The 45,890-nt window shown below is 74.5% G+C and carries 29 protein-coding genes; 11 read left to right on the forward strand and 18 right to left on the reverse strand.

Going from position 1 to position 45,890, the window contains the following annotated elements; translation table 11 throughout:
* Window positions 1-412, reverse strand: a 412-nt coding sequence (locus EAO71_RS22280; protein WP_187282784.1) for a GreA/GreB family elongation factor, incomplete at its 3' end; no start/stop codon positions are given.
* 353 nt (window positions 413-765) lie between these two features.
* On the opposite strand from EAO71_RS22280, the gene manA reads away from it, so the two are divergent.
* Window positions 766-2,019 carry a mannose-6-phosphate isomerase, class I gene (gene manA, locus EAO71_RS22285; RefSeq protein ID WP_147979594.1) on the forward strand — a complete coding sequence of 418 codons (1,254 nt, stop codon included), beginning with the start codon at window positions 766-768 and terminating at the stop codon, window positions 2,017-2,019.
* A gap of 199 nt (window positions 2,020-2,218) precedes the next feature.
* On the opposite strand, the gene katG is transcribed toward manA, so the two are convergent.
* Entirely contained in the window at window positions 2,219-4,450 is a 2,232-nt protein-coding gene (gene katG, locus EAO71_RS22290; RefSeq protein WP_147979595.1) for a catalase/peroxidase HPI, read from the reverse strand.
* Between the two features lie 415 nt (window positions 4,451-4,865).
* Between katG and EAO71_RS22295 the strand changes: the two genes are divergently transcribed.
* Together EAO71_RS22295 and EAO71_RS39070 are read left to right on the forward strand one after the other, a co-directional pair.
* The gene (locus tag EAO71_RS22295; protein ID WP_147979633.1) at window positions 4,866-5,276 is read left to right on the forward strand and encodes a Fur family transcriptional regulator; all 411 of its coding nucleotides are present in this window, start codon (window positions 4,866-4,868) and stop codon (window positions 5,274-5,276) included.
* Window positions 5,277-6,324: 1,048 nt separating this feature from the next.
* Window positions 6,325-6,774: a hypothetical protein gene (locus EAO71_RS39070; protein ID WP_261992284.1), complete on the forward strand. Its 450-nt coding sequence runs from the start codon at window positions 6,325-6,327 to the stop codon at window positions 6,772-6,774.
* Between the two features lie 590 nt (window positions 6,775-7,364).
* Here EAO71_RS39070 and EAO71_RS22305 read toward each other — a convergent pair.
* On the reverse strand, window positions 7,365-7,901 hold the full coding sequence (locus EAO71_RS22305; protein ID WP_147979596.1) for a DoxX family membrane protein: 537 nt from the start codon (window positions 7,899-7,901) through the stop codon (window positions 7,365-7,367).
* A 255-nt stretch (window positions 7,902-8,156) separates the two neighbouring features.
* On the opposite strand from EAO71_RS22305, the gene EAO71_RS22310 reads away from it, so the two are divergent.
* The 3 genes from EAO71_RS22310 (at window position 8,157) to EAO71_RS22320 (ending at window position 10,753) form a co-directional block, all read left to right on the forward strand.
* Entirely contained in the window at window positions 8,157-9,551 is a 1,395-nt protein-coding gene (locus EAO71_RS22310) for a dipeptidase (RefSeq protein WP_147979597.1), read from the forward strand.
* 46 nt (window positions 9,552-9,597) lie between these two features.
* On the forward strand, window positions 9,598-10,215 hold the full coding sequence (locus EAO71_RS22315) for an HdeD family acid-resistance protein (RefSeq protein ID WP_147979598.1): 618 nt from the start codon (window positions 9,598-9,600) through the stop codon (window positions 10,213-10,215).
* Between the two features lie 115 nt (window positions 10,216-10,330).
* The gene (locus tag EAO71_RS22320; RefSeq protein WP_147979599.1) at window positions 10,331-10,753 is read left to right on the forward strand and encodes a DUF350 domain-containing protein; all 423 of its coding nucleotides are present in this window, start codon (window positions 10,331-10,333) and stop codon (window positions 10,751-10,753) included.
* Window positions 10,754-10,772: 19 nt separating this feature from the next.
* On the opposite strand, the gene EAO71_RS22325 is transcribed toward EAO71_RS22320, so the two are convergent.
* From EAO71_RS22325 to EAO71_RS37825, 3 genes are all read right to left on the reverse strand, one after another.
* The gene (locus EAO71_RS22325; RefSeq protein WP_147979600.1) at window positions 10,773-11,237 is read right to left on the reverse strand and encodes a hypothetical protein; all 465 of its coding nucleotides are present in this window, start codon (window positions 11,235-11,237) and stop codon (window positions 10,773-10,775) included.
* A complete protein-coding gene (locus EAO71_RS22330; protein ID WP_147979601.1) occupies window positions 11,234-12,670 on the reverse strand; it encodes a WGR domain-containing protein in 1,437 nt (478 codons plus the stop codon). The genes EAO71_RS22325 and EAO71_RS22330 overlap by 4 nt, the downstream gene beginning before the upstream one ends.
* A gap of 77 nt (window positions 12,671-12,747) precedes the next feature.
* Window positions 12,748-12,915 (reverse strand): hypothetical protein, encoded by a 168-nt coding sequence (locus EAO71_RS37825; protein ID WP_187282785.1) that lies wholly within the window; start codon window positions 12,913-12,915, stop codon window positions 12,748-12,750.
* Between the two features lie 259 nt (window positions 12,916-13,174).
* Between EAO71_RS37825 and EAO71_RS22335 the strand changes: the two genes are divergently transcribed.
* The gene (locus EAO71_RS22335) at window positions 13,175-13,630 is read left to right on the forward strand and encodes a hypothetical protein (protein WP_147979602.1); all 456 of its coding nucleotides are present in this window, start codon (window positions 13,175-13,177) and stop codon (window positions 13,628-13,630) included.
* A 94-nt stretch (window positions 13,631-13,724) separates the two neighbouring features.
* Here the strand turns inward: EAO71_RS22335 and EAO71_RS22340 are convergent, their stop codons facing one another.
* The 4 genes from EAO71_RS22340 to EAO71_RS22355 all read right to left on the reverse strand — a co-directional run bounded on the left by EAO71_RS22340 (window position 13,725) and on the right by EAO71_RS22355 (window position 17,552).
* The gene (locus EAO71_RS22340; protein ID WP_147979603.1) at window positions 13,725-14,693 is read right to left on the reverse strand and encodes a GDP-L-fucose synthase family protein; all 969 of its coding nucleotides are present in this window, start codon (window positions 14,691-14,693) and stop codon (window positions 13,725-13,727) included.
* 116 nt (window positions 14,694-14,809) lie between these two features.
* Complete coding sequence (locus EAO71_RS22345; protein ID WP_147979604.1) at window positions 14,810-15,508, reverse strand: ABC transporter ATP-binding protein; 699 nt, start codon at window positions 15,506-15,508, stop codon at window positions 14,810-14,812.
* A 35-nt stretch (window positions 15,509-15,543) separates the two neighbouring features.
* The gene (locus EAO71_RS22350) at window positions 15,544-17,028 is read right to left on the reverse strand and encodes an ABC transporter permease (RefSeq protein WP_147979605.1); all 1,485 of its coding nucleotides are present in this window, start codon (window positions 17,026-17,028) and stop codon (window positions 15,544-15,546) included.
* Between the two features lie 89 nt (window positions 17,029-17,117).
* The gene (locus EAO71_RS22355) at window positions 17,118-17,552 is read right to left on the reverse strand and encodes an ROK family protein (protein WP_410093998.1); all 435 of its coding nucleotides are present in this window, start codon (window positions 17,550-17,552) and stop codon (window positions 17,118-17,120) included.
* On the opposite strand from EAO71_RS22355, the gene EAO71_RS22360 reads away from it, so the two are divergent.
* Together EAO71_RS22360 and EAO71_RS22365 are read left to right on the forward strand one after the other, a co-directional pair.
* On the forward strand, window positions 17,541-18,977 hold the full coding sequence (locus EAO71_RS22360) for an acyl-CoA dehydrogenase family protein (protein WP_261992285.1): 1,437 nt from the start codon (window positions 17,541-17,543) through the stop codon (window positions 18,975-18,977). The two genes, EAO71_RS22355 and EAO71_RS22360, sit on opposite strands and share 12 nt — an antisense overlap.
* A gap of 286 nt (window positions 18,978-19,263) precedes the next feature.
* A complete protein-coding gene (locus EAO71_RS22365) occupies window positions 19,264-20,742 on the forward strand; it encodes a glutamate--cysteine ligase family protein (RefSeq protein WP_147979607.1) in 1,479 nt (492 codons plus the stop codon).
* A gap of 88 nt (window positions 20,743-20,830) precedes the next feature.
* Here EAO71_RS22365 and EAO71_RS22370 read toward each other — a convergent pair whose 3' ends face one another.
* The 5 genes from EAO71_RS22370 to EAO71_RS22390 all read right to left on the reverse strand — a co-directional run bounded on the left by EAO71_RS22370 (window position 20,831) and on the right by EAO71_RS22390 (window position 25,931).
* Complete coding sequence (locus EAO71_RS22370) at window positions 20,831-21,055, reverse strand: hypothetical protein (RefSeq protein WP_147979608.1); 225 nt, start codon at window positions 21,053-21,055, stop codon at window positions 20,831-20,833.
* The gene (locus EAO71_RS22375) at window positions 21,052-22,623 is read right to left on the reverse strand and encodes an amidohydrolase (RefSeq protein WP_147979634.1); all 1,572 of its coding nucleotides are present in this window, start codon (window positions 22,621-22,623) and stop codon (window positions 21,052-21,054) included. The genes EAO71_RS22370 and EAO71_RS22375 overlap by 4 nt, the downstream gene beginning before the upstream one ends.
* Window positions 22,624-22,714: 91 nt before the next feature.
* A complete protein-coding gene (locus EAO71_RS22380) occupies window positions 22,715-23,755 on the reverse strand; it encodes an ABC transporter ATP-binding protein (protein ID WP_261992286.1) in 1,041 nt (346 codons plus the stop codon).
* The gene (locus EAO71_RS22385; protein ID WP_147979609.1) at window positions 23,752-24,867 is read right to left on the reverse strand and encodes a FecCD family ABC transporter permease; all 1,116 of its coding nucleotides are present in this window, start codon (window positions 24,865-24,867) and stop codon (window positions 23,752-23,754) included. The genes EAO71_RS22380 and EAO71_RS22385 overlap by 4 nt, the downstream gene beginning before the upstream one ends.
* On the reverse strand, window positions 24,864-25,931 hold the full coding sequence (locus EAO71_RS22390; RefSeq protein ID WP_147979610.1) for a FecCD family ABC transporter permease: 1,068 nt from the start codon (window positions 25,929-25,931) through the stop codon (window positions 24,864-24,866). Before EAO71_RS22390 ends, EAO71_RS22385 begins: the two co-directional genes overlap by 4 nt.
* A 260-nt stretch (window positions 25,932-26,191) precedes the next feature.
* Here EAO71_RS22390 and EAO71_RS22395 point away from each other — a divergent pair, with 260 nt between their 5' ends.
* Together EAO71_RS22395 and EAO71_RS22400 are read left to right on the forward strand one after the other, a co-directional pair.
* Window positions 26,192-27,889 (forward strand): ABC transporter transmembrane domain-containing protein, encoded by a 1,698-nt coding sequence (locus EAO71_RS22395; RefSeq protein ID WP_147979611.1) that lies wholly within the window; start codon window positions 26,192-26,194, stop codon window positions 27,887-27,889.
* On the forward strand, window positions 27,886-29,793 hold the full coding sequence (locus tag EAO71_RS22400; protein ID WP_147979612.1) for an ABC transporter ATP-binding protein: 1,908 nt from the start codon (window positions 27,886-27,888) through the stop codon (window positions 29,791-29,793). Before EAO71_RS22395 ends, EAO71_RS22400 begins: the two co-directional genes overlap by 4 nt.
* 163 nt (window positions 29,794-29,956) lie before the next feature.
* On the opposite strand, the gene EAO71_RS22405 is transcribed toward EAO71_RS22400, so the two are convergent.
* The 3 genes from EAO71_RS22405 to EAO71_RS22415 all read right to left on the reverse strand — a co-directional run bounded on the left by EAO71_RS22405 (window position 29,957) and on the right by EAO71_RS22415 (window position 45,763).
* On the reverse strand, window positions 29,957-30,172 hold the full coding sequence (locus EAO71_RS22405; RefSeq protein ID WP_147979613.1) for an MbtH family protein: 216 nt from the start codon (window positions 30,170-30,172) through the stop codon (window positions 29,957-29,959).
* Entirely contained in the window at window positions 30,169-44,508 is a 14,340-nt protein-coding gene (locus tag EAO71_RS22410) for a non-ribosomal peptide synthetase (RefSeq protein WP_147979614.1), read from the reverse strand. Before EAO71_RS22410 ends, EAO71_RS22405 begins: the two co-directional genes overlap by 4 nt.
* A gap of 211 nt (window positions 44,509-44,719) precedes the next feature.
* Window positions 44,720-45,763 (reverse strand): iron-siderophore ABC transporter substrate-binding protein, encoded by a 1,044-nt coding sequence (locus EAO71_RS22415; protein ID WP_222723574.1) that lies wholly within the window; start codon window positions 45,761-45,763, stop codon window positions 44,720-44,722.
* Between the last annotated feature and the right edge of the window lie 127 nt (window positions 45,764-45,890).

Below are 45,890 nucleotides of genomic sequence, written 5' to 3' on the forward strand. Positions count from 1 at the left end.
GGTAGGACACGGTGTCACCGGCGCGGTGGCCGAGCAGCGCTCGGCCCAGCGGGCTGTGGGCGGTGACAAGCGTCCGGTCCAGCGCCTCGGCCACCTCGCCGATCTGGACCGTGGACTCCGTGCCGTCCTCGAACCGTACCGTCGCCGTGCTGCCCACCCCGATCGCGTCGGTACGGGGCGGACCCGCGACGGCTCCCTCGCTCAGCCGGCCCTGGATCTCGGAGATCCGCCGGTCCAGCCGGTCGAGTTCCGTGGCGCGCTGCAACTCGTCGGCCTGGTCCGCGCGGTCGCCCGCGAAGTCCTCGTCGTCGAGGGTGCCGGCGACCGTGCCGCGTTCACCGCGGAGGTCGGCCAGTTCCCGCTCCAGGGCTTCGCGGGCGACCGCGCTGAGCGGCTCGGGTCCGTCGGTCATGCCTGGCTCCCGTCGTGCGGGCGGAGAGAGTGTGCATACCTGATCAATTACCCCATTCTTCGGCAGAGCAGGCAAATCGCTCGCGGGTGGACCGAGGGGTGACCGGGCGGTACGTGCCCTACTAGACAACGTTGTCAAAGTCGAGGCAGAGTGTGCGGAGCGCACGAGCGGGACGCGGCGGGACGCCATCGACGGGAACCGGTGCGGCGCCGCCGGCCGCGCCTGCCCAGAACGACCGAAAACGACCCCGAAGCCCCGGAATCGCCTGCGCTCCGACCGCTGTTCTCCCGCCGGTCGCCTCCCGCCGGAACCGTGTTCGCCCGCACGCCTCCTCCGCCCAGGAAACAGACGCCATGGACCTCCTCTCCACCACCGTCCAGCCCTACGCGTGGGGCTCCACCACCGCTCTGCCCCGGCTCATGGGCCTCCCACCGACCGGCGAACCCCAGGCCGAACTGTGGATGGGCGCCCACCCGGCGGCGCCTTCTCGGGTCGAACGGGGCGGTGCGACGGTCCCCCTCGACCGCGTCATCACGGCCGACCCCGGCGGGGAGCTGGGCGCGTCCGTGCTGCGCCGCTTCGGCCCCCGGCTGCCGTTCCTGTTGAAACTGCTCGCCGCGGACGCTCCGCTCTCGCTCCAGGTCCACCCGGACGCGGAGCAGGCGGCCGCGGGCTTCGCGGCGGAGAACGCGCGGGGCGTCCCGCTGGACGCCCCGCACCGCAACTACCGGGACGGGCAGCACAAGCCGGAGACGATCGTGGCCCTGACCGCCTTCGACGGGCTGTGCGGCTTCAGGCCGCCCGCGCAGTGCGCTGCCCTGCTCGACGATCTGGGGGTTCCCGCCCTGCGCCCGTACGCCGGGACGTTGCGGACGGCTCCGGAGGAGTCCGCGCTGAGGGCCGTGTTCACCGCGTTCCTCGGCCCCGGGCCCGGCCTGCTGGACGCCGTCACCCAGGCCGTCGCGCGCGCGGCCGAGCGGGAAGGGGCTTGGCGCGCGGACTTCGCCGCCTACCGGGCGATCGCGCGGGCTCATCCGGGCGACGCCGGGCTCCTGCCCGCGCTGATGCTGCGTCATGTGCGGCTCGCGCCGGGCGAGGCGCTCCACCTCGGGGCGGGTGTCCCGCACGCGTACCTGTCCGGGCTCGGCGTGGAGGTGATGGCCGGGTCCGACAACGTCCTGCGGTGCGGACTGACGACCAAGCACGTGGACACGGACGAACTGCTCAGGGTCGTCCGGTTCGCCGCTCCGCCGTCCCGCGTCCTCGGGCCGGGGCCGGAGGGGATCGGGGGCGAGTACGTCTACCCCGCCCCGGTCGACGACTTCCGGCTCTCCCGGATCACGCTGAGGGCCGGCGGCTCCCCGCGGCCCCTGGGCGGGGACGCACCCCAGATCGTCCTGTGCACCGAGGGGGAGGCCCTGCTGACGTCCTCGGCGGCCACGTTGCGGATCGGGCCCGGCCGTGCCGTGTACGTGCCCGCGGGGGAGCGGGTCGAGGTGGCGGGGGAGGGCACCGTCTTCCGGGCCACCGTGCCGCCCGAGCACGCGGCGGCGCCGTCGGACCGCCTCCCCGTCTCCGCCCCGGCGGACCTGGCCGCTGCCGGCTGACGGCGGACCGCCGCCGGCCCGGGCCGGTCCCGGAGCGGTACGTGCCGCTCCGGGGAGGGCGCGTACCACGTGCGGAACGGGAAGGTCCGGGCCCGCCGTCGCCGGCCGGCCCGGACCCGGTGGGCGTCGGCCGCCCGGACCCGGCGGGTGTCCCGTCGAACCGGCCGGGGCCGGGCCGACGGGACACCCCCTCACGGGATCAGGCGACGTCGAACCGGTCCAGGTCCATCACCTTGCTCCAGGCGGCGACGAAGTCCCGCACGAACTTCTCCTTCGCGTCGTCGCTCGCGTAGACCTCGGCCAGCGCGCGCAGTTCGGAGTTCGAGCCGAAGACGAGGTCGGCCCGGCTGCCGGTCCACCGGACCTCGCCCGTGGCGGCGTCGCGGCCCTCGAACGTGTTCGCGTCCGCGGAGGTCGCCGTCCACTCGGTGCCGAGGTCGAGCAGGTTGACGAAGAAGTCGTTCGTCAGCGACCCGGGGGTCGTCGTGAAGACACCCAGCGAGGACTGCTGGTGGTTGGCGCCGAGCACGCGCAGGCCGCCCACCAGGACCGTCAGTTCCGGGGCGCTGAGCGTCAGCAGGTTCGCCCTGTCGAGCAGCAGGTACTCGGCGGGAAGGCGGTTGCCCTTGCCGAGGTAGTTGCGGAAGCCGTCGGCCGACGGCTCGAGCGCGGCGAACGACTCCACGTCCGTCTGGTCCTGGGCGGCGTCCACGCGGCCCGGCGTGAACGGCACCTCGACCGCGAAGCCCGCGGCCTCGGCGGCCTTCTCCACGCCCGCCGAGCCGGCGAGCACGATCAGGTCGGCCAGCGAGACGCCCTGACCGGCGGGCCGGGCGGAGTTGAAGGACTCCCGGACCCCTTCCAGGACACGGAGGACGGACGCCAGCTCGTCGGGCTCGTTGACCTGCCAGCCCCGCTGCGGTTCGAGGCGGATCCGGGCGCCGTTGGCGCCGCCGCGCTTGTCGCTGCCGCGGAAGGAGGAGGCAGAGGCCCACGCGGTCGACACCAGCTGGGAGACCGTCAGGCCGGAGCCGAGGACCAGCTCCTTGAGCGCGGTGACGTCGGCGGCGGCGAGCGGCTCGTAGGTGGCCTCGGGCAGCGGGTCCTGCCAGAGCAGCACCTCGGACGGGACCTCGGGCCCGAGGTAGCGCGCGACCGGACCCATGTCACGGTGCGTCAGTTTGTACCAGGCGCGCGCGAAGGCGTCCGCGAACGCGGCGGGGTCCTCGTGGAAGCGGCGCGAGATCGGCTCGTAGACCGGGTCGAAGCGCAGCGACAGGTCCGTCGTCAGCATCGTCGGGGCGTGCCGCTTCGACGGGTCGTGCGCGTCCGGCACGGTGTCCGTCCCGGCGCCCTCCTTCGGCCGCCACTGCTGGGCGCCCGCCGGGCTCTTGAACAGCTCCCACTCGTAGCCGAAGAGGATGTCGAAGAAGCTGTTGTCCCACTGCGTCGGCGTGTCGGTCCAGATGCCCTCGAGGCCGCTGGTGATGGCGTCGCCGCCCTTGCCCGTGCCGTGGGAGTTCTTCCAGCCCAGGCCCTGCTGCTCGATCGGGGCGGCCTCGGGGTCGGCGCCGACCGCGTCCGCGGGGCCCGCGCCGTGGGTCTTGCCGAAGGTGTGGCCGCCGGCGATCAGGGCGACCGTCTCCTCGTCGTTCATCGCCATCCGGCGGAAGGTCTCACGGATGTCGCGGGCCGCGGCGATCGGGTCCGGGTTGCCGTTCGGCCCCTCCGGGTTGACGTAGATGAGCCCCATCTGGACGGCGCCGAGCGGGTTCTCCAGCTCCCGGTCGCCGGAGTAGCGCTCGTCGCCGAGCCAGGTCGTCTCCGGGCCCCAGTAGACGTCCTCGTCCGGCTCCCAGACGTCCGCGCGGCCGCCGGCGAAGCCGAAGGTCTCGAAGCCCATCGACTCCAGGGCGACGTTGCCGGTGAGGATCATGAGGTCGGCCCAGGACAGGCTCTGGCCGTACTTCTTCTTGACCGGCCAGAGCAGGCGGCGGGCCTTGTCGAGGTTGCCGTTGTCCGGCCAGCTGTTCAGCGGGGCGAAGCGCTGCTGGCCGGCGCCGGCGCCGCCGCGGCCGTCGCTGATCCGGTAGGTGCCCGCGCTGTGCCAGGCCATCCGGATCATGAGGGGGCCGTAGTTGCCGAAGTCGGCCGGCCACCAGTCCTGCGAGGTGGTCAGCACCTCGGCGATGTCGCGCTTCACCGCGGCGAGGTCGAGCGACTCGAACGCCTTGCCGTAGTCGAACTCCTCGCCCAGAGGGTTGGCGACGGCCGGGTTCTTGGCCAGGATCTTCAGGTTGAGGCGCTCCGGCCACCACTGGCTGTTCCCGCCGCTCTGGGTGGGGTGCGGGGCGCGCCCGTGCGCGACGGGGCAGCCACCGCCGCCCTCGTTCTTCGCGTCGGCGACGATCGCGTCGTGGTTCTCAGACATGTAAATCCCTCCGGACCAGGCGGTTCACGGTGCTCGGGCACTGCTGGTGGTGGAACGTTCGGGGCGTGTGCCCCGGCGCGCGGCCTCGGCCTCGCGGGCCGAGAAGTCCCGGGCCTCGGACGGCGTCGGGCAGGTCCCGCGGATGGAGCGGCGGGCGTCGACGGCGGTGGGTGCCGGGCGCCGGGACGCGGGCGGTCCGCCGCGGCACACCCGCGCCGCGCGGTGTTCCGGCGGTGGCCCTCACGTCGCTGTCTCCTGCCGTACTGGATCGTGCCGTCCCCTTGGCTCTCAACAGAACCGATCCTACGATGGACTCAATCCAAGTCAAGATGCACGCCAAAGCCCTACCCGATAGGAGTCCGGACGCACGTCCAGTCCGCCGGGAACTCCGCCGAACCTGAATGGGTGAGCCGATATGAGCGACTTGCTGGAGCGGTTGCGCGGGCGCGGCTGGCGCATGACCTCGCAGCGCCGCGTCGTCGCCGAGGTACTCGACGGCGACCACGTGCACCTCACCGCCGACGAGGTGCACGCCCGCGCGGCGGCGCGGCTGCCCGAGATCTCCCGGGCGACCGTGTACAACACGCTGGGCGAACTGGTCCTGCTCGGCGAGGTCCTGGAGGTGTCCACCCACGGCCGGGCGAAGCGGTACGACCCCAACGCCCGCAACCCGCACCAGCACCTGGTCTGCTCCGGCTGCGGTCTGATCCGTGACGTCCACCCCACCGGCGACCTGCTGGACGGTCTCGCGGCGGGAGAGCGGTTCGGCTTCAGCGTCTCGGAGGTCGAGGTCACGTACCGCGGACTCTGCCCCTCCTGCGCGTAGCGCGGGCCGGGGCCGCGACGGCCCCGGCCCGGGCTCCGGCTCGCCGGCCGGCCGCGCGGTGGACAGAGTGGGGGCGTGGACGTCGAGCGGATCACCACCGAGCTGTACGGCCTCCCGCCGGAACGGTTCGTCGCCGCGCGGGACGCGTACGTCGCCGAGGCGCGCGAGGCGAAGGACGCGAAGGCGGCGAAGGCGATCGCCGGCCTGCGCCGCCCGACCCTGGCGGCCTGGGTCGCGAACCACCTGGCACGGGAGCGGCCGGAGGAGGCCGAAGGGCTGCTGGCCCTCGGCCGCGCCCTGCGGGAGGCCCACCGCACCCTCGACGCCCCCGCACTGCGGGAGGCGGGTCGCCGGCAGCACCAGGTCACCGCCGCCCTGGCACGTGAGGCCGCCGGTCTCGCGCGGGACGCCGGGCAGCCCGTGAGCGAGGCCGTCCTGCGCGAGGTGACGGAAGTCCTGCACGCCGTGCTCGCGGATCCCGAGGCCGGTGATCGGTGGGCGGCGGGCCGGCTCGTCCGGGCGCCGGAACCGGTCGTCGGCTTCGGCGCCGTGGCCCCCGAGGCGGAGGCCGTCGCGCGGCACCCGAAGCGCGGCGCCCCGCCCGTACCTCGCAGGAAGCCGGCCGCTCCGCGGGGAAGGACCGGGAAGGCCGGACAGACGGGGAAGCCGGACGACGCGCGGCTGCGCCGGGCTCGCGAGGCGGCCCGGGAGGCCGACACGGCGGCCCGGGAGCGGGCGGCCGCGCTCGACACGGCCCGACGGGCGCGCGACGACGCGCGGAGCGCCGCGGACGAGGCGTCGGAACGGGTCACCGAGGCGGAGGAGGAACTCCGCGTGGCGCGCCGGGAGCAGCGGACCGCCCGGACCGCGGCCGCGAGCGCCGACAAGGCGGCGCGGGAGGCGGAACGGTCGGCGGACAAGGCCCGCCGCACCGCGGAGGAGGCCGCGCGTGCCGTGACGGCCGCCGAGGCCGAGGCGCAGGGGGCCGCACGGGACGCGCGGCCTCCTCCGCGGTGCGGCGGGCTGCCCGGTCGTGGACTGCCCGGCGATGAAGACGAAGAAGCACGCGCCGACGGCGGTCGCGACGTCGAGCGGCCGGCCGTCGGGCAGCAGGTGGCGGGCCAGCGCGCCGACGAAGGAGTCCGGCGCGGCCTCGGCGTCGCGCACGGTCGCGGTGAGCCACCGGTGGAACTCGCCCGCCAGCTCCGCCAGTTCCAGTTGCCGCTCCGGTGCGGGCCGCCCCCAGAACAGCTCCAGCGACGCGTCGCTCCAGCGCACCAGGGTGGCCGGGTCGACGCCCTCGATGCCGAGCAGTTCCATCAGCACGCGGCAGGGCAGGATCTGGGCGAAGGTCTCGAACAGGTCGCACTCGCCACCGGCGGCCGTCCGCGCGCCCGCCGTGTCGAGCAGTTCGTCCGCGATCCGCTCGATGACCGGGACGGCCGCGGCCACCCGCTGGGCGTTGAAGAAGCGGGTGACGGTGCGGCGCAGCCCGTGATGGCTGGGGGTGCCGTTGTTCGCGAGGGCGGGCGGCAGGCGGAAGCCGGACCGGGCGAGCACCCGCAGGACGGGGACGGGCAGCGGGTCGACCGCGTGCTGGGCGTTGTCCGGACGGTACGCGGCCGGGTCGAGCAGGACCCGCCGTACGTCCTCGTAGCCGCTGACCAGCCACAGGCCGGTGCCCGGATCGTGGTGCACCGGCGACTCGGCGCGCAGGGTGTCCAGCCAGGGGAACGGCTCGCGCACGAAGTCGTCCCCGAACAGGTCGAGGAGACCGAGCGGTTCGCGTCCGTCGCCGGCCGCGCCGCCGCCGGGAGGAAGAGGGGCAGCGTCCAGGGCCGGGGAGGTCACCGCCGGACGCTAACACGCGGGCGGGGCCTCGTCGGGCGCGCGTGCCCGGCATCACACGAGGTCGCGGGCGGGTGCGGGCTGGTCGCGGCGAGCGGCTCCCACCCGAGGCGGCGGGCCGCGGCCCCGACCGGAGCGCGGGCGGCCGGGGGACGGTGCGTCGACCGGAGACCCCGTGCTCCTCGCGGCGGGCCGCCCGGTCGGTGGGCCCCGGGTGCCGCCTTCGTCAGCCGCGGCGGCTCAGAGGTCCTCGCCGTCGTCCGTGTCGTCGTCGTCCGACTGGGCCGCGGCGCGGCGGCCGACCACGGCCGCGGCGGCCAGCGCGCTGCCGAGGAAGGCCGTGGCGACGACCCAGCGGCGGTCGAGGACGTGGCCCGTGGCGTGGTCGAGGGAGTAGCGGCCCGCGCCGGCGACGCCGATGGCGGCAGCGGTGAAGCCGAGGAACGCGGGGTACTCGAAGCCGCCTCCCTGGGCGAAGAAGCCGGCCGGGGCGTGCACGGAGACCGCGCCGGCCATGGCACCGGCCGCGGCGGCGCCGGCGGCCGGGGTGGCGAGGCCGAGGGCGAGCAGGACGCCGCCGCCGGCCTCCCCGAGACCCGCGGCGATCGCGCTCTCGCGCGGCGGTGAGAAGCCCATCGCCTCCATGGCATGGGTGGTGCCCTCGATGCCGCCTCCGCCGAACCAGCCGAAGAGCTTCTGGGTTCCGTGCGCGGCCAGGACGGCGCCGGTGCCGACCCGTAGGACGAGGAGCCCGAGGTCGCGTCGGTTGAGGTTCATGGGGTCTCCCGGTACGTGGGGGGTGCGGGATCGCGGGGCGTGCGCCGYGCGTCGTGGGGCGGGGGTGTCACGCGGTGGCGCGTGGACGTACCGCGGGCGGTCCGCGAGGGCGTACGTCTCCACTCTGGTCGCGGGGACGCCCGGCGACCGCGCGATACTGCGCCGTACGGGTCATGTTTTGCGGCATTTGCCCGCTATTGCTTTAGTGAGAGCGCCGCCACCGGCCAAGGGCCGGCCCGAGGGAAGTGGGTACGCATGACCGCCGAGTCCACCCCGTCCACGCAGTCCGCCGAGACCGCCGCGCTGCGGGAGCGGATCCGGGCCCTGATGCCGCGCGCCAAGCAGGACCTGACCGAGCTCGTCGCGATGCGCTCGGTCGCGGACCCGCGGCAGTTCCCGCCCGAGGAGTGCGCGAGGACGGCCGACTTCCTGGTCCGGGCCTTCACCGAGGCCGGACTCACGGACATGCGCCGGGTGACCACCCCCGACGGGACCGACGCGGTCGTCGGCCACGCCCCCGGCCCGGCCGGCTCCCCCACCGTGCTCCTCTACTGCCACTACGACGTGCAGCCGCCGCTCGACGACGACGCCTGGACCACCCCGCCCTTCGAGCTGACCGAACGCGACGGCCGCTGGTACGGGCGCGGCACCGCGGACTGCAAGGGCAACATCGCCATGCACCTCACCGCGCTGCGGGCCCTGGGCGGGGCGCACGGGGGCGGCTTCCCCGTCTCGGTCAAGTTCGTCGCGGAGGGCTCGGAGGAGCAGGGCACCGGGGGCCTCGAGGAGCTGGTGCCGCGGCAACCGGACCTGTTCGACGCCGACTGCCTGCTGATCTGCGACACCGGGAACTTCGCCCTGGGCCTGCCCACCGCCACCACCTCGCTGCGCGGCCTGACCAACGTCGTCGTCACCGTCTCGACGTTGAAGGGCGAGATGCACTCGGGCATGTTCGGCGGCCCCGCGCCCGACGCGCTGGCCGCGCTGGTACGGATCCTCGACAGCCTGCGCGACGAGAAGGGCAACACCACCGTCACGGGGCTGGCCGCCGACGGGGTCTGGGACGGTGTGGACTACCCGGCCGACCAGTTCCGCGCCGACGTCGGCGCCCTGGAGGGCGTGTCCCTGCTCGGCACGGGCTCGGTGGCCGACGAGCTGTGGGCCAGGCCGGCCGTCACGGTGCTGGGCATCGACTGCCCGCCGGTGGTGGGCTCGTCGGCGGCCGTGCAGGCGAAGGTCCGGGCCCGAGTCAGTCTGCGCGTCCCCCCGGGCGTCGACGCGGACGACGCCCGGCGCGCGCTCACCGACCACCTCGTCGCGGCGGCGCCGTGGGGCGCGCGGGTCGAGGTGGAGGCCGAGAGCGCCGGGCAGCCCTTCCGCGCCCGCACCGACGGCCCGGCCTACCGGGCCCTGGGCGCCGCGATGCGCGAGGCGTACGGGAAGGACATGGTCGAGTCGGGGCAGGGCGGTTCGATCCCGCTGTGCAACGTGCTGGCCGGCCGGTTCCCGGACGCGGAGATCGCGCTGATCGGCGTGGAGGAGCCGGGCTGCCTCATCCACGCGCCGAACGAGAGCGTGGATCCGTCCGAGATCGAGAACATGGCGCTGGCCGAGGCGCTCTTCCTCCGCGCCTACGCCGAACCGCGCTGACCGTGCGTCCCCGCACGGCCCCGCGCCCGACGACGGGAGTCCTCCCATGACCCGGACATACGAACCGCCGCCCGAGCGGCCCACGCACCCCGGGGACCTGCCACCGGGGCCCCTGCGCATGATCGCCGACCTCGCCTGGCAGGCCGTGCTGATCGCGGGCCTGATGGCCATGGCCCTGGGAGTGGTCGTGCTGGTGTGGCCGGACGCCACACTCCGCGTCGCGGGTGTGCTGTTCGGTCTCTACCTGCTGTTCAGCGGCGTGATGCAACTCGTCGCCGCCTTCGGCACCCACGCCACCACCGCGCTGCGGGTGATGGCCTTCATCAGCGGCGCGGTGTCGATCCTGCTGGGTCTGTTCTGCTTCCGCGGCGCCATGCAGTCGACGCTGCTGCTCGCGCTGTGGATCGGCATCGGATGGCTCTTCCGCGGCATCACCCAGACCATGGCGGCGGCCTCCGACGAATCGATGCCGGCACGCGGCTGGCACATCTTCCTCGGGATCGTCAGCGCGCTCGCCGGCATCGTGCTGATCGTGTCCCCGCTGGAGTCGGCCCGGGTGCTGACCGTCCTGGTCGGCGTCTGGCTGCTGGTGCTGGGGGCGGTCGAGATCGTCACCGCGATCCGCGTGCGGGCCAGGGCGAAGACGCTGCCCGCCGGCGTGTGAACTCCCGCGCGGGGAAGGCCCCGGCCACCCGGCCGGGGCCTTCCGCGCATGCGCTACATTTTGCCGGTCCTTGACCGCGATCATCACGATCACTCTCCCCTCGGAGCCGGCATCCATGACCGACATCGTCAACGGCCTCGGCCGGGCCACCGCCTACGGCGCACTCGGCGTGGTGCTGCTGATCCTCGGCATCGTCCTCGTCGACCTCCTCACCCCGGGGAAGATCGGCCGGCAGATATGGGAGGAGCGCAACCGCAACGCCGCCCTGCTGCTCAGCTCCGCCCTGCTCGGCATCGGCGGCATCGTCTTCACGTCGATCTGGACGACCTACCACGACTTCGGCAAGGGCCTCGTCTCCACGGCCGCGTTCGGCCTGCTCGGACTCGTGATGATGGCCGTGGCGTTCCTGGTGGTGGACCTGATCACGCCCGGCAGGCTGGGGGCCACGCTGGTGGATCCGCAGCCTCACCCGGCGGTCTGGGTCACGGCGTCCTGCAACATCGCGGTCTCGGCGATCGTCTCCGCCTCCATCGCCTGACGGGCCGCCGCCCGGCCGTTCACCGGTGGGCCGGTTCCACCTCCAGGAACCTCCGCCGCCGCGGCCCCCGGTACAGCAACGCCTCCCAGCCGAGCCCTTCGAGGACGGGCACGCAGGCTGCGAGCGCGGACTCCTCCTCGTGCGCGGCCCCGCCGCCGGGCGGCCCCAGCCACTCGACGACGGCGGTGCCGGGCCGCTCGCCTGCCGTGACCCGGTAGCCCGTCGCCACCCGGGCGCCGGTGGCGTCGACGGCCGAGGGCGCGGTCCGTGCCGCCTCCAGGGCGAGCGCGACCGCCCGGACGGGCCGGCGCCGTTCCCAGTCGGCGGGGAACTCCCGGGGGTCCCCGTCCCGGTGCCCGGTCAGCCGGCGGATCTGGAGCAGCCCTTCGAGGGCCGCCCGCACCTCCCGGGACCGCTGCTCGGCCGCCTCCGGCGGCAGCGGCGGCCCGTCCCCCGTGGCCGGTTCGAAGGTCCCGCCGGTCACAGCAGCCGCCGGATGTCCCCGCGCACCCGGTAGAAGCCGCCCGAGGCGGCGTGCAGCGCGTCGACCGCGTAGCGCGCGCCCGGTTCCCGGATCGCCCGGGGGAACTGCACGTTCCAGGACCGCTCGTAACCGTCGGTCAGCACGTGCACCCGGGTCCGGCCCCCCTCCTGGACGCACTCGACGACCACCGAACCGGCCGGCGCGGACACGACGGTGGTGACGGCCGAGACGGTCGTCGCCGGCTCGTAGGTGGGCAGGGCCGCGGCCAGCTTGACGTCCCGGGCGACCGGCACCGTGCCCTGCTGGGCGGCGGTGATCGCCGCCTCGCTCGCGTCCACGCACACCAGTGAGCCGTCGGTGGTCACCAGGTAGAGCCGCTCGTCGCGGTACTGCATGGAGAGCGCCGACCCGCCGCCGGTGCCCAGCTTCCACAGGCGGGTGCCGTCCTCGGCGAAGCAGTACACGGAGGAGGCCGAGTCGGCGGCGAAGACGAACCGCCCACCGGGCGAGGTCGCGCAGGAGTAGACGGGGCTGTCGCAGGCGTACACGGCCTCGATCCGGCCGTCCTTCTTCGCGAGGCGCTGCACCTTCCTGCGCGCGGTGCCCGCGTACACGGAGTCGTCCTCCTGCCAGCCGAAGAGGACCCCGCCCTCGGTGGCCGTGTGCCACAGCTCGCCGCCGCCGTCGGGGGCGTACGCCGTCACGCCCCCGGTGTGCCCGTGATAGACGCCCCGGTCGTCGGCCCGCACCATCCAGGCGTGCTCACCGCGGCCGGTGCGCGACCACTGGTGCTCGTCCTCGTGGTCGATGACGGTCAGCCGGCCGGAGCGGTCGGCGACGTCCAGCACGCCCTCGTGGATGTCGAGCCAGAAGATGTCGACGTCCGCGGCGATGTCGTAGGCGGCGAAGGGCAGCTTCGACGAGAGGTCGTACACCCGGCCGTCGTCACAGCCGGCGTAGATCCAGAAGTCGTCGGCGACCAGGCACTTCACTCCGTCCGGCAGGCTGAACCGGGCCTGCACCTCGCCCGAGTGACTCAGGGTGTAGACGTCGCCGGACTGGTTCCCGACCCAGCAGCGCTCGTCGTCGACGTGGATGCCGAAGGCCGCGGAACCGGTGCGGAAGCGCCACAGGACCGGCGCGACCGCGCGGGCCGTCGACGGCGCCGAGGCGACCTCGCGGCGGGTGACCGAGCGCGCCGCACGCTGCCCCTGGACGGCGGGGGCGTATCCCTTGCGGACCTTCTCGCCTATCTTCTTCGCCGCCGCGGCACGTGCCTTCTCGGCGGTGGCGAACGTCGAGGTCTGCGTCTGGCCGGCGGCGCCGATCCGTCCGTATCGGACCGACACCACCAGATCCTCGACCGTCACTTCGTAGAACTTGTGCGCACCGCCGCCGTCCTGCGACAGCTCCAGATAGGTCTTCGTCGTCATGTCGAGAACGGTAGGGGCCGCCACTGACAACGGCCTGCCGCGCGGCTCCGGCGCGTGCGGCGGGTCCGCCGCGGGCCTCAGCAGACCGCGGAGGTCGAGCCGCCGCTGGAGTTCAGGTAGCCCGCGGCGTGCGTGCAGTGGGCCGCGGTGGCGGCGGGCGCGCCGCACAGCTCGGACCGCGTGGTGTCGCTCAGCCTGCGGACGAGGCTCGCTGAGAGCCGTAGCCGGTGATCGATCAAAGCCAACGATCACGCACATGACTCCGGTCACACTGATGCCTCTTCACATTGCTTTGCTGCAAAGGGAGTTGTCGCGCCGCGGGACGATTCGCCCACCTCGGTTCCCCGCGTTCCGCGTTGGCCGAAGCAACGGTTGTGAAGCCGGGGATCGACTCGTAACATCGCGGCCGACGCGGCGATCATCGGCATGTCCGGGACAACGGACGGCGCCGGCCGGGAGCGCCGCTGCACCGTCCACGCGAACCACAGCGAGAGGGAAGCAGTCATGCTCCGTAAGGCAACGGCGATGCTCGGATCCCTGGGCATCGCGGCGGCGATTCTGGTCGTCGGCGCTCCCACGGCCTCGGCCGGCGGCTACGGCTGCACGGGAAGCCAGATCGCCACCTATCCCGTGAAGTACGGCTCCGCCACGTACGGGAACATCTACGTCTACTACGACGCGGCGACCGGCAACAACTGTGCGGTGAACGTCGCCACCACCGCGGGCGGGTACGGCAAGGACAAGTACATGGAGGTGCAGATCACCCGCTGCTCCGAGACCTCCACCTCCTCCACCTGCCACGTGGTGACGCAGGACTACGAGGGCTACTACCCGTTCAAGTACTACGCCGGCCCGGTCACGGTGAACGCCGCAGGCCGCTGCATCAACGTCTCCGCCGAGATCGTCTACGGCGGCAACACCGCGAAGGGCACCAACTACGGTGCCGATCACTGCGGTTGATTCGTCCGGGTGAGCCGCGGGCCCCGTGGGGCACCCCGAAGCCCCTCCGGGTGACGATCCGGAGGGGTGACGCGCGACGGCACGGCGTGGGGGCCTACCGCGACGCGCGCCACCAGGCGTAGGTGGAGGCGATGCCCTCGCGCAGCCCGATCGAGGGCTTCCAGCCGAGCGCGTGCAGCCGGGACACGTCGAGCAGCTTGCGCGGTGTGCCGTCGGGCCTGCCCGGGTCCCAGCGCACCTCGCCCCGGTAGCCCGTCACATCGGCGACCACGGCGGCGAGTTCGCGGATCGTGAGGTCCTCGCCGCAGCCGATGTTGACGGGCTCGTCGCCGTCGTAGGTCCGCAGCAGCAGGCCGCACGCCTCGGCCAGGTCGTCGACGTGCAGGAACTCCCGGCGCGGCGTGCCGGAGCCCCACAGCGTGAGCTGCTCGTGGCCGGCCTCGCGGGCCTCGTGGAAGCGGCGGATCAGCGCGGGCAGGACGTGCGAGGTCGCCAGGTCGAAGTTGTCGCCGGGGCCGTAGAGATTGGTCGGCATCGCGCAGACGTAGGCGGCGCCGTACTGCCTGCGGTACGCCCGGATCTGGGCGATGCCCGCGATCTTGGCCAGCGCGTAGGCCTCGTTCGTGGGCTCCAGAGGGCCGGTGAGGAGCGCCTCCTCGGTGATCGGCTGGGCCGCCTCCCGGGGGTAGATGCAGGACGAGCCGAGGAAGAGCAGCCGCGGCACCCCCGCGGCGTGCGCGCCGGCGATCACACTCAGCTGGATCCGGAGGTTGTCCTCCAGGAACTGCACCGGGCTCGCGCTGTTCGCCATGATCCCGCCCACCTTGGCCGCGGCGAGGACGACGGCGTCCGGCCGGGTCCGGGCGAGGTGGGCGGCGGTCCGGTCCGCGTCGCGCAGGTCCAGTTCGGCGCGCCCGCGCGTCAGCACCTCGTATCCGTCCGCGGTCAGCCGACGGGCCACCGCCGAGCCGACGAGGCCGCGGTGGCCCGCGACGAACACGCGGGCCCCCGGGGGCAGGTACGGCGTCGGTCCGGTCGTCGATTCAGTCATGAACCGGATCATGCCAGCCGATGAGGTATGAACCGTCGCACAGAGGACGTGACGCCCCGGACGGGTGGTCCTTCCGACCGGCTGCCGGTGCGGGGGCTTCAGGGCTGGACGCCCCCGCACCGGCGGTGTCAGGCCTCCACCGCGTCGGCCGGGCGATTCTCCTTGATCGTGATCCGCCCCTTCCGGATGGTCGCCAGGCGCGGCGCGCGACGGGCGATGACGCTGTCGTGGGTGACCATCACGAAGGTCAGTCCGTGCTCCTTCCACAGCCCTTCGAGGAGCTCCACGATCTCGTCGCGCATCGACTCGTCGAGGTTGCCCGTCGGCTCGTCGGCGAGCAGCACCTTCGGGCGCTTCACCAGCGCGCGGGCGATGGCGACACGCTGCTGCTGACCGCCGGACAGCTCGGACGGCAGATGCCCGAGGCGCTCGGCGAGGCCGACCGACTCCAGCGCCTCGGCCGCCCGGTTCCGCCGCTCGCCGGCCTTCAGGCCGAGCGGGACGAGCGCGGTCTCGACGTTCTCCTGGGCGGTGAGCGTGGGAATGAGGTTGAAGCTCTGGAACACGAAGCCGATCTTCTGGCTGCGCACGGTGGTCAGCCTGCTCTCCGAGAGCTTGGCCAGATCGATCCCGTCGAGCAGGACGCTGCCCGCCGTGGGGCGGTCGAGGCCGCCGAGCATCTGCAGCAGGGTGGACTTCCCGCCACCGGTGGGTCCCTGGATGACCAGACGGTCGCCCTCGCTGATGGTGAGGTCGACGCCGGCGAGCGCGTCGACTCTCTCCTGGCCCCTGCGGTACTGCTTGGTGACGCCGGTGAGTTCGTACATGGTGCAACTCCTGCGGTACGTGAAAGGGGTGGGGGCTACTCGACGCGGCGCAGGGCGTCGGCGGGGCGCAGCCGGGAGGCGCGCCAGGCGCCGAATCCGCCCGCGACCAGGCCGCCGCCGAGGGCGAGCACGACGGCGAGTCCGACGGTGGTGACGCTCACCGGCGCGGTGAGGGCGATGTCGAGGGTGTTGCCTCCGCCGCCCCCGGCGACCGAGGCCATCGGGCCGCCGAAGCCCCGGCCGCCTCCGCCACCGGGTCCGCCGGTCAGGGCTCGGGAGCCGAGTTCGGCGGTGAGGTTCGGGCTGATCGCGGTCACGAGGTACGCGCCGCCGAGACCGACGGCGATCCCGAGGGCCCCGCCGATGAGGCCGTTGACGAGGGCCTCGCCCATCACCTGCCGGGTCACCCGGCCGCTCTTCCAGCCGAGCGCCTTGAGCGTGCCGAACTCGCGGACGCGGCGGCTGACGGCGGAGGAGGTGAGCAGTCCGGCGACGAGGACGGCGGCCACGAGGACGGCGTAGGACAGCCACCGGCCCACGTTGGTGGCGAGGTTGGCGGCCGTGTCGAGGGATCCGGAGACGGTCTCGGCGAGGTCGGCGGAGGTCGTCACGGTGGTGCCGGCGACGTTCTTCTGGATCGCGGCCTTGACACCGTCGATGCGGGTGGAGTCGGTGGCCTGCACGTAGACCGTGGTGATCTGGTCCTTGGAGCCGGACAGGGTCTGCGCCTGCTTCAGGGGCAGGTAGACCTGGGCGGCCGCCTGGCCGCTGTCGGCCGTGGCGATGCCGATGACCTGGAACGCGACGCCCTTCACGGTGAGGGTCTTGCCGACCGAGAGGCCCTCCTGCTTGGCGTAGGCGCTGTCGACGACCACCACCTTGGCGTCGGTCTCGGTGGTCTTGAAGGTGCGGCCCGTGGTGATCGTGGAGGTGGTGAGGGGGCCGAGGTCCGGAGCGGTCACGTCGGTGCCGTAGAGCGAGAAGGAGTCGACGTCGAAGGCGGCGCCGCCGCCGGTGACGGTGTCGCTCCGGCCGGAGCCGCCTCCGGAACCGCCCGGTCCGCCGGGCTGGGCCGGCTGGGCCCCCCCTTCGCCACGCTGGATCTCGCCCCGCTTGAACTCGCCGTTGACCTTCAGGTTGGTGAGGCTCAGTCCGCCGACGGCGTGGGCGACGCCGTCCTGCTTCGCGACGGTGGCGACGGTGGACGCGGCGAGGGTCTGGAAGCCCTGGACCATCAGGCGGTCGCTGCTCTGTTCCTCACCGTCGCCCTTGCCCTGGAACTCGAACCGCGGCCGGTTCGGCTGCTCGCCCGCCTTGGGCTCCTCGCGTGCCTTGGTGACCGTGAGGTCGGTGCCCAGGCCGTACAGGGACTCCAGGACCTGGGTCTGCGCCTGCTTCATGCCGGAGGCGACCGAGTTGACGACGATGACCAGCGCGATACCGAGCGCGAGCCCGGAGGCGACGACCAGCGCCGCCTTTCTGCGACGGCGCAGTTCGCGCCGGAGGTAGGTGAAGAACATGGGCGCGAAGCTAGGCACCCGGGGTGATGGCCGGATAAGGCCGGGGTGAGAGGCGGATGAGAGTCGGACGGCAGGCGTCCGGCGGTGCGTCAGGCCGCGTACGACAAGGGGTCCGCGAGGACCTCGCGCAGGACGACGGCCGCCGCCCCGCGAGCCGCGTCCGCGGAGGCCGAGGCGGCGCGCAGCCGGCCCGCGGAGGGGGTCCAGAGGCCGGAGACGACCCGGCGGCCGAGTTCGGCCTCGACGGCCGGGCCCAGCCGGGACATCAGGCGCGGGTAGATGCCGCCGAGCACCACCGTCTCCGGGTCGACCAGGTTGACCGCGCCGGACAGGGCGAGGCCGAGCATGGTGCCCGCCTCCTCGACGGCGGCCACCGCGCGTGCCTCGCCGGCGTCGACGCGCCGGGCCAGCTCGTCGACCCCGGCCGGGCCTGCGGCGCCGCCGCCGTCGMCCTSCCGGACGCGGCTCGCGGGGCGGCGGCCGTCGTCCTGCGCGAGGTCCTCGCGGACCCCTTGTCGTACCACGACCGCTACGGCAACCGCGTCGACGAGGTCGACTTCCACCCCTCGTACCACGCCCTGATGGACGTCGCGATCGGCGAGGGCCTCGGCGGGGCGCCCTGGGCGGACAGCCGCCCCGGCGCCCATGTCGCCCGCGCGGCGGGCTTCATGGTGTGGAGCACCGCGGAGGCGGGCCACGGCTGCCCGGTGTCCATGACCTACGCGGTCGTCCCGGCTCTGCGCGCGGCGCCGGAACTGGCCAAGGAGTACGAGCCGTTGCTCACCAGCCGCGTCTACGACCCCGGGCTGCGCGCCCCGTCGGCCAAGCGCGGGCTGCTCGCCGGGATGGGCATGACGGAGAAGCAGGGCGGTACGGACGTCCGCGCCAACACCACGACGGCGACCGCCGCGGCGGACGGCACCTGGCGACTGCGCGGCCACAAGTGGTTCACCAGCGCCCCCATGAACGACCTGTTCCTCGTCCTGGCCCAGGCACCCGGCGGGCTGTCCTGCTTCCTGGTCCCACGGGTGCTTCCCGGCGGCGGCCGCAACACGTTCCGCATCCAGCGGCTGAAGGACAAGCTCGGCAACCGCAGCAACGCCAGCAGCGAGCCGGAGTTCGACGACACCGTCGCCTGGCTCGTCGGCCCCGAGGGGCAGGGCGTGCGGACCATCATCGAGATGGTCACGATGACCCGTCTCGACTGCATCCTCGGCTCCGCCTCCGGCACACGGGCCGCGCTCGGGCAGGCGGCGCACCACATCCGGCACCGCTCGGTGCTCGGCGCCCGGCTCGTCGACCAGCCGCTCATGCGGAACGTCATCGCCGACCTCGGCGTCGAGTCGGAGGCGGCGACCACCCTGGCGCTCCGGGTCGCCGGTGCCGCCGACCGCGCCCAGCGCGGCGACGACGGCGAGCGCGCGTTCCTGCGGCTGGCCACCGCCGTCGGCAAGTACTGGGTGTGCAAGCGCCAGCCGGCCGCCGTCGCCGAGGCCCTGGAGTGCCTGGGCGGCAACGGCTACGACGAGGCGTCGGGCATGCCCCGCCTGTACCGCGAGGCTCCGCTGAACGGCATCTGGGAGGGCTCGGGCAACGTCAACGCCCTCGACGTCCTGCGGGCGCTGGCCCGTGAGCCGGAGTCGCTGGAGGCGTTCCGCACGGAGGTCGAGGCCGCCGCGGGTGGCGACGCGCGACTGGACGCCGCCTGGCGGGACCTGCGCGGCGGACTCGTGCTCGACGAGGACGCCCAGCTCCGCTCCCGCCTCCTGGTGGAGCGGATGGCCCTGGTCCTGCAGGGCTCCCTCCTCGTCCGGCACGCCCCCCACGCGGTGGCCGACGCCTTCTGCGCCTCCCGGCTGGCCGGCGACCGCGGCCTGGCCTTCGGCACCCTGCCCGCCCGGACCGACCTCGGCGGGATCATCGACCGGCTCCCGGGGGCCACGGCCTGAGTCCGGGCGATCGGGCTCGGCCGACGGTCCCGCTCGCGCGCGGCACGCACGGCCTCGCGTGCCGCACGCGGGGCGGACGGGGCGTGCCGCCCCGTCCGCGGGCGGCCAGCCGGACGCGGCCCTGCCGCGCCACCGGCGGCCCGGCGCTCCACGGACCCGCCCCCGGTGGCGCGGCGGCCTCCCGCCCGGGGCCGGGACCGTCCGCGAGCGCCTTCGGTGGTTGGGGCGCCCCCGGAGTGGGACGCTGGACGTGGGGATCCGAGCCGTCGAGCCTCGGGAGGGCCGAATGGGACGCGATGTCCCGGCGCTGGAGTTCACCCGTGACGACCGCCGCCGGTTCCGGAACAAGATGCACACGTGCCTCGACGTCCTCGCGCGCATGCTGCGGGAGGCGCGCTTCGACTTCGAGCGGCCCCAGGTCGGCCTGGAGATCGAACTCAACCTGGTGGACGCCACCGGCGAGCCCGCCATGCGCAGCAGGGACGTGCTGGAGGCGATCGCGGATCCGTCCTGGTCGAGCGAGCTGGGCCGGTTCAATCTGGAGATCAACATCGAGCCGCGCCGGCTCACCGCGGGAGGACCGGACTCCTGGGAGCAGGAGATCCGGAACGCGCTGAACCACGCCGAGGAGAAGGCCTCGGCGCTCGGCGCGCACCTGGTGATGATCGGGATCCTGCCCACGCTGGAGCTGCAGGACGTCGGCATGGCGGCGCTGTCCGAGGATCCGCGCTACCACCTGCTGAACGAGCAGATCTTCTCCGCGCGGGGCGAGGACCTGCTGATCGCGGTGGACGGCGTCGAGAAGCTGCGGACCTACGCGGACACGATCACGCCGGAGGCGGCGTGCACGAGCACGCAGTTCCATCTGCAGGTCGCGCCGGACGAGTTCGCGGACTACTGGAACGCCGCGCAGGCCATCGCGGGAGTGCAGGTGGCCCTGGCGGCGAACTCCCCCTTCCTGTTCTCCAAGGAGCTGTGGCACGAGACGCGCATTCCGCTGTTCGAGCAGGCGACGGACACCCGGCCCGACGAGATCAAGGTGCAGGGGGTGCGGCCCCGGGTGTGGTTCGGCGAGCGCTGGATCACCTCCGTCTTCGACCTCTTCGAGGAGAACGCGCGCTACTTCCCGGCCCTGCTCCCGCTGTGCGACGACGAGGACCCGCAGAAGACCCTGGAGCACGGCGGGACCCCCGGACTGTCCGAACTCACCCTGCACAACGGGACGGTCTACCGCTGGAACCGCCCCGTCTACGCCGTCGTCGACGGTGTCCCGCACCTGCGGGTGGAGAACCGGGTGCTGCCCGCGGGGCCCACGGTGGCCGACGTCCTGTCGAACGGTGCCTTCTACTACGGCCTGGTCCGCGCCCTGGTCGACGAGGACCGGCCCGTCTGGTCGCGGATGTCCTTCTCGGCGGCGGAGGACAACCTGCACGCGGCCGCGCGGTACGGCATCGACGCGCACATGTACTGGCCCGGGATGGGCGAGGTCCCGGTGACCGAACTGGTGCTGCGGCGCCTGCTGCCGGCCGCGGACCGCGGGCTGGACCGCCTGGGCCTCGACGCGGCCTGGCGGGAGCCCCTGCTCGGGATCATCGAACAGCGCTGCGTCACCGGCCGCAACGGCGCGGTGTGGCAGTCGGAGATGTTCCACCACATCCACGACATCGACCACGCGGACCGGCACGAGGCGCTGAAGCGGATGACCCGGCAGTACATCGACTACATGCACCTGAACGCCCCCGCCCACACCTGGCCGGTCGACTGAGGTTCCGCACCGCACGGCGTTCCGCGGGGCCGTGGTCACGGCGTTCCCTCCGGGTCCGCTCGGGAGACGTGGCCGGTCCGGGCGGCTCTCAGCCGCAGGCGCGGCCCGGGTAGTCGTCGCTCTCCGGGGCGCCGGCCCGGCGCATCCGGCGCAGCACCTCGGGCAGCAGGTCCCCCGCGACGGGCGCGGGGATGTTGAGGAGCCTGTCGAAGACCATCGTGTCGTCGCCCGCGGTCCAGATGACCCAGCGGGGCGGCGAGGCCGGAGGCTGCCACAGGTGTGCCCACGGTGCGAGGTCGGCGCGGGTGCTCACGGCTTGCCCGCCTCCTCCGCGTCGCGGCCGTCCACGAAGGTGGCGACGACCTCGATGTCGCCGATCCGGGACGTGTCGACGCGACGCGGGTCGTCGCCGAGGACCACGAGGTCGGCCCGCTTGCCGGGGGTGAGGCTGCCGGCGCTCCCGTCCCACCGGCAGGCGTACGCGCCGGCGACGGTGTAGGCGCGCAGTGCCTCGTCGACGGTGATGCCCTCGTCCGGGCCGATCGAGCGGCCCGAGGTGGAGGCGCGTTCGACCATGAACTGGATCGCGCGCAGCGGGGAGCCGTCCGCGACCGGCCGGTCGGAGCTGCCGACGACCGTGACCCCGTGGTCGAGGAAGCTCCGCCCCCGGTACATCCAGGGGGCCCGTCGCTCCCCCATCACCGTCGCGTAGTCGTCGCCGAAGTGGCGCAGGAAGCCGGGCTGGACGACCGCGCTGACACCGAGCCGGGCGAAGCGCGGCAGTTGGTCCGGCCGGACCAGTCCGGCGTGTTCGATGCGGTGGCGGGCGTCCTCGCGGGGCCTGAGCGAGTGTGCCCGTTCCAGTGCGTCCAGAGCGAGGTCGACGGCGCGGTCGCCGATGGCGTGGACGGCGAGCTGCCAGCCGCCGAGGTGCCCGTCCACGACCAGGTCGGTGAGGCGGTCGGGGTCGTCCTGCAACTGGCCGGTGCCCTCGTAGGGGGAGGTGAGGGCGGCCGTGCGGGCCATCATGCCGCCGTCGGTGTAGATCTTGAGGGCGCCGACGGACAGCCAGTCGTCGCCGAAGCCGGTCCGCAGGCCGAGGTCGAGGGCGCGCGGGATGCCGTCGCGCTCGTGGGCGCCGGCCGGCCGCAGGGTGTCGGCGCCCGGCATGAGCTGTACCCGCAGCGGCAGCCGGCCCTCGTCGCGGAGCAGTTGGTAGGCCCCCAGCTCGACGGGGCTGTGCCCGAGCAGTCCGCCGCCGATGCCGGCCTCGGCGCAGGCGGTGATCCCCTCGGAGAGGCAGGCCCGGCCGGCGTGCTCGACGGCGTCGGCGAGTTCGCGCTGCGCGTACGGCAGGCGCAGGCGCCGTACGGCCCCCATCGCACTCTCTACGAGCAGGCCGTCGTCGTGGGGGACGTGGTCCGGGAGCAGGTCGAGCACGGCGTGGTTGACCACGCAGGCGTGGCCGGACCGGTGCATGAGGAACAGCCGGCGCCCGTGGCCGGCCCGGTCCAGTTCGGCGGCGGTCAGGTGGCGTCCGATGGCCCGCTGGTCGTAGCCGTCGACGTGCACCCAGTCGCCGGGGGCGCCGGTCCGTGAGGCGGCGTCCGACACGGCGGTCAGGACGTCGTCGACGTCGGTGAGGCCGGCGATGCTCGGCGAGCTCGCCTTCAGTCCTGTCCACGCCAGGTGGACGTGACTGTCGATGAAGCCGGGGAGGACGGTGGCGCCCTGGAGGTCGACGACCTCGCGCGCGGGGAGCGAGGTGACGGCGTCGTCGAGGCCGGCGATCCTGCCGCGCCAGATGCCCAGGTCGTGGGCGACGGGATGGTCCGGATCCATGGTGTGGAAGGTGGCGTTCGTCAGCCTCGTGCAGAGCATCATGCGGGGTGATCCGTCCTGGGTGTCGGATATGTGGGGCCAGGCGGGAGCAAGGGACGCCGCCGCGGGTGTCCGGCGGCGACCCGGGTGTCTACGGCCGGGATGCCCGGTCCGGGCCGGCCGTCGTCGGGCCGGCGGTGGCGGTGGCGGTGGCGGAACCTGCCGTGGAAGCAGCCGTGGAACCGGCCGTGTCCTCCCGTTCCGTCGTCCGGGACGCGTACCGTCCGGGCGCGGCCGGCACCATGAGCGGGGTGCCGGTCTCGGGGTCGTCGATGATCCGGCAGGGCAGCCCGAACACGTCCTCGACGAGTTCGGCGGTCATGACGCCGCCCGGGGCGCCTTCGGCCGCGACCGTGCCGCCGGGGCGCATCACGATCAGGTGGGTGGCGTAGCGGCACGCCTGGTTGAGGTCGTGCAGCACGGCGACGACGGTGTGTCCCTGCCGGGCGTGCAGGTCGGCGCAGAGGTCGAGGACCTCGACCTGGTGGGCGATGTCGAGGAACGTGGTCGGTTCGTCCAGGAGCAGGATGGGCGTCTCCTGCGCGAGCACCATGGAGAGCCAGACGCGCTGGCGCTGGCCGCCGGAGAGGTCGTCGACGGGCCGGTCGGCGAGTTCCAGGACCCCGGTCCGCCGCATCGCCTCGACGACGGCCGCCTCGTCCTCGGCGGACCACTGCTTCAGCATCCCCTGGTGCGGGTAGCGGCCCCGGGCGACGAGGTCTCCGGCCGTGATCCCGCCCGGTGCGGTGGACGACTGCGGGAGGAGGCCCAGCCGGCGGGCGACCTCGCGCGAGCGGTACGAGGCGATGGCCCGGCCGTCCAGGGTGACCTGACCGGCCCGCGGTCTGAGCATCCGCGCGAGGGCCTTGAGGAGCGTCGACTTCCCGCAGGCGTTCGGTCCCACGATCACGGTGAAGGAGTGGTCGGGGATGTCGACGCCCAGGCCGGTGGCCACGGTCCGCCGGTCGTAGGAGAGCGTCAGGTCCACGGCGCGCAGGCGGGAGCCCGGGCGGTCCGGCCGCTGGTCGCCGTTCGTCGGGGCGCTCGTCGGGTCGGCCTTCGGGTCGGTCGGCGCGGGTGCCTCCGTGGGCGTGGGCGAGGGCGCGGCGGTCGGTGACGACGTAGCGGTCATGCGCGGCTCTTTCGTGACTCGGTGATCAACAGCCAGATGAGGTACAGCCCGCCGAGGGTGCCGGTCGCCGTACCGACCGGCAGCAGCGCGGGCGCGAAGAGGCGCTGGGCGACGAGGTCGCTCGCGGCCAGGAGCAGCGCGCCCATGAGCGCGGCGGGTGCCAGGGCGGGACCGGAGGACGCGGTCAGCCGTCGGGCCAGTTGCGGCGCCGCCAGCGCGACGAACCAGATGGGGCCGGTCACGGCCGTGGCGACGGCGGCGAGGGCGACGGCGACGACCAGCAGGGCCGTCCGGGTGCGGGCCACGTTCACCCCGAGGGCCATGGCCGTGACGTCGCCCATCTCCAGCATCCCCAGGCGCCGGGAGAGGAGGAAGGCGGCCGGGAGCAGCAGGGCGACGGCGACGAGGACGGCGTTCGCGTGCTGCCAGCCGCGGTTGCCCAGGCTGCCGATCAGCCAGGCCTGCGCCTCCAGGGCCTCCTGCCAGGTCGCCCGGGTGATCAGGTACGAGTTGACGGCCAGGAGCAGGGTGCTGACACCGATCCCGACGACGATCAGGCGGAAGCCCTGGAGCCCGCGGCCCAGCATGAGGAGGTACACGGCGGCGGCGGTCGCCAGGCCGCCGGCGAGCGCGCCCAGGGCGATCTGGGTCATGCTGCCGTGGAGCACGATGATGACGACGAGGGCGCCGACGGCCGAGCCGTTGGTGAAGCCGATGATGTCGGGGCTGCCCAGGGAGTTGCCGGTCAGGCTGGTCAGGACGGCGCCGCTGACGGCGAGGGCGGCTCCGACGCAGAGGGCGGTCAGCAGGCGGGGCATGCGCAGGGTGTTGACGACGAAGTCGGCGCCGCCGGAGTCCTGTCCGAGCACGGCCCGCAGGACCTCGCCGACGGTGAGCTCGAAGTCGCCGGTGGCGAGGGTGACGAGGGCGACCGCGAGGAGCAGCCCGAGCAGCGCGGCGGACACGGCCAGGGTGCGTCCCCGTACCCGGACGGACACGGTGCCCGCGCGGCTGCGGATCACCGTGCCGCTGACGACGCGCGGGGTCCGGGCGGCGGTGCGCGCTTCCGGGACGCCGCAGTCGGAGCGGGCCGCCTCCCTCGCGGCGCTCACAGCATGACCAGCTTCCGGCGGCGGCACATCGCGATGAAGACGGGGGCGCCGATGAAGGCGGTGACGATACCGACCTGCACCTCGCCGGGGGCGCCCAGTACCCGGCCCAGGACGTCGGCGCCGACGAGCAGGACGGGCGCGAGGAGCATCGAGTAGGCCAGTACCCATCGTTGGTCGGTTCCGGCGACGAAGCGGGCGACGTGCGGGACGACGAGTCCGACGAAGGCGATGGGCCCGGCCGCGGCGGTCGCCGCACCGCACAGCAGCATGACCCCGGCGGCTCCCAGGGCCCTGGTCCTGCCGACGTTCAGCCCCAGGGCGCGCCCCATCTGGTCTCCCAGGGCCAGGGCGTTCAGGGACGGGGCGAGCCCGAGCGCGATCACGAGGCCCGTGAGGACGAACGGGAGGACGACGTGCACGACGTCGAGGTACCGGCCCGCGAGGGAGCCCACCGTCCAGAAGCGGAACTGGTCGAAGGCCCTCGGGTGGAGCAGGAGCACCGCCGCGTTGAAGGCGTACAGGACCGCGGTCACCGCCGCTCCGGCGACGACCAGGCGGTCGGGGCTGGCGACCTTGCGTCCGGAGGCGCCCAGGAGGTAGACGGCCACGGAGGTCACGGCGGCGCCGGCGAAGGCGAACCAGACGTAGCCGAGGACCGATCCGACGCCGAGGAAGGCGATGGCCACGACCACGCCGGCGGAGGCTCCGAGGCTGATGCCGAGCAGTCCCGGCTCGGCGAGCGGGTTGCGGGTCAGGGCCTGCATCAGGGCGCCGGACAGGCCGAGGGCCGCACCGACGAGGAGGCCGAGGAGGGTTCTGGGGACGCGGTAGTCGTGGACGATGACGGAGGTCTCGGACCCGTCGGGGTGCCACAGCACGCTCCAGGTGGAGGCGAAGGGAATGCCCCTGGTCCCCACCCAGACGCTGAGGAGTCCGACGACGACGAGTGCGGCGAGCACCGCGAGCAGGCCCGCGCCCCGGAGTGCCGTCGTGGTCCGTGCCGGCCGCGGGGCGGGCGGCGGGGTGGTCGGGTCCTCGGGCACCGCCTGGGCTTCGACCGGCAACGCGCACTCCCCCTGACGGTGGTTCAGGTGACCGCTGGCAGCCGCTGACGACTGCCGACAGCCGTCGGTGACCGTGGTGCGGCACGACGACGAGTCGCGACTTAGGTTAGCCTAACCGAACCCCTGATGACCGGTCAACGCGCTTCCCTCGCAAGGGAGATGGCCCGAACGAAGGGCCGAAAGCCGCCGCTCACGACCTCGGCCCGACCCCGGAATTAGAGTAGCCTTACCTAACCGATTGCCGTCTGTGCGGAGGTCGCATGCCAACGGGAGGACCGACCGGGGGGCACGTCCTCCGCCGGGCGATCAGGGGCCAGCGCCGCCGTGTCGTCACGGCCTCCCTGCTCGGTATGACCCATCAGGGCTGCGAGGCGCTGGTACCGGTGGTGATCGGCGCGGCGATCGACTCGGCCGTGGCCACCGGATCAGCCGGGCACCTGGTGCGCTGGCTGCTCGTCCTCGCGGCCCTCTTCCTCGTCCTGTCGACCTGCTACCGCACCAGTGCCCGGATCGCGGAGGGAGCGGGCGAGCACGCGGCCCACCGCCTCCGGCTGGAACTCGGGGCGCGCGTGCTCGATCCGCGCGGCGGCGCCGACGCGGACCGGCTGCCGGGGGCCCTCACCAGCATCGCCACGGACGACGCCCGCCGGGTGGGGTCGGTGGCCACCGTCCTCGCGTACGGCGCCGCCGCGGTCGCCGCCCTGGCGGTCAGCGCGGTGGCCCTGCTCCGCGTCTCCGTCCCGCTCGGACTCCTCGTCCTGCTCGGCATCCCGCCGCTGCTCTGGCTCGGACACCGCATCAGCGGGCCGCTCGAACGCCGCAGCGAGACCGAGCAGGAACGCGCGGCGCACGCCTCCGGTGTCGCCGCCGACCTGGTCACGGGCCTCCGCGTGCTGAAGGGCATGGGCGCGGAGTCGGCGGCGGTGTCCCGCTACCGGACGACCAGCCAGGACTCGCTCACCGCCGCGCTGCGCGCGGCCCGCAGCCGGGCGGGCCACGAGGGCGCGGTCCTCGCGCTGACCGGGGTCTTCGTCGCGGCCATCGGCATCGCCGGCGCGTACCTCGCGACCGACGGCGCCATCAGCGTGGGCGAACTGGTCGCGGCGGTGGGCCTCGCGCAGTTCCTCCTCGGCCCCTTCCAGCTGCTGACCTACGTCAACGCCGAACTGGCGCAGGGCCGTGCCTCCGCGCGCCGGATCGCCGACGTCCTCACCGCGCCCGCGGCCGTGGCGGGGGGCACGGAGACGCCGCGGGACGGCGCGGCCGGGCACGTCCGGCTGCGCGGGGTACGCCTCGGCGCCCTGGGGGCCGTGGACCTCGACATCCGCCCCGGCAGTCTGACCGGAGTGGTCAGCCGCGATCCGGCCGCCGCCGACGACCTCATGCGCTGCCTCGGCCGGGAGGCGGACCCGGCCGACGGACGCGTCGAGCTCGACGGCGTGCCGCTGACCGCGCTCGACCCGGACGGCCTGCGGCGCGCGGTCCTGGTCGCGCCGCACGACGCCGCCCTGTTCGAGAGCAGCCTGCTGGACAACGTACGGGCGGGTTCCGCCGCCGGTACGAGGACCGTCGCCGACGCGCTCGCCGCCTCCGCGACGGACGAGGTGGCCGGGCTGCTGCCCGACGGGACGGACACCGTGCTCGCCGAGCGCGGCAGATCGCTGTCCGGCGGCCAGCGCCAGCGGGTGGCCCTGGCCCGGGCGCTCGCCGCGGACCGTGCCGTACTGGTGCTCCACGACCCGACCACGGCCGTGGACACCGTCACCGAGTCGCGGATCGCCGCGCGGCTGCGGGACCTCCGCCGGGGCCGTACCACCGTACTGATCACGACCAGTCCCGCCCTCCTCGCGGTGACCGACCGGGTGGTGGTCCTCGAGGAGGGCACCGTGGCCGCCGACGGCAGCCACGCCGAACTCCTCGCCACCGACGAGGACTACCGGGCGGCGGTGCTCGCATGACGTCCACCGAGGAACACCGCGCCGTCGCGACGGCACAGACGGACCCGAGCCCGCCGGAGAAGACCGGGAGCGCGGCCGCGACGGCCGGGAACGACCGGCCCCTGCTGCCGACCGCCACCGGCGCGGAGAGCCTGGCGGCGCTCCGCGTCATCCTGCGCGGCCACCGGCTGCTGGCCGCGGCCGCCGTCGGAGTCCTCGTCACCGGCACGGCGATCGGCCTGCTCACCGCTCCCCTGCTCGGTCACGTCGTCGACGTGGTGGTCGAGCAGCGGGGCACCCGGGCCCTGACGGTGCCCCTGGCCCTGCTCGTCGCGGTGGCGCTGGCCCGCGGCGCGGCGGCCGCGCTCGGCGGCAGCCTCGTGGCCCGGCTGGGCGAGACCGTACTCGCGGCCGTCCGCGAGCAGTTCGTCGAGCGGGCGCTCCGGCTGCCGCTCGGGCGCGTCGAGGCGGCCGGCTCGGGCGACCTGGTCTCCCGGGTCACCAGCGACGTGTCCGTGATCGCGAAGTCGGTGCGCCAGGCCCTGCCCGAGTTCGCCCGCTCCGCCCTCACCATCGTGCTGACGCTCGCCGGACTCGCCGTCCTGGACTGGCGGTTCCTGCCGGCCGTGCTGCTCGCCCTTCCCGTCCAGGTGCTGTCCGTCCGCTGGTACCTGCGCAGGGCCGCGCCCGTGTACGCCGAGCACCGCGTCGCCACCGGCGCGCTGCAGCACCAGCTGCTCGACAGCATCGGCGGTGTGCGGACCGTGCGCGCCTTCCGGCTGAGCGACCCGCACGCCGCCCTCCTGGAACGCCGCTCGGAGGCGGCGCGCGACGTGGCGCTGCGCGGCCTGCACATCGTGACCGGGTTCTTCTCCCGGCTGAACCTCGGTGAGTTCATCGGCCTGGCCGCCGTGCTCGTGGCCGGCTTCCTGCTGGTCGACGACGGATCGGTGAGCATCGGCACGGCCACCGCCGCCGCGCTGTACTTCCACAGTCTCTTCAATCCGATCAACGCCGCGCTGTTCCTCATCGACGACGCCCAGTCGGCGGGCGCCGGCTTCGCCCGTCTCATCGGGGTGACGAACCTGCCGGTCGAGCCTGACCGCGGTGGCGGGAGGTCCCCGGCGGACGGTTCGGTGCGGGTGACGGCGCTCTGCCATGCCTACGAGGCGGGCAGGCCGGTGCTGCACGACGTCGGCCTGGAGGTCCGCAGCGGCGAGCGGGTGGCTCTGGTGGGCGCCAGCGGCGCGGGGAAGACGACCCTCGCCAAGGTCGTCGCCGGCGTCCACGAAGCGGTGTCCGGGTCGATCGCCCTGGGCGGCGTCGACGTACGGGACCTGGGCCCCGAGGGCGTACGGCGCACGGTGACCCTGATCAGCCAGGAGGTCCACGTGTTCGCGGGCCCGCTGGCCGAGGACCTGCGGCTGGCCCGGCCCGGGGCGACGGACGAGGAGCTGCGGGAGGCGCTGGCCCGGGTCGGCGCCCTGGACTGGGCGCGGGCCCTGCCCGACGGTCTCGCCACGGTCGTCGGCGAAGGGGGGCACCGGCTGACGGTCACCCAGGCGCAGCACCTGGCACTGGCGCGGCTGGTCCTCGCCGACCCGCCCGTCGCCATCCTCGACGAGGCCACCGCGGACGCGGGCAGCGCGGGCGCGCGCGTGCTGGAGAGCGCGGCGCTCCGCGCCCTGGAGGGACGCACCGGCCTGGTGGTCGCCCACCGGCTGCCGCAGGCGGCGACCGCCGACCGCGTCGTCGTCCTCGACCGGGGCAGGATCGTCGAGACGGGAACGCACGACGAACTCGTCGCGGCGGGCGGCCGGTACGCCGAACTGTGGGCGGCGTGGTCCGCCGGCCGTCAGGAGTCCGCGGTGCGCGTCCCGCCGCCGCCGGGCGACCCCGATGCGCCGGCGAGGACGACGCCGTGACGCGCTGACTACGGGACGGCGTGACACCGCGGGGACGGCTCCCCGCGGTGCCGGACCGACCGACGGGACATCCCCGGGGCCCACGTCCCCTCCCCGGGGGGCGGAACGCCGCCGCCCCGCGGAGCGGCTCTCCGCGGGGCGGCGACGGCGCGGTCCGGGCCGGTCAGGTCGTGTCCTGGCGGGCGACCAGGCTCGCGGGCCGCAGGTCGGTCCAGTTGCTCTCGACATGGGCGAGGCACGCCTCGCGGGTGTCCTCGCCGAACACGGTCCGCCAGCCGGCCGGCACCTCGGCGAAGGACGGCCACAGCGAGTGCTGGTTCTCGTCGTTGACCAGGACCAGGAAGGTGCCCTGCGGGTCCTCGAACGGATTGGTGGTCATGCGTGGTCACTCCTCTGGGACGGGACGGGGAACAGGGCGGAGAGCGGCTGCCCGGGGCGGGCGGTGGCGGCGCGCAGCAGGGCCGTCAGTTCGTCGGCCAGGCGCCGCGCCCCGGCGGTACCGAGCACGCCGGTCACGTGGGTGAGTGCGCAGTGCACCGGCCCGGCGCCGCGCGGCTCGTGGAATCCGAGGGTCAGCTCCGCGCGCGCCGAGCCGGTCGGGACGACCCGGAGGGAGCCCAGGCCGCCCTCCAGCTCCGCAAGGTCCGCCTGCTCGTGGTGGACCACGGTCACCTGGGGCCCCTCGGGGGGCAGACCGGTGGCCAGGGCGACCTCGTCGTAGGGGACGTCCTGACGGTCGAGGGCGCTCAGCGTGGTCTCCCGGACCCGGGCCAGCAGCTCCGTGAAGGCGGGGTCGCCCGCGGTGTCGGTACGCAGCACGACCGTGTTGAGGAAGCTGCCGACGAGATCGGCGAGCCGGTCGTCGGCGCGCCCGGCGACCATCGTGCCCACCGGCAGGTCGGTGCCGGCCCCGTGGGCGGTCAGCAGGGCCGCGAAGGCCGCGTGCAGCACCATGAACATGCTGGTGCCGGTGGCCCGGGCGAGCCGGTCCACGGCCTCGTGGAGTTCCTCGTCGAGGACGAAACCGACCTGGCCGGCGGAGCGGTGGTCGGTGGTCGGGCGGGCCGGCCGGGGACCGTCCGCCGGCAGGGCGAGCCGTCCCGGGGCGCCCGCGAGCCTTCGTCGCCAGTAGGCGAGCTGCCGGCCGCCCGGACTGTCGGGGTCGGCCGGGTCTCCGAGGACCTCGCGGGCCCACTGGGCGTAGTCCGGATACGTGACCGGCAGCGGCTCCCACCGGGGTGCCAGGCCCTTCGCGCGGGCCGCGTGGGCCGTGGCGAGGTCGCGGAGCAGCGGCACGACCGACCACTCGTCGACCGCGAGGTAGTGCATGGCCAGCAGGAGCGCCTGGCTGCCGTCCGGGGCGCCGAGCAGGTGTGCCCGCAGGGGCGCCCCGGTCTCCGGGTCGGGTCGCTCCGCGGCGAGTGCGGCCAACCGGTCGTCCAGGTCCGCGCAGTGTTCGACGGCCGGCGCGAGTGCGGGGACCGGGCGCGGGACCACCTCGCCGTCCCGCTCGGCGAACGCGGTGCGCAGCGGCTCGTGCCGTGCCACCACGTCGGCGAGGGCGGCGGCGACGGCGTCCGGGTCGAGTCCGCCCGTGGAGCGGAGGACCAGCGCGTGGTCGTAGCGGGGGTCGCTCCGGTACGCCCGCCACTGGGCGCGCTGGACGGGCGCGATCCGCCGCGGACCGTCCGCGTCCGTGCGGGGCCGCAGCTCGGGGCGGGCCGCGGCGACGGCGCCCGCCAGCTTCCCCGCGATCCCGGCGACGGTGAGCGCGTCGAAGACGTCCCGGAGGGCGAGCTCGACGCCGAACTCGGCGCGGATGCGGCCCAGGAGCCGCATCGCGGCCATGGAATGGCCGCCGAGCGCGAAGAAGTCGTCGTGCACGCCGACTCCGTCCAGCTTGAGGACCTCGCGGAACAGGCCGGCGAGCCGGGCCTGCGCCCCGGTGGCCGGACGGGTGTCGCCGGTCATGGCGGACCAGTCCGGGGCGGGCAGCGCCTTGCGGTCCAGCTTGCCGTTCGGGGTGAGCGGCAGCGGTCCGTCCAGCGGGACCACGAGCGCGGGGACCATGTACTCGGGCAGCAGCGCCGCCACGTGGGCGCGCAGCTCCCGCGGGTCCGCCTCGCCCGACTCGGGCACCGCGTAGCCGACGAGCCGGACGATGTCGCCGTCGCGGTCGGGCACCACGGCGGCCTGGGCGACGGACGGGTGCCCGGCCAGCGCCGCCTCGATCTCGCCGAGCTCGATCCGGAAGCCCCGTACCTTGACCTGGGTGTCGACCCGGCCGAGGAAGTCGAGGTTGCCGTCCCTGCGCCAGCGCGCGCGGTCGCCGGTGCGGTACATCCGCGCCCCCGGCGCTCCGAACGGGTCGGCGACGAACCGGTCCGAGGTGAGTCCGGGCCTGCCGAGGTAGCCGCGGGCGAGGCCGCGTCCGGCGACGTACAGCTCGCCCACCACACCGGGCGGGACGGGCCGCAGCCACTCGTCGAGGACGTAGCAGCGGGTGTTGGGGTCGGGCCGGCCGATGGGCACCCGGCCGGACGGACCGCCGCCGTGCTCACGGGCGGGCCAGAGCGTGGAGTTGACGGTCGCCTCGGTGAGTCCGTAGGCGCAGATCAGGTCGGCCGTGTCGCCGAACCGTTCGAACAGGTCCGGCGGGACGGTCTCGGTGCCGACCAGCACGGTCGACCCCTCGGGCAGGGCGCAGCCGGGAGGCAGGGCCGACACCAGCGACGGCGGCAGGATCATGTGGGTGATCCGCTGGTCGGCGAGGAAGTCGGTGAGCGCCGGTCCGGCGACCCGCGCCTCGTCGGTGACGAGGACGAGCCGGCCTCCGTGGCACAGGGCCATCGCCAGCTCGAAGACGAAGACGTCGAAACCGATCGAGGCGAACTGGAGCACGCGGCTGTCGCGTTCCAGACCCATCCGGTCGACGGCGGTGGCCACCAGACTGGCGATGCCCTCGTGGGGCACCACGACGCCCTTGGGCCGGCCGGTCGATCCCGAGGTGTAGATCACGTACGCGGCCCGGTCGAGGGCCACCCGCCCGGTGTCCGGCGGCAGGTCGGACAGCGCGCCGAGGGCCTCGGCGGTCTCCGGGGCGTCGAGCAGGACCACGGGCACGCCCGTCACGTCCGGGATCTTCCCCGCGACGGGCTCCGTGCCCACCACCAGGACGGCGCCGGAGTCCTCGATCATGTACGCGAGCCGGTCGCCGGGGTGGACGAGGTCGAGCGGCAGGAACGCGGCGCCCAGCTTCGACGTGGCGAGGACCGTGGCGACCATGTCCACCGAGCGGGGCACGGCCACGCCGACCACGCTCTCCTCCCCCGCGCCGTGCGCGGCCAGGAGTCGGGCGAGGCGGTTCGCCCGGGCGTCGAGCTCCGCGTACGTGACCGCGCGGGCGCGGTCCACGACCGCGACGGCGTCGGGCCGCTCGGCCAGCCGGCGGGCGAAGAGGGCCGGCAGGGTCTCCTCGTCGACCTCGCGGGCGGTGCCGTTGAAGTCCTCCAGGACCAGGCGCCGTTCGTCGGCGGCGAGAGTCCCGAGCCGGGACAGGGGCAGCTCGGGGGTGGCGACGAGCTCCGTGACCAGCGTCCGCAGCCGGTCGGCCAGCCGCTGGGCGGTCTCCGGGTCGAACAGCTCGGTGGCGTACTCCAGACGGCAGCCGAGCGAGCCGGCGCCGTCCCGCGCCGCGGTCCGTTCCGTGAAGCTGAAGACGAGGTCGAACTTGGCCGAGCGGATCCGCACGGGCAGGAACTCCGCGCGCAGGCCGGGCAGCCGCAGCCCGTCGTCGCCGCGGGTGTGGTGGCCCACCATCACCTGGAACAGCGGGTTCCGGGAGAGCGAGCGGGTGGGGTTGAGCTTCTCCACGACGGCTTCGAACGGCACGTCGGCGTGGGAGAACGCGGCGAGGTCGGTCGCGCGGACCCGGGCGAGCAGCTCCCGGAAGGACGGGTCCCCGCCGAGGTCGGTACGCAGGACCAGGGTGTTGACGAAGAAGCCCACCAGGTCGTCCAGCGCCTCGTCGTTCCGGCCCGCGATGGGCGCGCCGAGGGGGATGTCCGTGCCGGCGCCCTCGCGGTGGAGCAGGGCGGCGACGGCCGCGTGCACGACCATGAACATGCTGGTGCCGGTCTCCCGGGCGAGCCGCCTCAGGCCCTCGTGGGTGTCGGCGTCGAACGCGATGTCGAGGTCGGCCCCGGAGAACACCGGGCGGGCGGGCCTCGGCCGGTCGGCCGCGAGCTCCAGCTCCTCCGGGGCGCCGGACAGGGTCTCGTGCCAGTGGTCCAGCTGGCGGGCGGCCAGGCTGCCCCCGGCCGCGGCGTCGCCGAGCAGCCGCTGCTGCCAGAGCGCGTAGTCGGCGTACTGGAGGGGCAGCGGCTCCCACGCGGGGGCGGTCCCGCCGAGACGCGCCGTGTAGGCGGTGGCGAGGTCGCGCAGGAAGGGGCGGTCCGACCACTCGTCGGTGGTGATGTGGTGCAGCACCAGGACGACGACGTGGTCCTCGGGCGCGAGTTCCACGATGACGGCGCGGAGCGGGAGTTCGGCGGCGAGGTCGAACGGCCGGTTGGCGGCCGCGTCGACGACGGCGGGCAGCTCCTCCTCGCCGGCCCGCAGGTGCTCCACCGGCGGGCGCGCCTCGTCGGCGGGGAGGATCCGCTGGTGGGTGCGGCCGTCGGCCGTCGTGGCGAAGACCGTGCGCAGCGCCTCGTGGCGGGCCGTCACGTCGGCGAGCGCCGCGGCCCACGCCGTGCGGTCGAACGCGCCGCGCAGCCGCGTCACGAGGGGGAAGTTGTACGCGGCCGAGGTGCACTCGATCTGCTGGACGACCCACAGCCGCTGCTGGGCGTGGGACAGGGGCAGTTCATCGGGCCGGTCGCCGGCGGTGGGCTTCGGTCGCCGGGCACCGGCCGCGCGGGCGGCGCGCTCCACGAGCTCGGCGACGGTGGGTGCCTCGAAGAGGTCGCGGATCGCCAGCTCCGCGTCGAGGGCGGTACGGGCCCGGCTGACCAGACGGGTGGCCAGCAGCGAGTGGCCGCCCAGCTCGAAGAAGTCGCCGTCGATGCCGACGGCGTCCGCGGGGAGCCCGAGCACCTCGGCGAAGAGGGCCCGGAGGGTCTCCTCGCGGGGGGTGCGGGGAGCCCGGCCGCCCCCGGAGCCGCTGAGGTCGGGCGCGGGGAGGGCCTTGTGGTCCAGCTTGCCGTTGACGGTCAGCGGCAGCGTCCCGACCGTGACGAACGCCGAGGGGACCATGTAGTCCGGCAGGCCGGTCTTCAGGTGGTCGCGCAGCCGCCGCGTCAGCCCGTCACCGGGCTCGGTGCCCTCCTGCGGCACGACGTAGCCGACGAGGCGCCTGGTCCCCGCGTTCTCCGACACGACGACGGCCGCGTGGGCGACGTCCGGGTGTTCCGAGAGCGCGGTGGCGATCTCGGCCGGCTCGACGCGGTAGCCGCGGATCTTGACCTGGTCGTCGGTGCGGCCCAGGAAGTCGAGCAGCCCGTCGGGGCGCTGCCGGACGAGGTCGCCGGTGCGGTACATGCGTTCGCCGGGTTCGCCGAACGGGTCGGCGACGAACCGTTCGGCCGTCAGGGCGGGACGGTCGTGGTAGCCGCGCGCCAGGCCGGTGCCGGCGATGTACAGCTCGCCGGGGCAGCCGGGCGGCACGGGCCGCAGCATCGTGTCCAGCACGTGCGCGCGGGTGTTGCGGATCGGTACGCCGACGGTGGACGTCGCGCTGTCGGTGGTGGATCCGCCGAGGGTGTTGATCGTGTACTCGGTGGGGCCGTACAGGTTGTAGCCGTACACCCCCTCGGTGCGGCGCAGCCTCGTCCACACCGTGTCGGGCACGGCCTCGCCGCCGAGCAGGACGAGTGCGGGCCGGTGCCTGCCCGCGGCCTCGTCGCGGTCGAGGAGGCCCTCCTCGATGAGCAGCTGGGCGTACGTCGGCGTCACGTTGACGACGTCCACCCGGTGGAGGTCGCAGTAGCGGACGAGGGCCTCGGCGTCGCGGCGCAGCTCCTCGTCGCAGACGTGCACCTCGTGGCCCTCGACGAGCCAGAGCAGTTCCTCCCACGACATGTCGAAGGCGAAGGACACGGTGTGCGCGATCCGCAGGCGCCGGCCGCCGGCGGAGGCGATGGCCGGGTCGAAGATCTCCTTCTGGTGGTTGAGCTGCATGTTCGTCAGCCCCCGGTAGGGGGTCACGACGCCCTTGGGCCGGCCCGTCGAGCCGGAGGTGTAGATGACGTACGCGGGGTGCTCCAGGCGGTCCGGCACGTCGCGGGCGAACGCGGGCCGCTCCCCGTCGGCGATCTCGCCGTCGGGGAGGGCCGCCAGCTCGGCGGCCACGGTCTCGTCGTCCAGGAGGAGTTCGGGTGCGACGGGGCCTTCGGCGGCGCGCAGCGCGGGGGCGACGGCGGTCGTGGAGACCAGGCACAGGGGTCCGGTGTCGAGCGCCATCAGGCGGAGCCGGTCGGCGGGGTGGTCGAGGTCCAGCGGCAGATACGCGGCGCCGGTGCGCAGCACGGCGAAGAGGGCGGCCACCATGTCGATGGACCGCGGCAGGGCGAGCGCGACGACCTTCTCCGGCCCGGCGCCCCGGGCGAGCAGCAGCCGGGCGAGCCGGTTGACGTACCCGTCCAGTTCGGCGTAGGTGAGCGCCCGTTCGCCGAAGACCAGGGCCCTCGCGTCCGGGGTGCGGGCGACCTGGGCGGCGAGCATGTCGGCGACGGTGTCGTTCGGCACCGGCTCGCGGCCGCCGCCGKGGCCGGCGACGAGCGCGGCGCGCTCCGCGGGCAGCAGCAGGTCGACGGCCGCGGTGCGGGTCGGGTCGGCGGCCCCGGCCCCGGCGGCGTCGGCGTCGGCGATGGCGAGGCAGTCGGTGAGCCGGTCGAGGACGGTCGTGAAGCGGGCGAGGATCGTGGTCGCGTCCTCGGCGTCGAAGAGGTCGGGCCTGGCCGCCAGGGTGACCCGCAGCCGGGCTCCGGGGGTGACGATCAGGGTGAGCGGGAAGTGGGTGCCGTCCACGTTCGACACACCCGTGATGCCGTGGCGCCGCCGGAGCGCCCCGGCCCGGTCCTCGCCGTCGGCCGAGCGGAGAACGAACAGGGTGTCGAACAGGCGGCGGTGACCGCTCTCCTGCTGCAGGGTGCCGAGGCCGACGTGGTCGTAGGGCATGACCGCCGCGCGTTCGGACTGCATCCGGCGCAGCAGGTCGATCAGCGGCTCGCCGGGGACGAAGGCGATGCGGGCCGGGACCGTGTTGAGGAACATGCCGATGATGCCGGCCGCGTTCGGCACGTCCGCCGGGCGGCCGGCCACGGCCGTGCCGAAGGCGACGTCGTCACGGCCCGTCGTCGCGGCGAGCACCAGTCCCCAGGCCGCGTTGAGCACGGTGTTCAGGGTGAGTCCGTGGCGCCGGGCGAGGGCGCGCAGCCGGTCGCCCGCCTCCTCGGCGAGCAGGACTTCGTGGTCCACCGGGATGACCGGCCCGCCGTCGCGTCCGGACGGGGCGACCAGGGTGGGCTCGGCGAACCCGTCGAGGGCGCGGCGCCAGGCGTCGAGGGCGGCCGCGGTGTCCTGGCGGTCCAGCCAGGCCAGGTAGTCCCGGTACGAGCCGGGGGCGGGCAGGCCGTCCGCGTCGCCGGCCCGCTCGTACAGCGTGAAGAGCTCCTCCAGGAACAGCCACGCGGACCAGCCGTCCCAGAGGATGAGGTGCCGGGTCACCACGAGCCGGTCCCGGCCGTCGCCGAGCCGGATCAGCAGGAGGCGGCACAGCGGGGCCGCGGACAGGTCGAAGCGCTGCCGGCGGTCGGCGGCCAGCAGCTCCGCCGTCCTCGCCCGGCGTTCGCCGGCGGGCAGCTGGGAGAGGTCCACCTCCGTCAGGGGGATCTCGGCGCCGTCCGTGATGAACTGCACCGGCCGGGGCAGGCCGTCGCTGGTGAATCCCGCGCGCAGGCCGGTGTTGCGCTCCAGGAGCGTCCGGCAGGCGGCGCGCAGCCGCTCCGCGTCGACGCGGTGGTCGAGGTCCAGCGTCTCCTGGGACTGGTAGACGTCGAGGGCGTCGCCCGCGTCGTAGGTGGCGTGGAAGTACATGCCCTCCTGGAGCGGGGAGAGCGGCCAGACGTCCGCGACCGGAAGTCCGGCGGCGGCGCGGACGCGGTCGGTCTCCTCCGGGGAGAGCCGCAGCCCACCGAGCGGCGGGTCGGCCGGCGGTTCCGGGGGGCCGGCGGCGGTCAGCCGGTCGAGAAGCGCGCTGAGCGCGGGGTCGACGGGCGCGCCGGACTGCCGGTGCAGGGCCAGCATCGCCTGGAGGGCGGCGGCGGCCTGACCCGCGTCGGAGGCGGATACGGTCACGCCGTCGGGCGGCACGGGCGCCTCGGGGGTCGGGGACGGGGCCCGGTCCGCCTCGGCCGTGCCGGCCGCGTGCGCGGCGGCGGCGAGGGCGGCGGGCGTGCGGCGTTCGAAGACGTCGCGGGGACCGAGGATCAGCCCCCTGGCGCGGGCGCGGGTGGCGACGGCGATCGAGGTGAGGCTGTCGCCGCCCCTGACGAAGAAGTCGTCGTCCACGCCGACGCCGGGTTCTCCGAGGACCTCCGAGAAGATCTCGCACAGGGCGCGCTCGCGGTCGTCGCGGGGCGCGCGCCCGGCCGGCCGGGGTGGGGCGTCCGGCGCGGGGAGGGCGTGGTGGTCCAGCTTGCCGCTGGGTGTCAGCGGCAGTTCGGGGACGACCACGACGGCTCGGGGCACCATCGGGGCCGGGAGCGCGTCGGCCAGTCGCGCCCGCAGCCGCTCGCCGTCCGGAGCGGTGCCCGGCCTGGGGACGGCGTAGCCGACGAGGGCGCCGTCCCGGACGGTCACGGCCGCGCGGGCGACGCCGTCCAGGGCCGCGAGGGCGGTCTCGACCTCGCCCGGCTCGACGCGGTTGCCGCGGATCTTCAGCTGCCGGTCGGTGCGGCCGAGGTACTCGACCGCACCGTCGGTGCGGCGCAGCACCAGGTCCCCGGTGCGGTACATGCGCTCCCCCGGTGCCCCGAACGGGTCGGCGACGAACCGCTCGGAGGTGAGGGCGGGGCGGTCGTGGTAGGCCCGGGCCAGCTGGACGCCGGCGAGGTAGAGCTCGCCGGGCACGCCGTCGGGCACCGGGCGCAGGAACGGGTCGAGGACGTGGAGCCGGGTGTTCCAGACGGGGCGGCCGATGGGGACGGCCCGGTCGCCGGGGCCGCCGTCGTAGGGGAAGGCGGTGACGTCCACGGCCGCCTCGGTGGGGCCGTAGAGGTTGTGCAGCGGTACGGGGCCGCGACCCGGGCGGTCCGTGAGCGCGCACCAGCGCCGGGCGTCGGCGCCGGAGAGCGCCTCGCCGCTGCAGAACACCCGGCGCAGTCCGGAAGCCCAGTCGGGCAGGTCCGCGCCGCGGACGGCGCGGAGGAAGGCGGCCAGCATCGACGGCACGAAGTGCAGCGTGGTGACGGCTCGGGCGTGGACGAGACCGGCGAGGTAGTGCGGGTCGCGGTGGCCGTCGGGGCGGGCGAGGACGACCGCCGCCCCTTCGGCCAGCGGCCAGAAGAACTCCCAGACCGACACGTCGAAGCTGGACGGGGTCTTCTGGAGCACCCGGTCGTCGGAGGTGAGTTCGTACGTGCTCTGCATCCAGGCGAGCCGGTTGACGATGGCGCGGTGGGTGACGGTGACGCCCTTGGGGCGGCCGGTGGAGCCCGAGGTGTAGATGAGGTAGGCGGGATGGTCGGGACGCGCGTGCCGGACGGTGGAGTCGGGGACGGGCTCGTCGGGCGCGTCCTGATCGACGAGGACGTACGTGAGACCCGGTGCGGCGGGCAGACGGCCGGCCGAGGCGGCGGTGGTGACCACGGTGCGGGCGCCCGAGTCGCCGAGCATGAACGCGACACGGTCCGCGGGGTAGTCGAGATCGACGGGCAGGTAGGCGGCGCCCGCCTTCAGGACGCCGAGGAGGGCGACCATCAGCTCGGCCGAACGCGGCACCGCGACGGCGACGTACTGCTCCGGTCCCGCTCCGGCGGCCCGCAGGCGCCGGGCCAGGGCCTCGGCCCGGCGGTCGAGTTCCGCGTAGGTGAGGGTGGTGTCCTCGAAGATCACGGCCGGGGCGTGCGGCGTGCGGGCCGCCTGCCGGTCGAGGAGCGAGGCCAGGGTGGCGTCGGGGACCGGGTGCGCGGTGGCGTTCGTCCCGGCGAGGTGCTCGCGCTCCCGCTCGGACAGCAGCCCGGTGCGGGCGACGAGGCGGCCGGGGTCGGAGACGAGGGTGCGCAGCAGGCTCGTGAACCGGCTGGAGAGCACGGCCACGGACACCCGGTCCAGGCGTGTGCCGTCGTGCTTGAACCGCAGGTGCAGACCGTCGTCGTCGGGCTGGACGACCAGCGCGAGCGGGTAGTGCACGGCGTCGGCGATCTCGCCCGTCCCGATCACGAGCTCGCCGGATCCCCCGGGTGCCGCCGCGGGTTCCCGGCCCGCGCTCGGGCCGCTCGGGTGGTTCTCGAACACCACCAGGGTGTCGAAGAGTTCGCCGCCGCCGGCGACCCGCTGGATGTCGGCGAGACCGAGGTGCTGGTGGTCGAGGAGGGCGGCGTGTTCGTCCTGGACGCGCCGCAGCAGGTCGGTCAGCGTCTCGGCCGGGCGGAGGGTCACCCGGGCCGGCACGGTGTTGATGAAGAGGCCGACCGCCGTGTCCAGGCCTTCGACCTCGGTGGTCCGCCCGGACACCGTGGTGCCGAGGACGACGTCCCGGCTGCCGGTCAGGCCGCCGAGCAGCAGCCCCCACAGGCCGTGCACGACCGTGCTCAGGGTCAGTCCGCGGGTCCTGGCGAAGGCGGTGAGCTCCCGGGTGAGGTCCAGCGGGAGCCGGGTGTCCACGTGCTCGGGCCGGTAGGGCGCGTCCGCGACCGGGCTCGGGACGAGCCGGGTGGGGCCGGGGAGTCCGGCGAGCGCCGCCCGCCACGCCTCACGGGCGGCGTCCCGGTCGCGGCCGGCGAGCCAGCGGAGCCAGGGCCGGGGATCCACCGGCGCGGGCAGGGCGGCTCCCCGGTGGACGGCGGCGAGTTCGCGCAGCAGCAGGGCGACCGACCAGCCGTCGGCGACGATGTGGTGGAGGGTGAGCAGCAGCCGGTGCCGCCCGCCGTCCCTGACGAGGGTGGCGCGGAGCAGGGGCGGCCGGTCCAGGTCGAAGGGCTCGCCCCGGTCGGCGCGCAGCAGCTCGTCGAGGCCGGTCACGGCCGTGTCGGCCACGCGCCACGGCAGGGTGACCCGGGGCGCGAGGCGCTGGACGACCTCACCGCCGGGCAGTTGGCGGAAGGAGGCGCGCAGCAGGGGATGCCGGTCGAGCAGGGACTGCAGGGAGCGGCGCAACCGGTCGGGGTCGACCGGGCCCGTGAGGTCGAGGAGTTCCTGGACGAGGTAGAGGTCCGGGGCCCGGTCGTCGTAGCGGGCGTGGAAGAAGAAGCCCTCCTGGAGCGGGGAGACGGGCAGGGCGTCCTCGTCGAGGGTCACCCGGCGCTCCGGGGCGGCCCGGGTGTCGGTCCGGGCGGCGATCCGGGCGAGGGCCGCCACCGTCCGGTGCCGGAACACCTCGCGCGGGGTGATGACGAGCCCGGCCGCCCGGGCCCGGTTCACGAGCTGGATGGCGACGATGCTGTCTCCGCCGAGGGCGAAGAAGCTGTCGTGGACACCGGCCGTGGGCAGTCCGAGGACCTCGGCGAACAGGGCGGCGAGGGTCGCCTCGGCGGGGGTGCCCGGGGTGCCGGCCCCGCTCGCGGCGGTCCACCGGGGCTCGGGCAGCGCCTTGCCGTCGAGCTTGCCGTTGGGGGTGAGCGGGAGCGGGCCGTCGAGGACGACGACCGCGGAGGGCGCCATGTGGTCCGGCAGCGTGGCGGCCACCCGGGCGCGTGCGGCCGCCACCGTCTCGTCGGCGGCCGGGGTCCGGGCGACTTCGGCGTCGGGGGCGGGGGAGGTCGTCACGAGGTAGGCGACGAGCCGCCTGACGCCCCGGTGGTCCTCCCGCACGCGTACGGCGGCCTGGGCGATACCGGGGCAGGCCATGAAGGCGCTCTCGACCTCGCCCGGTTCGATGCGGTGGCCGCGGATCTTGATCTGCCCGTCGGAGCGGCCCAGGAACTCCAGGTTTCCGTCGGCACCCCAGCGCACCCGGTCGCCGGTGCGGTACATGCGGGTGCCGGGTTCTCCGTACGGGTCGGCCACGAAGCGCTCCGCCGACAGGCCGGGGCGGCCCAGGTAGCCGCGGGCCAGGCCGCGGCCCGCGACATACAGCTCGCCCTCGGCGCCGACGGGCACGGGGCGGTCGGGATCGGCGGTCCACAGCGTGGAGTTGACGCTCGCCTCGGTGAGGCCGTACGCGACGACGACCCGGACCCGTCCGGCCCAGCGGGCGATCAGCTCGGCGGGCACGGCCTCGGTGCCGACGACGAGGACGGCGCCGTCGGGCAGTTCGCACTCCCGGGGCAGCGCGGAGACGAGCGACGGCGGCAGGATCATGTGGGTGGCCCGGTGCCGCGCGATGTACTCGGTCAGGGCGGGACCCGCGACGCGGCGCTCGGCGGGGACGAGGACGATCCGGCCGCCCACGCACAGGGACATGATCAGGTCCCAGACCGTCACGTCGAAGCCCACCGAGGCGAACTGGACGACCCGGCTCCCGGCGGTGACGCCGATGCGGTCGACGGCGGTGGCGACGAGACTGCCGACGCCGTCGTGCGGGACGACGACGCCCTTGGGGCGGCCGGTCGAGCCGGAGGTGTAGATGACGTACGCGGCCTGGTCCAGGGCGACCGGCACGCCGGGGGCGCGGGCGTCGAGCGCGGCGACGGCCTCGGACGTGGCCGGGTCGTCGAGCAGGACCCGGGCGACCCCGGGGGCCGGCGGCAGCGACTCCGCGAGATCCCGCACGGTGATCACGGTCCGGGCCCCCGCGTCGGACAGCATGTACGCGATCCGGTCCGCCGGGTGGTCGGCGTCCAGCGGCAGGTAGGCGGCGCCGGCCTTCAGCACCGCGAGCAACGCGATCACCAGGTCCGGGGAGCGCGGCAGGGCGACCGCGACGACGTCCTCGGTACCCACGCCGCCCGTGCCGAGACGGCGGGCGAGCCGGTTGGCGGCGGCGTCGAGTTCCGCGTACGTCAGCTCGTCGTCCTCGTACACGAGCGCCACGGCGTCGGGCGAGTGCCGGACCCGGGCCTCGAAGGCGGCGGGCCAGGAGAGTTCCGCGACCTCGCGGGGCGCCACGCCGAACTCGCCGAGCAGGCGGCCGCGTTCGGCGTCCGAGGTGAGGTCGATCCGGCCGACCGGCCGGCCGGGGTGCTCGATGAAGGTGCGGAGGAGGGCGAGGAACCGGGCCTCGTGGGCGCGGAGTCGCTCCTCGTCGCACGCCTCGGCGTCCGCGTCGAGGTACAGCACGAGGCGGCCCGCGCCCGCGGTCCCGGCCCCGCCGAAGGTGTCGGTGCCGGTCGCGGTCCCGCCGGAGGTGCCGGTCGCGGTCCCGGTTCGCGTCCCTCTCCCGGCCCCGGTCTCGGCCCCGGTCTCGGCGAAGGTGAAGGCCAGGTCGCCGACCGGGCCCAGCCAGAAGGGCACGAGGTCGGCGCGGAGGCCGGCGAAGCGCAGGCCGGGCCGGGGCAGCACGTTGACGGTGGGGCCGACGAGTTCCTGGACGCCGTCGACGAGCCCGAGGTCCCTGGCCAGGTCCTCGGCGCGGTGGCGTCCGTGCGCGACCGCGCCGGCGACCGCGTCGCGCACCTCGGTCACGAGGTCCGCGCCGGTCGTGTCGGGGCGGACCGTGAGGCGCAGCGGGACGATGTTGGAGACCATGCCGGGCACGTCCGCCGCTGCGCCTCGCCGGGCGGGGACCGGGAGGCCGAGGACGACGTCCTGTTCTCCGACGGTGCGGTGCAGGTAGGCCGCGACCGCGGCGACGAGGACGCGGGACGGACGGACGCCCGCTTCCCGGGACACGGCGTCCAGCCGTGCGACGTCCGGTGCGGGGAGTTCGACGGAGCGCCGCAGGCGCCGCGTCGTCAGGGACGGGGGGCGCTCGGCCAGGCGCGGAGGCTCGGACCGGCCGGCCATGTGCCGTCGCCACCAGGCGCGGTCGGCCGCGTGTTCCGCGGAGGCGCGGTAGGCCGCGTCGTCGGCGACGAGCCGGTCGAGGGCCCAGTCGGGGGGCGGCGGGGCGGCGTCAGGAGCGGTGTAGAGGTCGCCGGCCCGCCGGGTGAGGAGGACGACGCCCATGCCGTCGAGGACGAGGTGGTGGTAGCGCTGGTACCACCACACACGGTCGTCGGCGAGCCGCAGGAGCGCCTGCCCGAAGTGCGGCCCGTGGGCGAGGTCGACGGGCCGTTCGCGGTCCGCGGCCGCCCAGGCGGCGGCGTCCCCCTCGGGGTCCGCGGCGCCGCGGAGATCGACGACGGGGACGTCGACGGTGGCGGGCCGGGGCGTCTGGAACGGTCCGGCCGGCCCGGAGCCGAAGCCCACGTGCAGGCACGCGGCCTCCACGACGGCCCGCCGGACGGCGCGGGCCAGTCGGTCGAGGTCGGCGGCACCGCGCAGGTCGACGACGTAGACGATGTTGTAGGCGGTGCTGTCGGGCTCGATCTGCTGGGCACGCCAGATGCCGGACTGCCCGCCGGTCAGGGGTGCTCCGGACGGGGATGCCGGGTCCGACTCGACGTCAAGCATCGTACGAAGTGACCTTTCCCTGGCTGATGCGTCGGTGAGGTGCGGTGCAGGGGCGCTGGCCGGGCGCGGCGCGCGGAGAGGTTCCGCCGCCCGTCCGCGGCGGCCCGGGGCAGGACGCGAGGGGGTGCGCGCCTCCGCCGCGTACGGCGTCGACGGCACACCTGCCCGGCATGCCGTCGCACGCGTCCCCGCGGCGCCCCGGGGTGGCGGACTACTCGAGGGCCGCCACCAGCGGCTCGATCTCGTCGATCGCGTAGGGGATCGACAGCACCGTGTTGAAGGAGAACGCGGCGCCGATGTCCGGGTCCTGGTACGGCACGAAGAGGTCCCGCTTCTCCTGGTGGACCTTCAGCTTCTTGTAGAGCGGCTCCGCCTTGATGCGGTTGTCGGACTCGGTGCTCGACGTCACCCAGACCAGGCGGTCCACGTCCAGCACGTTCAGCTTCTCGGCGCTGAGCTCGGCCACGTTCCAGCCCGGCTTGGCCAAAGCGTCGATCTCGGGCTTCAGCGCGAAGCCGAGTTCGGAGAAGAAGATCGCCTTGGGGTCCGTCCTGGTGAACGCCGAGTACTTGCCCGCCTCGAAGCTGTCGGCGACGGCGAGGGTCTTCCCGGCGAACTCGGGGTGCTTCTCGCGTACGGCCCGGAACCGGGCGTCGATGCCGGCGATCAGTTTCTCGGTCTGCGCGTCCTTTCCGAGGGACGTGCCGATCTGGCGTGTCATCACCTGCCAGGAGGCGCCGTAGTCGGGCAGGCCCTTGGGCTGGGCGACGACCTTGGTGAACTTGGAGAGCGTGTCGTACTGCTCCTTCTTCATCCCCGAGTACTGGGCGATGACCAGGTCCGGCTTCAGCGCGGCGATCTTCTCGATGTTGTACTCGTCGCGCTCACCGACGATCTGCGGGGCGGTGCCACCCCACTTGTCCTCGGCCCAGGGCCACTTGCCGTAGGGCTGCTCCTTGAACCAGTCCACCGCCCCCACGGGCTTGACTCCGAGTGCGAGGACCGCGTCCTGGTCGGACAGGCCGAGCGTCACCACACGCTTCGGCTCCGCCTCGATCGTGGTGCTGCCGTACTTGTGCTCGACCGTCACCGGGAAGGCGGCGGAGGTGCCGCCGGCCGGCGCGGCCGGCTTCGACTCGGTCTTCTCCGTACCGCCCCCACAGGCGGTCAGCGCGAGCGCGGCGACGGCGGCGACCGCCACGCAGGGGACGGGTCTGACGATCCTCGCCAGCACGGGACGTGTACCTGTGGACACGGGTGTTCCTTTCACGGGGTTTCACGGTGCGTACCCGGCGCGCCGCGCACGGCGGCGCGCCGGGTACGCACCGTGAAACCCCGTGAAAGGAACACCCGTGTCCACAGGTACACGTCCCGTGCTGGCG

Source organism: Streptomyces sp. MS191 (assembly GCF_008042125.1).
Lineage (GTDB): Bacteria > Actinomycetota > Actinomycetes > Streptomycetales > Streptomycetaceae > Streptomyces.

Coding starts and splice junctions, on each gene's coding strand:
- manA (WP_147979594.1), top strand. CDS start 766: ATGGACCTCCTCTCCACCACCGTCCAGCCCTACGCGTGGGGCTCCACC.
- katG (WP_147979595.1), bottom strand. CDS start 4,450: ATGTCTGAGAACCACGACGCGATCGTCGCCGACGCGAAGAACGAGGGC.
- EAO71_RS22295 (WP_147979633.1), top strand. CDS start 4,866: ATGAGCGACTTGCTGGAGCGGTTGCGCGGGCGCGGCTGGCGCATGACC.
- EAO71_RS39070 (WP_261992284.1), top strand. CDS start 6,325: ATGAAGACGAAGAAGCACGCGCCGACGGCGGTCGCGACGTCGAGCGGC.
- EAO71_RS22305 (WP_147979596.1), bottom strand. CDS start 7,901: ATGAACCTCAACCGACGCGACCTCGGGCTCCTCGTCCTACGGGTCGGC.
- EAO71_RS22310 (WP_147979597.1), top strand. CDS start 8,157: ATGACCGCCGAGTCCACCCCGTCCACGCAGTCCGCCGAGACCGCCGCG.
- EAO71_RS22315 (WP_147979598.1), top strand. CDS start 9,598: ATGACCCGGACATACGAACCGCCGCCCGAGCGGCCCACGCACCCCGGG.
- EAO71_RS22320 (WP_147979599.1), top strand. CDS start 10,331: ATGACCGACATCGTCAACGGCCTCGGCCGGGCCACCGCCTACGGCGCA.
- EAO71_RS22330 (WP_147979601.1), bottom strand. CDS start 12,670: ATGACGACGAAGACCTATCTGGAGCTGTCGCAGGACGGCGGCGGTGCG.
- EAO71_RS22335 (WP_147979602.1), top strand. CDS start 13,175: ATGCTCCGTAAGGCAACGGCGATGCTCGGATCCCTGGGCATCGCGGCG.
- EAO71_RS22340 (WP_147979603.1), bottom strand. CDS start 14,693: ATGATCCGGTTCATGACTGAATCGACGACCGGACCGACGCCGTACCTG.
- EAO71_RS22345 (WP_147979604.1), bottom strand. CDS start 15,508: ATGTACGAACTCACCGGCGTCACCAAGCAGTACCGCAGGGGCCAGGAG.
- EAO71_RS22350 (WP_147979605.1), bottom strand. CDS start 17,028: ATGTTCTTCACCTACCTCCGGCGCGAACTGCGCCGTCGCAGAAAGGCG.
- EAO71_RS22365 (WP_147979607.1), top strand. CDS start 19,264: ATGGGACGCGATGTCCCGGCGCTGGAGTTCACCCGTGACGACCGCCGC.
- EAO71_RS22375 (WP_147979634.1), bottom strand. CDS start 22,623: ATGCTCTGCACGAGGCTGACGAACGCCACCTTCCACACCATGGATCCG.
- EAO71_RS22380 (WP_261992286.1), bottom strand. CDS start 23,755: ATGACCGCTACGTCGTCACCGACCGCCGCGCCCTCGCCCACGCCCACG.
- EAO71_RS22395 (WP_147979611.1), top strand. CDS start 26,192: ATGCCAACGGGAGGACCGACCGGGGGGCACGTCCTCCGCCGGGCGATC.
- EAO71_RS22400 (WP_147979612.1), top strand. CDS start 27,886: ATGACGTCCACCGAGGAACACCGCGCCGTCGCGACGGCACAGACGGAC.
- EAO71_RS22405 (WP_147979613.1), bottom strand. CDS start 30,172: ATGACCACCAATCCGTTCGAGGACCCGCAGGGCACCTTCCTGGTCCTG.